57 protein-coding genes and 1 tRNA gene (2 of these 58 running past the window's edge) are annotated in these 56,892 nt (G+C 68.5%); 40 read left to right on the forward strand and 18 right to left on the reverse strand.

The window, feature by feature from the left end:
• The 26 genes from carB to LC438_RS09515 all read left to right on the forward strand — a co-directional run.
• Positions 1 to 1,175, forward strand: the end of a protein-coding gene (carB, locus tag LC438_RS09390) for a carbamoyl-phosphate synthase large subunit (RefSeq protein WP_105676310.1). The gene continues 2,113 nt to the left of window position 1, outside the view; the window shows 1,175 of its 3,288 coding nt (coding positions 2,114-3,288); its start codon lies beyond the left edge, outside the window; it ends in the stop codon at positions 1,173 to 1,175.
• Positions 1,172 to 2,017 (forward strand): orotidine-5'-phosphate decarboxylase, encoded by an 846-nt coding sequence (gene pyrF, locus LC438_RS09395; RefSeq protein WP_105676308.1) that lies wholly within the window; start codon positions 1,172 to 1,174, stop codon positions 2,015 to 2,017. The genes carB and pyrF overlap by 4 nt, the downstream gene beginning before the upstream one ends.
• A complete protein-coding gene (gene gmk / locus LC438_RS09400) occupies positions 2,010 to 2,918 on the forward strand; it encodes a guanylate kinase (RefSeq protein WP_223586406.1) in 909 nt (302 codons plus the stop codon). Before pyrF ends, gmk begins: the two co-directional genes overlap by 8 nt.
• A gap of 65 nt (positions 2,919 to 2,983) precedes the next feature.
• Positions 2,984 to 3,241, forward strand: a complete 258-nt coding sequence (gene rpoZ / locus LC438_RS09405) for a DNA-directed RNA polymerase subunit omega (RefSeq protein ID WP_045258544.1) — start codon at positions 2,984 to 2,986, stop codon at positions 3,239 to 3,241.
• An 88-nt stretch (positions 3,242 to 3,329) separates the two neighbouring features.
• Complete coding sequence (gene metK, locus LC438_RS09410; protein ID WP_105676305.1) at positions 3,330 to 4,523, forward strand: methionine adenosyltransferase; 1,194 nt, start codon at positions 3,330 to 3,332, stop codon at positions 4,521 to 4,523.
• A gap of 16 nt (positions 4,524 to 4,539) precedes the next feature.
• Positions 4,540 to 6,498, forward strand: a complete 1,959-nt coding sequence (locus LC438_RS09415; RefSeq protein WP_105676304.1) for a hypothetical protein — start codon at positions 4,540 to 4,542, stop codon at positions 6,496 to 6,498.
• A gap of 19 nt (positions 6,499 to 6,517) precedes the next feature.
• Positions 6,518 to 7,432, forward strand: coding sequence for a methionyl-tRNA formyltransferase (fmt, locus tag LC438_RS09420; RefSeq protein ID WP_105676302.1), 915 nt, complete (start codon positions 6,518 to 6,520; stop codon positions 7,430 to 7,432).
• Between the two features lie 89 nt (positions 7,433 to 7,521).
• Positions 7,522 to 8,871 carry an RsmB/NOP family class I SAM-dependent RNA methyltransferase gene (locus LC438_RS09425; RefSeq protein ID WP_223586407.1) on the forward strand — a complete coding sequence of 450 codons (1,350 nt, stop codon included), beginning with the start codon at positions 7,522 to 7,524 and terminating at the stop codon, positions 8,869 to 8,871.
• Between the two features lie 122 nt (positions 8,872 to 8,993).
• The gene (gene rpe, locus LC438_RS09430) at positions 8,994 to 9,677 is read left to right on the forward strand and encodes a ribulose-phosphate 3-epimerase (protein ID WP_105676299.1); all 684 of its coding nucleotides are present in this window, start codon (positions 8,994 to 8,996) and stop codon (positions 9,675 to 9,677) included.
• A complete protein-coding gene (locus LC438_RS09435; RefSeq protein WP_105676298.1) occupies positions 9,674 to 9,937 on the forward strand; it encodes a phosphoribosyl-ATP diphosphatase in 264 nt (87 codons plus the stop codon). The genes rpe and LC438_RS09435 overlap by 4 nt, the downstream gene beginning before the upstream one ends.
• Positions 9,938 to 9,975: 38 nt before the next feature.
• Positions 9,976 to 10,815, forward strand: coding sequence for an ATP phosphoribosyltransferase (hisG, locus tag LC438_RS09440; RefSeq protein WP_105676297.1), 840 nt, complete (start codon positions 9,976 to 9,978; stop codon positions 10,813 to 10,815).
• Positions 10,815 to 11,576 carry an imidazole glycerol phosphate synthase subunit HisF gene (gene hisF, locus LC438_RS09445; protein ID WP_105676295.1) on the forward strand — a complete coding sequence of 254 codons (762 nt, stop codon included), beginning with the start codon at positions 10,815 to 10,817 and terminating at the stop codon, positions 11,574 to 11,576. Before hisG ends, hisF begins: the two co-directional genes overlap by 1 nt.
• Complete coding sequence (gene hisI, locus LC438_RS09450; RefSeq protein ID WP_105676294.1) at positions 11,573 to 11,929, forward strand: phosphoribosyl-AMP cyclohydrolase; 357 nt, start codon at positions 11,573 to 11,575, stop codon at positions 11,927 to 11,929. The genes hisF and hisI overlap by 4 nt, the downstream gene beginning before the upstream one ends.
• Positions 11,929 to 12,519, forward strand: a complete 591-nt coding sequence (locus tag LC438_RS09455; protein ID WP_105676293.1) for a Trp biosynthesis-associated membrane protein — start codon at positions 11,929 to 11,931, stop codon at positions 12,517 to 12,519. The genes hisI and LC438_RS09455 overlap by 1 nt, the downstream gene beginning before the upstream one ends.
• Before the next feature lie 48 nt (positions 12,520 to 12,567).
• On the forward strand, positions 12,568 to 12,798 hold the full coding sequence (locus LC438_RS09460; protein ID WP_105676292.1) for an HGxxPAAW family protein: 231 nt from the start codon (positions 12,568 to 12,570) through the stop codon (positions 12,796 to 12,798).
• The gene (gene trpC / locus LC438_RS09465; RefSeq protein WP_105676291.1) at positions 12,798 to 13,571 is read left to right on the forward strand and encodes an indole-3-glycerol phosphate synthase TrpC; all 774 of its coding nucleotides are present in this window, start codon (positions 12,798 to 12,800) and stop codon (positions 13,569 to 13,571) included. Before LC438_RS09460 ends, trpC begins: the two co-directional genes overlap by 1 nt.
• The gene (trpB, locus tag LC438_RS09470; RefSeq protein ID WP_105676289.1) at positions 13,571 to 14,779 is read left to right on the forward strand and encodes a tryptophan synthase subunit beta; all 1,209 of its coding nucleotides are present in this window, start codon (positions 13,571 to 13,573) and stop codon (positions 14,777 to 14,779) included. The genes trpC and trpB overlap by 1 nt, the downstream gene beginning before the upstream one ends.
• Complete coding sequence (gene trpA / locus LC438_RS09475) at positions 14,776 to 15,579, forward strand: tryptophan synthase subunit alpha (RefSeq protein WP_223586408.1); 804 nt, start codon at positions 14,776 to 14,778, stop codon at positions 15,577 to 15,579. Before trpB ends, trpA begins: the two co-directional genes overlap by 4 nt.
• Before the next feature lie 10 nt (positions 15,580 to 15,589).
• Positions 15,590 to 16,618 carry a prolipoprotein diacylglyceryl transferase gene (lgt, locus tag LC438_RS09480; RefSeq protein ID WP_105676286.1) on the forward strand — a complete coding sequence of 343 codons (1,029 nt, stop codon included), beginning with the start codon at positions 15,590 to 15,592 and terminating at the stop codon, positions 16,616 to 16,618.
• A gap of 134 nt (positions 16,619 to 16,752) precedes the next feature.
• Entirely contained in the window at positions 16,753 to 21,276 is a 4,524-nt protein-coding gene (gene gltB, locus LC438_RS09485; RefSeq protein WP_105676285.1) for a glutamate synthase large subunit, read from the forward strand.
• On the forward strand, positions 21,269 to 22,735 hold the full coding sequence (locus tag LC438_RS09490) for a glutamate synthase subunit beta (protein ID WP_105676284.1): 1,467 nt from the start codon (positions 21,269 to 21,271) through the stop codon (positions 22,733 to 22,735). Before gltB ends, LC438_RS09490 begins: the two co-directional genes overlap by 8 nt.
• Positions 22,736 to 22,792: 57 nt before the next feature.
• The gene (gene pyk / locus LC438_RS09495) at positions 22,793 to 24,241 is read left to right on the forward strand and encodes a pyruvate kinase (RefSeq protein WP_223586409.1); all 1,449 of its coding nucleotides are present in this window, start codon (positions 22,793 to 22,795) and stop codon (positions 24,239 to 24,241) included.
• A gap of 83 nt (positions 24,242 to 24,324) precedes the next feature.
• Positions 24,325 to 24,407, forward strand: a tRNA-Leu gene (locus tag LC438_RS09500).
• Positions 24,408 to 24,521: 114 nt separating this feature from the next.
• The gene (locus tag LC438_RS09505; protein WP_025103469.1) at positions 24,522 to 25,139 is read left to right on the forward strand and encodes an ANTAR domain-containing response regulator; all 618 of its coding nucleotides are present in this window, start codon (positions 24,522 to 24,524) and stop codon (positions 25,137 to 25,139) included.
• A gap of 2 nt (positions 25,140 to 25,141) precedes the next feature.
• Complete coding sequence (locus LC438_RS09510; RefSeq protein ID WP_223586410.1) at positions 25,142 to 25,681, forward strand: GNAT family N-acetyltransferase; 540 nt, start codon at positions 25,142 to 25,144, stop codon at positions 25,679 to 25,681.
• 92 nt (positions 25,682 to 25,773) lie between these two features.
• Entirely contained in the window at positions 25,774 to 26,202 is a 429-nt protein-coding gene (locus tag LC438_RS09515; protein WP_223586411.1) for a hypothetical protein, read from the forward strand.
• On the opposite strand, the gene LC438_RS09520 is transcribed toward LC438_RS09515, so the two are convergent.
• Positions 26,203 to 26,625: a hotdog fold thioesterase gene (locus tag LC438_RS09520; RefSeq protein WP_105677426.1), complete on the reverse strand. Its 423-nt coding sequence runs from the start codon at positions 26,623 to 26,625 to the stop codon at positions 26,203 to 26,205.
• A 45-nt stretch (positions 26,626 to 26,670) separates the two neighbouring features.
• On the opposite strand from LC438_RS09520, the gene polA reads away from it, so the two are divergent.
• From polA to LC438_RS09550, 6 genes are all read left to right on the forward strand, one after another.
• Positions 26,671 to 29,304 carry a DNA polymerase I gene (gene polA / locus LC438_RS09525; RefSeq protein ID WP_223586412.1) on the forward strand — a complete coding sequence of 878 codons (2,634 nt, stop codon included), beginning with the start codon at positions 26,671 to 26,673 and terminating at the stop codon, positions 29,302 to 29,304.
• Between the two features lie 61 nt (positions 29,305 to 29,365).
• The gene (locus LC438_RS09530; protein WP_223586413.1) at positions 29,366 to 31,042 is read left to right on the forward strand and encodes a DUF885 domain-containing protein; all 1,677 of its coding nucleotides are present in this window, start codon (positions 29,366 to 29,368) and stop codon (positions 31,040 to 31,042) included.
• A 54-nt stretch (positions 31,043 to 31,096) separates the two neighbouring features.
• The gene (locus tag LC438_RS09535; protein WP_105677422.1) at positions 31,097 to 32,125 is read left to right on the forward strand and encodes an LLM class flavin-dependent oxidoreductase; all 1,029 of its coding nucleotides are present in this window, start codon (positions 31,097 to 31,099) and stop codon (positions 32,123 to 32,125) included.
• 36 nt (positions 32,126 to 32,161) lie between these two features.
• Positions 32,162 to 33,514 (forward strand): MFS transporter, encoded by a 1,353-nt coding sequence (locus LC438_RS09540; protein ID WP_105677428.1) that lies wholly within the window; start codon positions 32,162 to 32,164, stop codon positions 33,512 to 33,514.
• 35 nt (positions 33,515 to 33,549) lie between these two features.
• Entirely contained in the window at positions 33,550 to 34,311 is a 762-nt protein-coding gene (locus LC438_RS09545; RefSeq protein ID WP_223586414.1) for an SGNH/GDSL hydrolase family protein, read from the forward strand.
• 11 nt (positions 34,312 to 34,322) lie between these two features.
• Positions 34,323 to 35,063: a formylglycine-generating enzyme family protein gene (locus LC438_RS09550; RefSeq protein WP_105677427.1), complete on the forward strand. Its 741-nt coding sequence runs from the start codon at positions 34,323 to 34,325 to the stop codon at positions 35,061 to 35,063.
• 35 nt (positions 35,064 to 35,098) lie between these two features.
• On the opposite strand, the gene LC438_RS09555 is transcribed toward LC438_RS09550, so the two are convergent.
• From LC438_RS09555 to LC438_RS09570, 4 genes are all read right to left on the reverse strand, one after another.
• The gene (locus tag LC438_RS09555) at positions 35,099 to 36,424 is read right to left on the reverse strand and encodes a nitrate/nitrite transporter (protein ID WP_223586415.1); all 1,326 of its coding nucleotides are present in this window, start codon (positions 36,422 to 36,424) and stop codon (positions 35,099 to 35,101) included.
• A 61-nt stretch (positions 36,425 to 36,485) separates the two neighbouring features.
• On the reverse strand, positions 36,486 to 37,061 hold the full coding sequence (locus tag LC438_RS09560) for a hypothetical protein (protein ID WP_223586416.1): 576 nt from the start codon (positions 37,059 to 37,061) through the stop codon (positions 36,486 to 36,488).
• A 36-nt stretch (positions 37,062 to 37,097) separates the two neighbouring features.
• Complete coding sequence (locus LC438_RS09565; RefSeq protein ID WP_223586417.1) at positions 37,098 to 37,382, reverse strand: DUF1905 domain-containing protein; 285 nt, start codon at positions 37,380 to 37,382, stop codon at positions 37,098 to 37,100.
• A 24-nt stretch (positions 37,383 to 37,406) separates the two neighbouring features.
• The gene (locus LC438_RS09570; RefSeq protein ID WP_223586418.1) at positions 37,407 to 37,787 is read right to left on the reverse strand and encodes a DUF1761 domain-containing protein; all 381 of its coding nucleotides are present in this window, start codon (positions 37,785 to 37,787) and stop codon (positions 37,407 to 37,409) included.
• A 76-nt stretch (positions 37,788 to 37,863) separates the two neighbouring features.
• Between LC438_RS09570 and LC438_RS09575 the strand changes: the two genes are divergently transcribed.
• Positions 37,864 to 38,490, forward strand: a complete 627-nt coding sequence (locus LC438_RS09575; RefSeq protein WP_223586419.1) for a TetR/AcrR family transcriptional regulator — start codon at positions 37,864 to 37,866, stop codon at positions 38,488 to 38,490.
• 142 nt (positions 38,491 to 38,632) lie between these two features.
• Positions 38,633 to 39,169 (forward strand): SMI1/KNR4 family protein, encoded by a 537-nt coding sequence (locus tag LC438_RS09580; RefSeq protein ID WP_223586420.1) that lies wholly within the window; start codon positions 38,633 to 38,635, stop codon positions 39,167 to 39,169.
• A gap of 103 nt (positions 39,170 to 39,272) precedes the next feature.
• Here LC438_RS09580 and LC438_RS09585 read toward each other — a convergent pair whose 3' ends face one another.
• Positions 39,273 to 39,734 (reverse strand): NUDIX domain-containing protein, encoded by a 462-nt coding sequence (locus LC438_RS09585; protein WP_223586421.1) that lies wholly within the window; start codon positions 39,732 to 39,734, stop codon positions 39,273 to 39,275.
• A 60-nt stretch (positions 39,735 to 39,794) separates the two neighbouring features.
• Here LC438_RS09585 and LC438_RS09590 point away from each other — a divergent pair, with 60 nt between their 5' ends.
• Positions 39,795 to 40,640: a bifunctional 2-polyprenyl-6-hydroxyphenol methylase/3-demethylubiquinol 3-O-methyltransferase UbiG gene (locus LC438_RS09590; RefSeq protein ID WP_105677513.1), complete on the forward strand. Its 846-nt coding sequence runs from the start codon at positions 39,795 to 39,797 to the stop codon at positions 40,638 to 40,640.
• 4 nt (positions 40,641 to 40,644) lie between these two features.
• Here LC438_RS09590 and LC438_RS09595 read toward each other — a convergent pair whose 3' ends face one another.
• The 3 genes from LC438_RS09595 to LC438_RS09605 are packed head-to-tail and all read right to left on the reverse strand — an operon-like array spanning position 40,645 to position 43,829.
• A complete protein-coding gene (locus LC438_RS09595; RefSeq protein ID WP_223586422.1) occupies positions 40,645 to 42,996 on the reverse strand; it encodes an excinuclease ABC subunit UvrA in 2,352 nt (783 codons plus the stop codon).
• A gap of 19 nt (positions 42,997 to 43,015) precedes the next feature.
• Positions 43,016 to 43,426, reverse strand: a complete 411-nt coding sequence (locus LC438_RS09600) for a VOC family protein (protein ID WP_223586423.1) — start codon at positions 43,424 to 43,426, stop codon at positions 43,016 to 43,018.
• A 10-nt stretch (positions 43,427 to 43,436) separates the two neighbouring features.
• Positions 43,437 to 43,829 carry a helix-turn-helix transcriptional regulator gene (locus LC438_RS09605; protein ID WP_223587462.1) on the reverse strand — a complete coding sequence of 131 codons (393 nt, stop codon included), beginning with the start codon at positions 43,827 to 43,829 and terminating at the stop codon, positions 43,437 to 43,439.
• 181 nt (positions 43,830 to 44,010) lie between these two features.
• Here LC438_RS09605 and LC438_RS09610 point away from each other — a divergent pair, with 181 nt between their 5' ends.
• Complete coding sequence (locus LC438_RS09610) at positions 44,011 to 44,601, forward strand: HdeD family acid-resistance protein (protein ID WP_105675057.1); 591 nt, start codon at positions 44,011 to 44,013, stop codon at positions 44,599 to 44,601.
• Positions 44,602 to 44,669: 68 nt separating this feature from the next.
• Here LC438_RS09610 and LC438_RS09615 read toward each other — a convergent pair whose 3' ends face one another.
• Positions 44,670 to 45,434 (reverse strand): SDR family oxidoreductase, encoded by a 765-nt coding sequence (locus LC438_RS09615; protein ID WP_223586424.1) that lies wholly within the window; start codon positions 45,432 to 45,434, stop codon positions 44,670 to 44,672.
• 120 nt (positions 45,435 to 45,554) lie between these two features.
• On the opposite strand from LC438_RS09615, the gene LC438_RS09620 reads away from it, so the two are divergent.
• From LC438_RS09620 to LC438_RS09635, 4 genes are all read left to right on the forward strand, one after another.
• Positions 45,555 to 46,028, forward strand: coding sequence for an NfeD family protein (locus LC438_RS09620; protein WP_105675053.1), 474 nt, complete (start codon positions 45,555 to 45,557; stop codon positions 46,026 to 46,028).
• A gap of 8 nt (positions 46,029 to 46,036) precedes the next feature.
• Positions 46,037 to 46,963: an SPFH domain-containing protein gene (locus tag LC438_RS09625; protein ID WP_105675051.1), complete on the forward strand. Its 927-nt coding sequence runs from the start codon at positions 46,037 to 46,039 to the stop codon at positions 46,961 to 46,963.
• Entirely contained in the window at positions 46,960 to 47,736 is a 777-nt protein-coding gene (locus tag LC438_RS09630) for a glycerophosphodiester phosphodiesterase family protein (protein ID WP_223586425.1), read from the forward strand. The genes LC438_RS09625 and LC438_RS09630 overlap by 4 nt, the downstream gene beginning before the upstream one ends.
• 105 nt (positions 47,737 to 47,841) lie before the next feature.
• Entirely contained in the window at positions 47,842 to 48,225 is a 384-nt protein-coding gene (locus LC438_RS09635) for an RNA polymerase-binding protein RbpA (protein ID WP_105675046.1), read from the forward strand.
• Here LC438_RS09635 and lnt read toward each other — a convergent pair.
• The 8 genes from lnt to LC438_RS09675 all read right to left on the reverse strand — a co-directional run.
• Entirely contained in the window at positions 48,207 to 49,745 is a 1,539-nt protein-coding gene (gene lnt, locus LC438_RS09640) for an apolipoprotein N-acyltransferase (protein WP_223586426.1), read from the reverse strand. The genes LC438_RS09635 and lnt overlap by 19 nt on opposite strands.
• Before the next feature lie 12 nt (positions 49,746 to 49,757).
• Positions 49,758 to 52,223: an RNA helicase gene (locus LC438_RS09645; protein ID WP_223586427.1), complete on the reverse strand. Its 2,466-nt coding sequence runs from the start codon at positions 52,221 to 52,223 to the stop codon at positions 49,758 to 49,760.
• Positions 52,220 to 52,978 (reverse strand): twin-arginine translocase subunit TatC, encoded by a 759-nt coding sequence (tatC, locus tag LC438_RS09650; RefSeq protein ID WP_105675071.1) that lies wholly within the window; start codon positions 52,976 to 52,978, stop codon positions 52,220 to 52,222. The genes LC438_RS09645 and tatC overlap by 4 nt, the downstream gene beginning before the upstream one ends.
• Positions 52,979 to 53,040: 62 nt before the next feature.
• Positions 53,041 to 53,289 (reverse strand): twin-arginine translocase TatA/TatE family subunit, encoded by a 249-nt coding sequence (locus LC438_RS09655; RefSeq protein WP_105675040.1) that lies wholly within the window; start codon positions 53,287 to 53,289, stop codon positions 53,041 to 53,043.
• 31 nt (positions 53,290 to 53,320) lie between these two features.
• Positions 53,321 to 54,310: a YafY family protein gene (locus LC438_RS09660; RefSeq protein WP_105675038.1), complete on the reverse strand. Its 990-nt coding sequence runs from the start codon at positions 54,308 to 54,310 to the stop codon at positions 53,321 to 53,323.
• On the reverse strand, positions 54,307 to 55,293 hold the full coding sequence (locus tag LC438_RS09665; protein WP_105675036.1) for a YafY family protein: 987 nt from the start codon (positions 55,291 to 55,293) through the stop codon (positions 54,307 to 54,309). Before LC438_RS09665 ends, LC438_RS09660 begins: the two co-directional genes overlap by 4 nt.
• On the reverse strand, positions 55,293 to 56,225 hold the full coding sequence (locus LC438_RS09670; RefSeq protein ID WP_105675034.1) for a hypothetical protein: 933 nt from the start codon (positions 56,223 to 56,225) through the stop codon (positions 55,293 to 55,295). The genes LC438_RS09665 and LC438_RS09670 overlap by 1 nt, the downstream gene beginning before the upstream one ends.
• A gap of 10 nt (positions 56,226 to 56,235) precedes the next feature.
• Positions 56,236 to 56,892, reverse strand: partial view of a tRNA (adenine-N1)-methyltransferase gene (locus LC438_RS09675; RefSeq protein ID WP_105675032.1) — the 3' portion only. Its footprint extends 363 nt past the window's final position; 657 of the gene's 1,020 nt are visible here — the last part of the coding sequence; its start codon lies beyond the right edge, outside the window; its stop codon occupies positions 56,236 to 56,238.

Consider the following 56,892-nt stretch of genomic DNA (forward strand, 5'->3'; position numbering starts at 1 on the left):
TCGGCTACCCCGTGCTCGTGCGCCCGAGCTTCGTGCTCGGCGGACGCGGCATGGAGATCGTCTACGGCACCGATGCACTGCGCGACTACTTCGTCCGCACCGCGGGGGAGGTCGTGATCGAGGAGGGCAAGCCGCTCCTGGTCGACCGCTTCCTCGACGACGCGATCGAGCTGGACGTCGACGCGCTGTACGACGGCGTCGAGCTGTACATCGGCGGCGTGATGGAGCACCTGGAGGAGGCCGGCATCCACTCCGGTGACTCCAGCTGCACCCTGCCCCCCGTGTCGCTCGGCCGCGCCGACGTCGACCGTGTCCGTGAGGCGACGCTGGCCATCGCCGAGGGCGTGGGGGTGCGCGGTCTGCTCAACGTGCAGTTCGCGATCAGCGCCGGCGTGCTCTACGTGATCGAGGCGAACCCGCGCGCGAGCCGCACGGTGCCGTTCGTCTCGAAGGCGCTCGGGATCCCGCTCGCGAAGGCCGCCAGCCGCATCATGGCGGGCTCCACGATCGCGGAGCTGAAGGGCGAGGGGATGCTCCCCGCGCAGGACGGATCGCGCGTGCCGCTCGGCTCCCCGGTCGCCGTCAAGGAGGCCGTGCTGCCGTTCAAGCGGTTCCGCACGGCCGACGGCAAGACCGTCGACTCGATCCTCGGCCCGGAGATGCGCTCGACCGGCGAGGTCATGGGCATCGACCGCGACTTCCCGACGGCGTTCGCGAAGAGCCAGGCGGCCGCGTACGGCGGCATGCCGACCTCGGGCACGGTGTTCATCTCGGTGGCCGACTCCGACAAGCGCGCGGTGATCCTTCCGGCGCACCGTCTGCAGCAGCTCGGGTTCACGATCGTCGCGACCGAGGGCACCGCAGAGATCCTGTCCCGCAACGGCATCGCGGTGACCGTGGTGGAGAAGTACAGCGAGACCCAGGAGTCCGGAGCGCGGAACATCGTCGACCTCATCAACGAGGGCGAGATCGACATCGTCGTGAACACGCCCTCCGGTGGGGCGGCGCGCGCCGACGGCTACGAGATCCGCGCGGCGGCCGTCGCCGCCGACAAGGCGCTCTTCACGACCATGGCGGTGCTGGGCGCGGCCGTGAGCGGAATGGACGCCGCACACGAGGGGTTCGAGGTCCGCAGCCTGCAGGAGTACGCCATCGACCGGAAGGCGACGGTGTGAGCGAACGCTTCGGCGAGCGGGTCCGTGCGGCGCTGACCGCACGGGGCCCGCTCTGCGTGGGCATCGATCCGCATGCGGCACTGCTGGACGCGTGGGGTCTGCCCCAGGATGCGGACGGCGTGCGCGAGTTCGGTCTGCGGACGGTGGATGCCGCAGCCGATCGTGTGGGCATCGTGAAGCCGCAGGTGTCGTTCTTCGAGCGCTTCGGCTCGCGGGGGATCGCCGCTCTGGAAGACGTGCTCGCCGCGGCGAGAGCGGCGGACCTGATCGTGATCGCGGACGCCAAGCGCGGCGACATCGGCACGACGATGGATGCCTACGCGGCCGCCTGGCTCACTCCGGGCTCCCCGCTGGAAGCAGATGCGCTCACGGTGAACCCGTTCCTCGGAGTCGGGGCCCTGGACGGTGCGTTCGACCTCGCGGCTGCGGGCGGTAAGGGGCTCTTCGTCCTCGCCTCCACGAGCAACACGGAGGCCGAGCTGCTGCAGCGGTCGGTGTCGGCGACAGGCAGAACCGTATCCGCCGACATCATCGCCGACGTGTCGGCCCGCAACCGGGAGACCGTGCAGGCAGGGGAGTGGGGCGACGTCGGATTCGTCGTCGGCGCCACCGTCGACTGGGCGGATGCCGGGATCTCCGCGTTCTCCCCGGTCGCACCCCTCCTCGCACCCGGCTTCGGCGCGCAGGGGGCGACGCCTGCCGATCTCGTCACCCGGTTCGGACCGATGAGCGACGCCGTCATCGCGAGCGAGAGCCGCAGCATCCTCTCGGCGGGCCCCGAGGGCCTGTCCGCCGCCATCGACGCTCGCGTCGCAGAGTACTCGGAGTCGACACGTGGCTGAGAACCGTTCCGTACCCGAGGTCGATCGGGCAGCCGCAGCGCGCCGGGCCGTCGAGCGCCGTCGCGCGCGCGCCTCGCTCAAGCGCGACCTCACCATGCGCGTGATCACACCGCAGAAGGTCCTGGAGCGCGCGATCGCCGACGCCGACTCGGTCGAGGGATCCATGCGGATCACCGACTTCCTGCTGGCGCTGCCCGCGATCGGCGCGGGCAAGCGCGACCGCATCCTGGACGAGCTGCAGATCTCGCCGGTCAAGCGCCTGGGGGGTCTCGGCGTGCGGCAGCGCGTCGTGCTCGCCGAGTGGCTCGACGGGCGCTTCCCTGTGCTGGAGCCGCGAGGGGGGCGCAGTCGTCTGCTCGTGCTGGCCGGACCCACCGCGGTCGGCAAAGGCACGGTCGCGGCGCACATCCGTGAGAACAACCCCGAGATCCACCTGTCGGTGTCCGCGACGACCCGCGCCCCGCGCCCCGGCGAGATCGACGGCGTGCACTACTACTTCGTCGACGATCCGGAGTTCGACCGTCTCATCGCCGAGGGCGAGCTCCTCGAGTACGCGGTCGTGCACAACCGGTCCCGTTACGGCACCCCGCGTGCACCGATCGACGCGGCTCTGGCCGATGGCAGGACCGTCCTCCTCGAGATCGATCTGCAGGGAGCGCGCCAGGTGCGCAAGGCCGAGCCGGCCGCGACGCTGATCTTCCTGCTGCCTCCGACCTGGGACGAACTCGTCCACCGCCTCGTCGGCCGTGGCACCGAGAACGCCGAGGAGAGGGCCCGCCGCCTGCGCACCGCGAAGGTGGAACTCGCCGCCCAGAACGAGTTCGATCACCTCATCGTGAACGAGGACGTCGCCACCGCCGCCGCGGAGGTCGTAGAATTGTCCTCAGGCTCTGCGCGCTGAGTGCTTTCGCGCGCCCATTGCACCGTCTTCGCGACGAACCCGTCGCCTTATCAGGAGGTCCCATCATGGCCGGACACCACAACAAGGGCATCATCGATCCCCCCATCGACAACCTGCTCGACCGTGTCGACTCCAAGTACGAGCTCGTCATCTACGCGGCGAAGCGCGCGCGTCAGATCAACGACTACTACTCCGACCTGCACGAGGGTAACCTCTTCGACAACGTGGGGCCGCTCGTCGACTCGTCCGTCGAGGACAAGCCGCTGACCATCGCGCTGCACGAGATCAACGAGGACAAGCTCCGCCTGCGTCACGCAGAGTGATATTCGGAGCCGCGCCGCCGCATTGTCGGCGGCGCGGTTCAGAATGGGTTCACACCCTCACACCCTTCGATCCCGTTCTGGAGTCCTGATGAGCGCGCTGCGTCTGTTCACGTCCGAGTCCGTCACCGAAGGGCACCCGGACAAGATCTGCGACCAGATCTCCGACAGCATCCTCGACGCGCTCCTCGCCAAGGACTCCGGCTCCCGCGTCGCCGTGGAGACGCTGGTCACGACCGGCCTCGTCCACGTCGCCGGCGAGATCCGCACCGAGGCGTACGTCGACATCCCCACGATCGTCCGCGACGTCGTGAACGGCATCGGCTACACCTCGAGCGAGACGGGCTTCGACGGCTCCTCGTGCGGTGTGAGCGTCTCGGTGGGCGAGCAGTCGGGTGACATCGCGAGCGGCGTCGACAACGCACAGGAGCACCGCGACGGCACGTCGACCGACCCGCTGGACGGTCTCGGCGCAGGGGACCAGGGCATCATGTTCGGCTTCGCGACGAACGAGACCCCTCAGCTCATGCCGATGGCCGCGTGGACGGCGCACCGCCTCGCGGAGCGCCTGACCGAGGTCCGCCGATCCGGGCTGCTGCCCTTCCTGCGCCCCGACGGCAAGACCCAGGTCACGCTGGGCTACGACGGCTTCACGCCGAAGACCGTCGACGCCGTCGTGCTGTCCACGCAGCACAATCCCGACATCTCCCAGGACGATCTCAAGGCGCAGGTCCGCAAGCACGTCATCGATCCTGTGCTGGCGACGACGGGTCTCGACCTCGACGACGTCACCTTCTACATCAACCCCGCCGGTCCGTTCGTGACCGGAGGACCGAAGGGCGATGCCGGTCTGACCGGACGCAAGATCATCATCGACACCTACGGCGGCGCCGCGAGGCACGGCGGCGGCGCCTTCAGCGGCAAGGACCCGTCCAAGGTCGACCGCTCCGGCGCGTACGCGACCCGCTGGGTCGCGAAGAACGCCGTGGCGGCGGGTCTCGCGGAGCGACTCGAAGTGCAGGTCGCCTACGCGATCGGCGTCGCGCGCCCCGTCGGCCTGTACGTCGAGACGTTCGGCACCGGTGCGGTGTCGGACGACGCCATCATCGCCGCGATCACGAAGGTCTTCGACCTGCGCCCGCAGGCGATCATCGAGGAGCTCGACCTCCTGCGTCCGATCTACGCGCAGACCGCCGCCTACGGGCACTTCGGCCGGGAGCTGCCCGATTTCACGTGGGAGCGCACCGACCGCGCCGAAGAGCTTCGTCGCGCCGCCGGGCTCTGACGGCGAGTCGCCTCTGATGACGACGCAGAGCCGACGCATCGCGCGCGTGCTCCTGGACTCGCCGCTGCCGCAGCTCGATCGGCTCTTCGACTACTCGCTGCCCGACGCGCTCGGCGACGTGCCGCTCGGGGTGCGCGTCCGAGTGCCGCTGCGCACCGCAGGACGCGTGATCGACGGGTACGTCGTCGAGATCGACACGGAGGACGACGCGGATCGCCCGCTGTCGGAAGTGGACAGCGTCGTGTCGACGGTCGCCGTCCTCCCCGAGCGTCTGCACAGCCTCGCCCGCCGGGTCGCCGACCGTGCGGCGGGCTCGGCATCCGACGTTCTCCGGCTCGTGATCCCGAAGCGCCAGGTCCGCGTCGAGAAGGCCTGGACGGCGGATGCGCCCGCCGTCATCCCCTCCGCCGACGCGCAGGCCAGCGCCGACGACGTGGTCTCCGCCTACGACGGCCTCGCCGACGTGCTCGATGACGGCGGTCGCGCAGCCGTCGAGGCCATTCCCCAGCTGCAGGCGGACACGCCGGGGTGGGCTCTGCTGCTGGCTTCGGCGGCGACGAGGATGCTGGCGTCCGGTCGCTCGAGCATCCTCGTGGTCCCCGACCACCGGGACCTGGATCGGCTCCTCGCCGCTCTCGAACGACTCGTGCCGGCGGAGGCGGTCGCGCGCTACGACTCACGGCAGACGAACCCCGACCGCTACCGCTCGTTCCTCCGCTCTCTCGAGGACGCGCCGTGCATCGTCGTCGGCAACCGCTCCGCGGTCTACGCGCCGACGAGGGCCGGTCTCGTCGCCATCTGGGACGACGGAGACCCGCTGCTCGGCGAGCCGCTCGCCCCCTATGCGAACGCTCGCGATGTGGCTCTCCTCCGCCAGGGAGAAGAGGGATCCGCACTCATCTTCGCGGGCCACACCCGGACGACCGACGTCGAGCGGCTCGTCGCGCACGGGTGGCTGCAGGACGTCAGGGCCGCCCGCCGCGTCATGCCGCGCGTGATCCTCGCCACCCCGCAGGAGATGGAGCAGCAGTCGCCGCAGCGGATGCCGTCGTCGGCCTTCCTCTCGGCGCGTACCGCGGCATCCGAGGGGCCTGTCCTCGTGCAGGTGTCCCGACCAGGATTCGCCCCCTCGCTCGTGTGCGCCGAGTGCCGGGCCCCTGCGCGATGCGCCCACTGCGGCGGACCCCTCGGAGCGGCGCACCGGGGAGCGGTGCCGGTGTGCGGCTGGTGCGGCAGGGGAGCACGGGCGTGGGCCTGCCCCTCCTGCTCCTCGACGCAGCTGCGTCTCGCCTCCTCCGGCAGCGAGCGGACCGCCGACGAGCTCGGCCGCGCGTTCCCCGGCATCCGCGTGATCGTCGCCGACAGCGCACACCCGGTCGAGCGCGTGGCCGACAAGCCCGCACTGGTCGTCGCCACCAGGGGAGCGGAGCCCCTCGCAGACGGCGGCTTCCGCGCCGTCGTGCTGCTGGACGGTCCTCGCATGCTGCAGGCGCCCGATCTCCGCATCGGAGAGGCCTGCCTTCGCTGGTGGTCCAATGCCGCAGCCCTCGCCGCGCCAGGGGCGCCCGTGCATCTCGTGGGCGTCGACGGCGGGGTCGCCCGCGCTCTCGCGACCTGGAATCAGGCGGGCTATGCGCGCGCCGAACTCGCCGAGCGCGCCCCGCTGCACATGCCGCCGTCGGCCAGGGTCGCGCTGGTCGAGGGAACCCAGGCGGCGGTCGGACGGGCGCTCGAATCGCTGGCCGAACTCGCCCTGCCCCGGGATGCCGTGCTGGGACCCGTGCCCATCGAGTCCGACGACGTCCCCCAGCGGGTGCGTGCTCTCGTGCGGTTCGACTACGGCGCTGGCAGCCGTGTCGCGGCGACCCTGCGGGCCTCGGTCGTCGCCGAAGCCGTCAGCACCCGTCGCCGCAAGGGACGCACGAACCGCAGCACACTCTCGGTCCGCCTCGATATCCTCGATCCAGAGCTCTAACCCTTCCGGAGAACCTTTCATGCGCCTCGTCTTCGCCGGCACGCCGTCGGCTGCCGTACCCACCCTCCGCCGCCTCGCGGCGGATCACGACATCGCCGCGGTCGTCACCCGGCCCGATGCGCCGCTCGGACGCAAGCGGATCCTGACGCCGTCGCCGGTGGCCCAGGCCGCCGACGAGCTCGGCCTCCCGATCATCAAGACGCCGCGCCTCGACGACGCCGCCACCACAGCCATCACCGCCCTCGGCGCGGAACTCGGCGTGATCGTGGCGTACGGAGGCCTCGTCCGCGAGCCGCTGCTGTCCGCGCCGGTGCACGGATGGATCAACCTGCATTTCTCCCTCCTCCCCGCCTGGCGCGGCGCCGCGCCGGTGCAGCGGGCGCTGATCGCCGGAGACGCCGAGCTCGGGGCGAGCGTGTTCCAGCTGGTTCCCGCCCTCGACGCCGGTGACGTCTTCGCGATGCGCACGGTGGACGTCCCCGCTGATGCGACGGCGGATGCCGCGCTCGACGCACTGGCGATCGACGGCGCGGCGCTCACCGCAGACGTCGTCGCGGGCATCGCCGACGGCACCGCTCAGGCGGTTCCGCAGACCGGGCAGGAGTCCTTCGCTCCCAAGCTGTCCCTGGAAGACGGCCTCCTCGACTGGACCCAGCCGCTGGAGAAGGTGTTCTCCAGGTTCCGCGGCGTGACTCCCGAACCGGGGGCCCACACGACCGTGGAGGGCGTCAGGGTGAAGATCCTCGACGCGGCGCCATCCGCGGAGAACCCGCTGGAGCCAGGGGAGATCGTCTCGACCAAGAGCGCCCTGCTCATCGGCACCGGATCGGCGCCACTTGCGGTCACCCGGGTGCAACCGGCGGGCAAGGGAGCGATGAACGCCGTCGACTGGTGGCGCGGCCAGCGCTCCGAAGGTCTGCGAGCAGGGCTGTGAGCGGCGAGCGACAGCGTGACGGACGGTCTTCCCAGCGACGTCCCTCTCCGCAGAACAGATCCCAGTCCCCGCGTGGACCCGTTCGGACCGTGCAGCCCGCTCGACGCGTCGCCTACGACGTGCTGCGCGCCGTGTCGGATGCCGATGCCTACGCCAACCTGATGCTGCCGTCCGTGATCGCCGACGCGCAGCTGAACCCGCAGGACGCTGCCCTCGCGACCGAGCTCACCTACGGAACGCTCCGCCGCCGCGGCACCTACGACGCCATCATCGCGGCCGCCGCTGATCGACCGGCATCCGACATCGATCCGGCCGTCCTCGACGCGCTGCGGCTGGCGACGCACCAGCTGCTCGCGACGAGGGTCGCCTCGCACGCTGCGGTGAACGAGTCGGTCAACCTCGTCGCCTCCGTGCAGGGGCGCGGAGCGGCGAGCTTCGCCAACGCGGTGCTGCGCCGCATCTCCCGGGAGACGCCGGGGGAGTGGCAGGACCGCATCGAGGCCGATGCCCGCTCCGACGACGAGCGACTCGCACTGCGCAGCGCGCACCCGGTCTGGATCATCCGAGCCCTGCGTCGCGCACTCGCGGCGGAGGGGCGCGCCGAGGAGCTCGAGACCCTTCTCGAGGCCGACAACCTGTCACCAGAGGTCACTCTGGTCGCTCTACCGGGGCTCGCGCCCACGGGGGAGCCGCGGCGTCCCTACGCTTCGACGGCGTTCGGATCGCCGGGCGGAGACCCGCATCGGATCGTCTCGGCATCCGGCGGCGCCGTCCGTGTGCAGGACGAGGGCTCGCAGCTGGTCGCCCTCGCCCTCGCCGACGCGGCCCCGATCAGAGACGGCGAGCGCTGGCTCGACCTCTGCGCGGGCCCCGGTGGCAAGACGGCCCTGTTGGCGGCGATCGCCCATGAGCACGGCGCCGTTCTCGAGGCCAACGAAGTGGTCCCGGCGCGCGCAGGTCTCGTCCGCAACGCCCTCGAGCCCGTCCCCGGCGAGGTGATCGTGCACGAGGAGGACGGTCGTGCCTTCACGGCCGCGCACCCCGGCCGATTCGACCGCATCCTCGTGGACGCGCCCTGCACCGGTCTCGGGGCGCTGCGGCGCAGACCGGAGGCGCGCTGGCGAAAGTCGCCCGCCGACGTGGCCGAGCTCGTGCCCCTGCAGACCGAGCTGCTCTCGGGAGCGATCGACGCGCTCGTCACCGGTGGGATCGTCGCGTACGTCACCTGCTCACCGCACCTCGCCGAGACGACGGGTGTCGTGCAGGAGGTGCTGCGCACGCGCACGGATGCCGAGGAGATCGACGCCCGCGCGATCCTCGCCGACGTGTCGGACTCGCCCATCGATCTCGGCGACGACGGGTCAGGGCGCGTGCAGCTCTGGCCCCACCGTCACGGAACCGACGCGATGTTCCTCGCGCTCATCCGGAAGCGGTCCTGACAGCGGCGCTGCTCCGCGGGCATCGCCTGGCGACGCCGATCTGACGCCGACGGGTCCGTCGCGGCCGGATCGACGTCCGCCGTTGCAGGGGAGGGCGCGCCCGCACCAGGGATAATGGGCGCATGGCCGACCTTCCCGCAGCCCCCCGCATCAACCCCAGCATCCTCGCCGCGGATTTCGTGAACATGCAGCGCGATCTCGCGAAGATCGCGTCCGCCGACTTCGCGCACGTCGACGTCATGGACAACCACTTCGTGCCGAACCTCACGTTCGGGCCGCAGATGGTCGAGCGCATCCAGGCGACGAGCCCGATCCCGCTCGACGTGCACCTGATGATCACGGATCCCGACCGCTGGGCGCCGGGGTACGCCGAGCTGGGGGCGGCCAGCGTCACCTTCCACCTGGAGGCGGCGTCGGATCCGGTCGCACTCGCCCGGAGGCTCCGCAGCATCGGCGCACGCGCGGGGGTGGCGGTCAAGCCCGGCACGCCCGCCGACGGGCTCTACGACATCCTCGACGAGTTCGACCAGATCCTCGTGATGACGGTCGAGCCTGGATTCGGGGGACAGGGATTCATGGGCGAGACCATGCCCAAGCTGCGCGGGCTCGCCGATGAGGCGAAGCGCCGTGGATCCTCCGTCTGGCTCCAGGTCGACGGCGGCATCGCCGACAGCACGATCGAGATCGCCGCGGCCGCCGGCGCCGACACGTTCGTCGCCGGTTCGGCGGTCTACGGCGCCGATGACGTCGAAGCGGCCGTCACCCGGCTGAGAGAGCTCGCCAGAGCCGCTAGCCTGGAATCGTGAAGACTTTCGACGAACTGTTCGCGGAGCTCAGCCTGAAGGCGGAGACTCGCCCCGAGGGATCGGGTACGGTCGCCGAGCTCGACGGCGGGGTCCACACGATCGGCAAGAAGATCGTGGAGGAGGCCGCCGAGGTGTGGATGGCGTCCGAGTACGAATCCGACGAGGCCGCTGCCGAGGAGATCTCGCAGCTGCTGTACCACCTGCAGGTGATGATGATCGCGAAGGGACTCTCCCTCGCGGACGTCTACCGACATCTGTGATGCGCTCCGACACTTCCGATCCGATCTGAAAGCCGATCATGCTGCGCATTGCTGTTCCCAACAAGGGCTCTCTCTCCGAGACCGCCGCCGAGATGCTCGCGGAGGCCGGCTATGCCGGTCGTCGCGACCCGAAGACCCTGCACGTCATCGACGCCGAGAACGACGTCGAGTTCTTCTTCCTCCGTCCCCGTGACATCGCGACCTACGTCTCCTCCGGAGCCCTCGACGTGGGCATCACCGGCCGCGACCTGCTGCTCGACGTGCAGCGGTCCGCGCGTGAGATCGAGCAGCTCGGCTTCGGCGGGTCGACGTTCCGCTTCGCGGGCCCTCCCGGTCGCTTCACGTCCGTGGAGGACCTCAACGGCGTGCGCGTCGCCTCCGCATACCCGGGACTCGTCGGCGCGTTCCTCCGTGAGCGCGGTGTCGACGCCGAGCTCGTCCAGCTCGACGGCGCGGTCGAGTCGGCTGTGCGGCTCGGTGTGGCGGATGCCGTCGCCGACGTCGTCTCCACCGGCACGACGCTGCGTCAGGCCGGCCTCGAGATCTTCGGTCCGGTCATCCTCGAGTCCGAGGCTGTCCTGATCAGCCGCCCCGGCGAGGCCGAGGGCACCGACACGCTGCTGCGCCGTCTGCGCGGCGTCATGGTCGCGCGGCGCTTCGTGCTGCTCGACTACGACCTCCCCGCAGACCTCGTCGACCAGGCCGTGGCCATCGCCTCCGGCCGCGAGTCCCCGACCATCTCGCCGCTGCGTGACCCCTCCTGGGTCGCCGTGCGCGTGATGGTGCCTAGTCGTGGCGTCAATCAGGTGATGGACGACCTCTACGCGCTCGGGGCACGGGCGATCCTCGTCACCGCCATTCACGCCGCGAGGCTCTGATGACGCTCGCCAGTCGCGTCATCCCGTGCCTCGACGTGGCCGATGGCCGCGTCGTCAAGGGCGTCAACTTCGAGAATCTCCGTGACATGGGCGACCCGGTGGAGCTCGCGCGGCACTATGCGGCGCAGGGGGCTGACGAGATCACCTTCCTCGACGTCACCGCGACCGTCGACGCCAGGGCCACGACCTACGACGTGGTGCAGCGCACCGCGGAGCAGGTGTTCGTCCCCCTCACCGTCGGCGGGGGAGTCCGCAGCGTCGACGATGTGGCGCGGCTCCTGGCCGTCGGCGCCGACAAGGTCGGGGTGAACTCGGCGGCGATCGCCCGCCCCGAGCTCATCGGCGAGATCGCCGACCGTTTCGGGGCGCAGGTGCTCGTGCTGTCCCTCGACGTCAAGCGCGCCGACACCACGCCGTCCGGATTCGTCGTGACGACCCACGGCGGCCGCCAGCAGACCACGCTGGATGCGCTGGAGTGGGCCCGTGAGGCCGCGGAGCGGGGAGCGGGGGAGCTGCTCGTGAACTCGATCGACGCCGACGGCACCAGGGACGGGTTCGATCTCGAACTCGTCCGCCTCATGCGCGAGACCGCATCCGTGCCGGTCATCGCCTCGGGCGGAGCGGGAGCCGCGTCGCACTTCGCTCCCGCGATCAAGGCGGGTGCGGATGCCGTTCTCGCCGCGAGCGTGTTCCACACCGGAGCGCTCACGGTCGGCGACGTCAAGGACGCGCTGCGCGCGGAAGGGGTTCTCGTCCGATGAGCGACATCGAGGAGCGCATCGCGCAGGTCGCATTCAACGCCGACGGCCTCGCCCCCGTCATCGTGCAGCAGTGGGACACGCGCGAGGTCCTCATGCTCGCCTGGGTGGATGCCGAGGCGTTGCGTCGCACGCTCACATCAGGCCGCGCCGTCTACTGGTCGCGCTCGCGTCAGGAGTACTGGCGCAAGGGCGACACCTCCGGCCACATCCAGGTCGTGCGGGAGGCGCGCCTCGACTGCGACGGCGACGCGATCCTGCTCCTCGTCGAGCAGACCGGCCCCGCGTGCCACACCGGGACCCGCACCTGCTTCGACACGACCGACCTGGACGCGGTCGTCGGGACGGACTCCTGATGGACCTTGTGCGCAGAGGGCGCTCGATCTCCGTCTCCGGGTTCCTCCTCGGCGGGGCGATCGGCATCATCTCGTCGACGCAGACCTGGCTGACGGTGCAGCGGGCGGATGCCGGGGCGGACATCCTCGTCCCCGGTGCATCCGCGGTCCCGCTTCTCGCGCCCCTGAGCCTCGCCGTGCTCGCTCTCGGAGCGGCCCTGTCGATCACCGGGCGCGCGCTGCGCCTCGTGTTCGGGGTTCTGGCCGGGGCGACCGCGCTGCTGCTCGGATGGACCACGCTCCAGCTCCTGCTGACCGCTCCGGTGAGCGCCGTCCGCTCGACCGTGACCGAGACGACGGGACTCGCCGGCGGTGACGCCCTGTCCGACGTGGTGAAGGCCATCGTGCCCACCGCGTGGCCGGTGATCGCGCTGGTCGGATGGGTCGTCCTGCTCGCAGCATCCGTGGTGGTCCTGCTCACAGGACGGGCCTGGAAGAAGGGCGGACGCCGCTATGCGACCGATGCCGCGCCCTCGACGCCGACGGCCGGTCCGGTCGACGCCGTCGATTCCTGGGACGAGCTGTCGCGCGGAACCGATCCCACTCGTTGACACCGATAGACTGAAACCGATCCTGCACGTCGTCCCCCGGAGGAGAACATGACCAACCCGATCGCTGACCCCGGCCACGGACACTCGCCTGCGGCCTGGACGGCCGTGATCATCATGCTCCTGGGCTTCACGCTGGCCACCGTCGCGTTCTGCTTCGAGCAGCCGGCGCTCGTGTGGGCCTCCGTCGTGATCATCCCGATCGGCGCCCTCGTGGGCTGGATCATGGCCAAGGCCGGCTACGGCGTGAAGGGCCCCAAGTACCAGCCGAAGGGCCACTAGTGGTCCTCGCCGACCTGACGGCCGGCGCAGTCGCAGACGCAGAGCGTCGTGCCCTCACGAGGCCTCTCGCCGAGGTCGAGCGCGCTGCTCTCGCACGCCCGGCTGCCAAGGACGCACTGGCCTTCCTCGCTCCCGCTGAGCGCGTCAAGATCATCGCCGAGGTCAAGCGCGCGAGCCCGTCGCGCGGCGCCCTCGCGGAGATCCCCGATCCCGCTCATCAGGCGTCGCTGTACGAGACGGGCGGCGCATCCGCGATCAGCGTCCTCACCGAGGAGCGCCGCTTCGGCGGCAGTCTGGCCGACCTCGAGGCCGTGACGGCCCGGGTGTCCCTGCCCGTGCTGCGCAAGGACTTCATCGCGACGCGCTACCAGGTGCTCGAGGCGCGCGCCGCCGGAGCCGACCTCGTGCTGCTCATCGTCGCGGGCCTTGAGCCCGCGGTGCTGCGCGACCTGTTCGGCTTCATCACCGAGCTGGGCATGACCCCGCTCGTCGAGACCCATTCGGCCGACGAGCTCGAGGCGGCGATCGATCTCGGCTCGCCGCTCATCGGGGTCAATGCACGCGATCTGAAGACGCTCGAGCTCGACCGCGACCTCTTCGGCCGCCTGGTCGATCGCATCCCGGACTCCGCGGTCAAGATCGCCGAGTCCGCGGTGCTCACCCCCGCAGATGTCACGCACTACCGTTCGGCCGGTGCAGACGTCGTCCTGATCGGAGAGGCGCTCGTCACGGGCGATCCGGTCGCCACGCTCAAGACCTTCCTGGAGGTGTGATGAGTCTCCGTGACCAGCACGGACCGCTCTTCGGCGACTACGGCGGGCGCTACATGCCCGAGTCGCTGATCGCCGCGATCGACGAACTCACCGAGGCCTACGCCGACGCGATCGCCGACCCGGCGTTCCGCGCCGAGCTCGCCGGTCTCCTGAGCTCCTACGCGGGCCGTCCGTCTCCGCTCACCGAGGTGGAGCGCTTCGCCGAGCACGCCGGCGGCGCGAGGATCTTCCTCAAGCGCGAGGACCTCAACCACACCGGGTCGCACAAGATCAACAACGTCCTCGGGCAGGCCCTGCTGACCAAGCGACTGGGCAAGACCCGCGTGATCGCCGAGACCGGGGCAGGACAGCACGGTGTCGCCACGGCCACCGCGGCGGCGCTGTTCGGCCTGGACTGCACGATCTACATGGGCGAGGTCGACACCGAGCGCCAGGCCTTGAACGTCGCCCGTATGCGCCTCCTCGGGGCAGAAGTGGTCGCGGTCACCTCGGGATCCCGCACGCTCAAGGACGCGATCAACGACGCCTACCGCGACTGGGTCGCGTCAGTCGAGACGACCAACTACATCTTCGGCACGGCGGCGGGCCCGCATCCGTTCCCGGCGATGGTGCGCGACTTCCAGAAGATCATCGGCGAAGAGGCGCGCCAGCAGCTCCTCGACGAGGCGGGCAGGCTCCCGGATGCCGTCATCGCATGTGTCGGCGGCGGCTCGAACGCGATCGGCATGTTCGACGCGTTCCTCGACGACGAGGACGTCAAGCTCTACGGGGTCGAGGCGGCCGGCGACGGCGTCGACACCGACAGGCACGCCGCCTCCATCGAGCGCGGACGCCCCGGCATCCTGCACGGCTCGAAGACCTACGTCCTGCAGGACGAGGACGGGCAGACGATCGAGTCGCACTCGATCTCCGCTGGTCTCGACTATCCCGGAGTCGGACCGGAGCACTCCTGGCTCGCCGACATCGGGCGCGCCGAGTACATCCCGGCGACCGACGACGAGGCGATGCAGGCGCTTCGGCTGCTCAGCCGCACGGAGGGCATCATCCCCGCCATCGAGTCGGCGCACGCCCTCGCCGGCGCGCTGCGGCTCGGCCGCGAGCTCGGGCCCGAGGCGATCCTCGCGGTGTGCCTCTCCGGGCGCGGAGACAAGGACATGGACACAGCGGCCAAGTACTTCCACCTGTACGACGAGGGAGCAGTCGGATGAGCCGCGTCGAAGAGGCGATCCAGAAGGCCGAGGCCGCCGGTCGCAGCGTGTTCGTCGGCTACCTCCCGGTCGGCTTTCCCGACCTCGAGACCAGCATCCAGGCCGCCCTCACCCTCGCAGAGAACGGCGTCGACATCATCGAGCTGGGTCCGCCGTACAGCGACCCGGTGATGGACGGCGCCGTGATCCAGGAGGCGACCACGGCGGCGCTCGCCAACGGCTTCACCATGAAGGATCTGTTCACGGCGGTCCGCGCGATCACGGCGGCAACGGACGTGCCCGTCCTCGTCATGACGTACTGGAACCCCGTGTTCCAGTACGGGGTCGACCGCTATGCGGACGACCTCCTCGCCGCCGGCGGCGCCGGGCTCATCACGCCGGACATCACGCCGGATGTCGCAGGGGAGTGGATCGCGGCCAGCGAGCGCACCGGCCTGGACCGCGTGTTCCTCGCCGCGCCGACGTCGACGGACGCACGCCTCGACCTCATCGTCTCGGCGTCCACCGGCTTCATCTACACCGTCTCCACCATGGGCATCACGGGGGAGCGCGCCGAACTCGACCGCGCGGCCCGCACCCTGGTCGGACGCCTGCGCGCCCACGGCGCGACCCGCACCTGCGTCGGCATCGGCATCTCCACCGCCGAGCAGATCGCCGGCGTCTCGGAGTACGCGGACGGCGCGATCGTCGGCACCGCACTCGTCCGAGCCCTGCGCGACGGCGGCCTCCCCGCCCTCGCCGAAGTCACCCGAAACCTGGCCGTCGGCACGTCGTCGGCACGCCCCGTACACGAGAACTAGAATCGCACTCATGCCCCTCGCGCTTCACAGCACCGTCACCAGCGTGCTCGCCAGCATCCCCAGTCCTCCGATCTCGTACATTGATATCTGGCCCGGGATCCGGATCCACTTCTACGCGCTCTGCATCATCGCCGGCATCGTCGCCGCGGTGTTTCTGACGAACCACCGTCTCACGCGGCGCGGCGCGGAGCCGTGGGTCGTGATCGACATCTCGATCCTCGCCGTGCCCCTGGCAATCATCGGCGCGCGCATCTTCCACGTGCTCACGCACCCGAACTTCTACTTCGGCGAGGGCAAGAACACCTGGAACCCCTTCGAGCCGGGCTCGGTGTGGGCGATCTGGGAGGGCGGCATCGCGATCTTCGGAGCCCTCATCGGCGGTGCGATCGGCGCCTACCTCGGCTGCAAGTGGACCGGCGTCCGCTTCTGGACCTTCGCCGACGCCCTCGCGCCCGGTCTTCTGCTCGCGCAGGCGATGGGACGCTTCGGCAACTGGTTCAACCACGAGCTGTTCGGTCTGCCCACCGACCTGCCCTGGGGACTCGAGATCGAGTCCACGAACTCCGCATTCCCTCCCGGTCTCGCCGAGGGCACGCTGTTCCACCCGACGTTCTTGTACGAGGTCATCTGGAACGGCCTCGGCGTCATCGTTCTGCTCTGGCTGAGCCGCAAGGCCACGTCCCTCCAGTGGGGCCGCCTGTTCGCGATCTACCTGATCTGGTACAGCGCCGGCCGCGTCGTCTGGGAGTCGATCCGCATCGACCCGAGCGAGATCATCCTCGGCCTGCGCAGCAACGTGTGGGCCGCGATCATCGGCATCGTCGTCGGTCTCGCCATCCTCGTCGTCCAGCGTCGTCACCTCGGCCTGGAGCCCTCGCCCTACCAGCCGGGTCGAGGTCGGAAGGATCTCGACGCTGTTGTAGACTCGCAGAACAATCCCTCCGATTTCGTAGACCTGAGTGAGCCTCCGGTCGATGAAGTCCCCGCAGGAGCCAGGGCCACAAGCACCGCTCCCACGGACGCGGAAGGCTCTCGATAGCCGCCGGTCCGTGAGGACCACACTGCATTCGCCCGGCCAATGACGTCCCCGGGTCACTCGAAGATCTGAGGACGGTACAGGTGTATTTTCAGCCTCCGTACGGCGCTTCCGGCGCTTACCCCCCGAAGCAGGGCATGTACAACCCGGCGTTCGAGAAGGACGCCTGCGGCCTTGCCATGGTCGCGACACTGCGCGGCGAGGCGGGCCACGACATCATCGCGCTGGCGCTCGAAGCGCTGCGCAACCTCGAGCACCGCGGTGCGATCGGCTCGGATGCCGGCACCGGAGACGGTGCGGGCATCCTGACGCAGATGCCCGACGCGTTCCTGCGTGCGGTCACGGATTTCGAACTGCCACCGGTCGGCGAGTACGCCGCGGGTCTGGCGTTCCTCCCGCGTGACTCCAGCGAACGCCGCCAGCAGAAGGCCGGCATCGAGAAGATCGCCCGCGCCGAGGGCCTGCGCGTCCTCGGATGGCGCGAGGTGCCCACGGTCAACGAGAACCTGGGCAAGCTCGCCGATGAGGCTCGCCCCGCGTTCGAGCAGCTCTTCGTGAGCGCCGGGGGAGCGACCCACTCGCAGGCGCCGCTCACAGGCATCGCCCTCGACCGCATCGCCTATCGTCTCCGCAAGCGCGCAGGTCATGAGCTCGGCGCCTACTTCGTCTCGCTGTCCGCCCGCACGCTCGGCTACAAGGGCATGGTCACGACGCTGCAGCTCGAGCCGTTCTACCCCGACCTGCAGGACGAGCGGTTCATGTCCGAGCTCGCCGTCGTGCACTCACGCTACTCGACCAACACCTTCCCCTCGTGGCCGCTCGCGCAGCCGCTGCGGATGCTCGCCCACAACGGCGAGATCAACACGGTCGGCGGCAACCGCAACTGGATGCGCGCCCGGCAGTCTCAGCTGGAGTCGGAGCTGCTCGGCGACGTCGAGCCTCTCCTGCCGATCTGCACCGACGGGGCCAGCGATTCGGCCTCCTTCGACGAGGTGCTCGAGCTGCTGACCCTCACCGGCCGCAGCCTGCCTCACGCCATCATGATGATGGTCCCGGAGGCGTACGAGAAGCAGTCCGACATCTCCCCCGAGCTGCGTTCTTTCTACGAGTACCACTCGAACCAGATGGAGCCGTGGGACGGCCCCGCCGCGCTCATCTTCACCGACGGCACCCTCGTCGGCGCCACGCTCGACCGCAACGGTCTGCGTCCTGGTCGCTGGACGGAGACCACCGATGGGCTCATCGTCATCGGCTCCGAGACCGGCGTGCTCACGTTCGAGCCCGAGCGCATCAAGCGCCGCGGCCGTCTGCAGCCGGGAAAGATGTTCCTGGTCGACACGGCGCAGCGCCGGATCATCGAAGACGAGGAGATCAAGCGCGATCTCGCGACGCTGCACCCGTGGCAGGAGTGGCTGGATGCCGGCGCGGTCCGGCTCGCCGATCTCCCCGAGCGCGAGCACATCGTGCATCCGCCCGCCTCGATCACCCGCCGTCAGCGGACCTTCGGGTACACCGAGGAGGAAGTGCGCATCCTGCTGACCCCGATGGGGCAGACCGGTGTGGAACCGCTCGGCGCCATGGGTTCGGACACGCCGATCGCGGTGCTCAGCAAGCGTCCGCGCCTGCTCTTCGACTACTTCACGCAGCAGTTCGCCCAGGTGACGAACCCGCCGCTGGACTCGATCCGTGAAGAGGTCGTCACCAGCCTCAAGCTCGGACTCGGCCCTGAGGCGAACCTCCTGAGCTGGGGGCCGGAGCACACCCGCACGGTGTCCCTGGACTTCCCGGTGATCGACAACGACGAGCTCGCGAAGATCCGCCACATCGACAAGGCCCTCCCCGGCCGCTCCAGCGTGACCATCAAGGGGCTCTACCACTTCGACGCCGGACCCCAGTCGCTCGAAGATCGGCTGACGGAGATGTGCGCCGAAGCCGACGAGGCCATCGAGCAGGGGGCGGAGTTCCTCATCCTCTCCGACCGCGACTCCAACAAGGACCTCACGCCGATCCCGTCGCTGCTCATGCTCTCCGCGGTGCATCACCACCTGATCCGCCGTGAGAACCGGATGAAGGTCGGTCTGATCGTCGAGGCCGGAGACGTCCGGGAGGTGCACCACGTCGCGACGCTCATCGGCTACGGAGCATCCGCGATCAACCCGTATCTCGCGATGGAGACCGTCGAGCACCTCGTGCGCACCGGCTACATCACCGGCATCTCGCCGGAGAAGGCCGTCCGCAACCTGATCTACGCCCTGGGCAAGGGCGTGCTGAAGATCATGTCCAAGATGGGCATCTCGACGGTGTCGTCCTACGCCGGAGCGCAGGTGTTCGAGGCTGTGGGCCTCAGCCAGGAGCTCATCGACGCGTACTTCACGCGCACCGAGTCCAAGCTCGGCGGCATCGGCATCGAGGACATCTTCGCGGAGAACCAGGCGAGGCACGACTACGCGTACCCCGAGGATGCCGCGGCCAGGGCGCACGAGCGCCTGTGGACCGGTGGAGAGTACCAGTGGCGCCGCGACGGCTCCCCGCACCTGTTCAGCCCGGAGACGGTCTTCAAGCTGCAGCACTCGACCCGCGAGCGCCGCTACGACATCTTCCGCGAGTACACGCGGCTCGTCGACGACCAGGCTGCGGAGCTCAAGACCCTGCGTGGCCTGTTCCGTCTGCGCACCGGCACCCGCAAGCCCGTCCCGCTGGACGAGGTGGAGCCGGTCTCCGAGATCGTCAAGCGCTTCTCGACGGGTGCGATGAGCTATGGCTCGATCTCGAAGGAGGCGCACGAGACCCTCGCGATCGCCATGAACCGGATCGGCGGCAAGTCGAACACCGGTGAGGGCGGAGAGGACTCCGACCGTCTTCTCGACCCCGAGCGCCGCAGCGCGATCAAGCAGGTCGCGTCCGGTCGCTTCGGCGTCACGAGCCTGTACCTCACCGAGGCCGACGACATCCAGATCAAGCTCGCCCAGGGCGCCAAGCCGGGTGAGGGCGGTCAGCTGCCCCCGCAGAAGGTGTACCCGTGGGTCGCCCGCACACGCGGCGGCACACCGGGCGTCGGCCTCATCTCGCCGCCGCCGCACCACGACATCTACTCGATCGAAGACCTCAAGCAGCTCATCTTCGATCTGAAGCGCGCGAACCCCGAGGCGCGGATCCACACCAAGCTGGTGAGCCAGTCGGGCATCGGCGCCGTCGCGGCGGGTGTCGCCAAGGCGCTCAGCGACGTGGTCCTCGTGTCGGGGCACGACGGCGGCACGGGTGCGAGCCCGCTGAACTCCCTCAAGCACGCCGGGACGCCGTGGGAGCTCGGCCTCGCCGAGACCCAGCAGACGCTCATGCTCAACGGCATGCGCGACCGCGTGGTCGTGCAGGTCGACGGGCAGCTCAAGACCGGTCGTGACGTCATCATCGGCGCCCTCCTCGGCGCCGAGGAGTTCGGCTTCGCCACGGCGCCCCTGGTGGTCAGCGGCTGCATCATGATGCGCGTGTGCCACCTCGACACCTGCCCGGTGGGCGTCGCGACGCAGAATCCGCTGCTGCGCGAGCGCTTCAGCGGCAAGCCCGAGTTCGTGGTGAACTTCATGGAGTTCATCGCGGAGGAGGTTCGCGAGCTGCTTGCCGAGCTGGGCTTCCGCTCGCTCGACGAGATCGTCGGCCGTGCCGAGCTCATCGAGGTGAACGCGGCCGTCGACCACTGGAAGGCGGAGGGCCTCGACCTCAGCCCGATCCTCGACGGCCCCGCCTTCCCGGCGGGCGAGCCCCGTCGCAGCGGGCGCGAGCAGGATCACGAGCTCGAGAAGCACTTCGACGTGCAGCTGATCGACATCGCGAAGGGCGCGCTCCTGAACGGTGAGCACGTCGTCATCGAGCTCCCGATCGCGAACACCGAACGAGCGGTCGGCACGATGCTGGGCCATCAGGTCACCGCCCGCTACGGCGCCGCCGGGCTCCCGCGCGAGACGATCGATGTGACGCTGCACGGCACGGCCGGGCAGTCTCTCGGCGCGTTCATGCCATCGGGCATCGTGCTGAGACTCGAAGGCGACGCCAACGACTACGTCGGCAAGGGCCTGTCCGGTGGCGACATCACGATCCGGCCGCCTCGCGGCTCCTCGATCGAACCGCATCGCAACGTGATCGCGGGCAACGTGATCGGCTACGGCGCGACCTCCGGCTCGATGTTCCTCTCCGGCGTGGTCGGAGAGCGGTTCCTGGTGCGCAACTCGGGCGCCACAGCCGTCGTCGAGGGCGTGGGCGACCACGCGCTCGAGTACATGACCGGTGGCGTCGCGGTGATCCTCGGCTCGACCGGACGCAACTTCGGCGCCGGAATGTCCGGGGGAGTGGCGTACGTCCGCTCCCTCGACACCGCGAAGGTCAACGCGCAGTCCCTCGGCAGCGGCGAACTCCTGCTGATGCCCTTGGACCGCGCAGATCTCGAAGTGCTGAGAGGCCTGATCTCCGAGCACGTGGAGCGCACCGCGTCCCCGCTCGGATCGGAGATCCTGTCGCGGTTCGAAGAGACCGCCGCAGAGTTCGTGAAGGTCCTCCCGCGTGACTTCGCCGCCGTGCGGAGCATGAGAGAGGAAGCAGTGGCCGAGGGGATCGACCCCGACGGCGACGTCGTCTGGAACCGCATCCTGGAGGTGACCGGTGGCTGATCCCAAAGGTTTTCTGAAGGTCACGGAGCGCGAGCTCCCCGCCCGGCGCCCCGTGCCGGTACGGATCATGGACTGGAAAGAGGTGTACGAGCCCGGCGACCAGGCCGTGCTCCGCCGCCAGGCGAGCCGCTGCATGGACTGCGGCGTGCCGTTCTGCCACCAGGGATGCCCCCTGGGCAACCTGATCCCGGAGTGGAACGATCTCACGTGGCGCGGCGAGGGCCGCGCGGCGATCGACCGGCTGCACGCGACGAACAACTTCCCCGAGTTCACAGGACGTCTGTGCCCCGCTCCCTGCGAGAGCGCCTGCGTGCTGGGGATCAACCAGCCCGCCGTCACGATCAAGCAGATCGAGGTCTCGATCATCGACGAGGCCTTCAGCAAGGGCTGGGTCGAGGCGCAGCCGCCGGCGCGTCTCACGGGCAAGACGGTCGCCGTCGTCGGATCGGGCCCCGCCGGACTCGCGGCCGCGCAGCAGCTCACCCGCGCCGGCCACACGGTGGCCGTGTTCGAACGCGACGACCGCATCGGCGGCCTGCTCCGCTACGGGATCCCGGACTTCAAGATGGAGAAGTCGCAGCTCGAGTCCCGCCTCCGCCAGATGCAGGAGGAGGGCACCCGGTTCCGCGCCGGCGTCGAGATCGGCAAGGACATCACCTGGGCGGATCTCCGTGCGCGCTACGACGCGGTCGTCATCGCGACCGGTTCCACTGTGCCTCGTGATCTCGCGATCCCCGGTCGAGACCTCGACGGCGTCCACTTCGCGATGGAGTACCTCGTGGAGTCGAACCACGCGGTCGCGGGCGACAAGGTCACGGAGCAGATCACCGCCGAAGGCAAGCACGTCATCGTCATCGGCGGCGGTGACACCGGCGCCGACTGCATCGGAACCGCCCACCGCCAGGGCGCTCTCAGCGTGACGAACCTGGCGATCGGCCAGCAGCCGGGTGCGGAGCGTCCGGGCCACCAGCCCTGGCCGATGATGCCGACCGTCTTCGAGGTGTCCTCCGCGCATGAGGAGGGCGGTGAGCGGGTGTTCCTCGCCTCCACCGTCGAGTTCCTCTCCAACGAGGTCGGTGAGGTCCGTGCGCTGCGCGTCGCCGAGACCGAGTACGTCGACGGGCGTCGAGTGCCCAAGAGCGGCACGGAGCGGGAGATCCCGGCCGATCTCGTCCTGATCGCCATGGGATTCACCGGTCCCGAGCAGGACGGGTTCACCGAGGACACGCGTCCGCAGGTGACCGACCGCGGCAACTTCCAGCGCGACGCGTCCTACGAATCCACCGTGTCCGGCGTGTTCGTCGCCGGGGACGCAGGCCGCGGACAGTCGCTCATCGTGTGGGCGATCGCCGAGGGCCGCGCGGCGGCCGCCAACGTCGATCGCTTCCTCATGGGCGAGACGGTCCTCCCCGAGCCGGTGCGGCCCACGGATGTCGCGATCGGACTCCAGCCCGCGTAGGCTGAGCGCGGCACCGTCGCCTGATTTCTAATCCCCCCCTCTACCCTGGAGAATCTGTTGAGACGCGCGAAAATCGTCGCCACCCTGGGCCCAGCCACCTCTACGTATGACACCGTGCGAGCGATCATCGAGGCTGGTGTGGATGTCGCCCGACTGAACCTCAGCCACGGCGACTACTCCGTGCACGAGGCGAACTACGCCAACGTCCGCCGCGCTGCGGATGACGCAGGCAAGGCGGTCGCGGTCCTCGTCGACCTGCAGGGCCCGAAGATCCGCCTCGGCAAGTTCGAGGCCGGACCCTACGAGCTCGCGGTCGGAGACATCTTCAAGATCACGACCGAGGACATCATCGGCAACAGGGAGATCTGCGGCACGACCTTCAAGGGTCTGCCCCAGGACGTCAAGGCGGGGGACTTCCTGCTGATCGACGACGGCAAGGTGCGCGTCGAGGTCGTCGACACCGACGGCGTCACGGTCACCACTCGCGTGATCGTCGCGGGAGCGGTGTCGAACAACAAGGGCATCAACCTGCCCGGTGTCGCCGTGAACGTCCCCGCGCTGAGCGAGAAGGACGAGGACGACCTGCGTTGGGGTCTGCGCACCGGCGCCGACCTCATCGCGCTGTCGTTCGTGCGCAACGCCGCCGACGTCGACCGGGTCCACGAGATCATGGCCGAAGAGGGCGTGAAGGTCCCCGTCATCGCCAAGATCGAGAAGCCGCAGGCGGTGGATGCTCTCGAGGAGATCGTCGACGCGTTCGACGGCATCATGGTCGCCCGAGGTGACCTCGGCGTCGAGCTCCCGCTCGAGGCCGTGCCGATCGTGCAGAAGCGCGCCGTCGAACTCGCCCGTCGCATGGCGAAGCCCGTCATCGTCGCGACGCAGATGCTCGAGTCGATGATCAGCAGCCCCGTTCCGACGCGCGCAGAGACCTCCGACGTCGCGAACGCCGTGCTGGACGGTGCGGACGCGGTCATGCTCTCCGGCGAGACCAGCGTCGGCGAGTACCCGGTCGTGGTCGTGGAGACCATGGCCCGTATCGTCGAGTCGACCGAGGAGCACGGCCTGGAGCGCGTGGCCCCGCTCACGACAAAGCCGCGAACGCAGGGTGGCGCGATCACCCTCGCGGCTCTGGAGGTCGCGGAGTTCGTCGAGGCGAAGTTCCTCTGCGTCTTCACCCAGTCGGGCGACTCCGCTCGCCGACTGTCGCGGCTGCGCTCGCGCATCCCGATGCTCGCGTTCACGCCGGAGCCCGGCATCCGCCGCCGCATGGCGCTGACCTGGGGAATTCACTCGACGCTCGTCGAGATGGTGCAGCACACCGACCTCATGTACCACCAGGTCGATGAGTACCTCCTCGGCAACAAGCTCGCAGAGGAAGGGGACAGGGTCGTCGTGATCTCCGGTTCCCCTCCCGGGATCATCGGGTCGACCAACGACCTCCGCGTCCACAAGGTCGGCGATGCGATCCGCGGTGCCGCGCCGATCTACAAGGCCGGCGTCTGACGTCTTTCCTGCTGCGCGCCGCACTCCCTCGTCGGGGTGCGGCGCGCAGTCGTATCCCGGGTGTGCGATAGGGTCTACGGTGGGCCGGCGTGGCGGAATGGCAGACGCGGAGCACTCAAAATGCTTTGTCCGAAAGGGCGTGTGGGTTCGAGTCCCACCGCCGGCACCCAGAGTCGCGAGCGGCCCGAACGTCGCTCGCGACGGTGCGCTCGACACGGCGGATCGCGGCACGGCATCGCCCCGCGGCCAGCGCCGGAGCCTGGTTCGATAGGATAGACCTGTGACTGAGCAAGAGCAGGCTGAGCAGCCCACGGCATCCGCACCCCGACGCGTCGTCGTCGCCGAGGACGAATCGCTGATCCGCCTCGACATCGTCGAGATCCTCCGCGACAACGGCTTCGACGTCGTCGGAGAGGCGGGCGACGGCGAGACGGCCGTCGCACTCGCCACGGAGCTTCGCCCCGACCTCGTCATCATGGACGTCAAGATGCCGCAGCTCGACGGCATCAGCGCCGCCGAGAAGCTGCACAAGGGCAACATCGCTCCCGTCGTGCTGCTGACCGCATTCAGCCAGAAGGAGCTCGTCGAGCGCGCGAGCGAGGCCGGCGCCCTGGCCTACGTCGTGAAGCCGTTCACGCCGAACGACCTGCTTCCCGCGATCGAGATCGCTCTAGCCCGCCACGAGCAGATCATCACGCTCGAGGCCGAGGTCGCCGACATGGTCGAGCGCTTCGAGACCCGCAAGCTCGTCGATCGCGCCAAGGGACTCCTCAACGAGAAGATGGGGCTGTCCGAGCCGGAGGCGTTCCGCTGGATCCAGAAGGCGTCCATGGACCGTCGTCTGACCATGCAGGATGTCGCCAAGGCCATCATCGAGCAGCTCGCGCCGAAGAAGTAGCAGTGCGTCCGCTGGACGCGGAGCACACTCTGCGGGCGGTGCAGATTGGTGACGGCGCCGCGCTTGCTCGCGCCTACACCTCCAATCGGAGCCATCTGGGTCCGTGGGATCCGTCGCGGCCTGCGGAGTTCTTCACGGAGGCCTGGCAGGAGAACCACTCCCGGCTGAGCGTCGAGGAGGCCGCTGCCGGACGGAGTGCGCGTTTCGTGATCGTGTCCGGCGACGGCGAGATCCGCGGACGCATGAACCTCAACAACATCGTCCGGGGAGCATTCTGGAGCGCCGATCTCGGCTATTGGATCGACGCGACCCGGCTGCGACGAGGACTCGCATCGAAAGCGGTCGCGCAGGTCATGGCGTACGCGGCCGACGAACTCCATCTGCACCGCGTGCAGGCCGCCACGCTGGTGCACAACACCGGCTCGCAGCGCGTGCTGCTCGGGAACGGGTTCGCTCAGATCGGGATGGCCCCTCGATACCTCCGCATCGCGGGGGAGTGGCAGGACCATCTGCTGTTCCAGCGAGTCCTCGGCGAAGCCTGACTCTTCCTCTCCAACACGTCATTGTGGGGGATCTCTCCACGGGTTCCGGTCTACGTGCGCGATGGCCTGCGCGGGCGGCGTATCTTCGACGCATGGCGATGACACCCCCGCAGGTAGACCTCCGGATGGAGCAGAACACCAACGACATCTCCGCGATCTACGAACTGCTTGAGGAGATGGATGCACGGCTCGCCGGGCATGATCTGCAGCTGGGCAGCATCGGCGTCCGCCTGGACGGGATCGACGGTCGTCTGGACGGGCTCGACGGTCGTCTGGACGGGCTCGACGGTCGCCTCGACGGGATCGACGGTCGCCTCGACGGGCTCGACGGTCGCCTCGACGGGATCGACGGTCGCCTCGACGGGCTTGACGGTCGCCTCGACGGGCTCGACGGTCGCCTCGACGGGATCGACGGTCGCCTCGACGGGCTCGACGGTCGCCTGGACGGGATCGACGGTCGTCTGGACGGGCTGTCGTCTCAGATGACCGAGGTGCTCAGTCTCTTGAAGAGCCGTCCCTGATCAGGCGGGGAGATCCTTGATCATGTTCGTGATGCGAATCGTGGAGCACCGACGTCCCTGATCGTCGGAGATGACGATCTCGTGCACGGTGATGCTGCGGCCGAGGTGGATCGGCGTGCATACGCCGGTCACCGTGCCCGAGGTCGCGGAGCGGGTGTGCGTCGCGTTGATATCGACGCCGACGGCGAGTCGTCCCGGTCCGGCATGGAGGTTCGCCGCCATCGATCCGAGCGACTCGCCGAGGACTACGTACGCACCTCCGTGGACGAGTCCAACCGGCTGGGTGTTGCCCTCGACAGGCATCGTGCCGACGGAGCGCTCGACGGAGAACTCGGTGAACTCGATGCCCATCTTCTCGGCCAATGCGCCCATGCCGCGGGCGGTCGCCCACTCGAGTCCTTCGCTCGTCGTGACGTCGCTCATGAATCCTCCTCAGCGGGTGTCTGTCGTCCTCGTTAGGCTGACAGGGTGACGGACTCCGCAAAGCCTACCCTCATGGTCGTCGACGGCCATTCGCTCGCCTATCGTGCCTTCTTCGCCCTTCCGGTCGAGAACTTCACGACCAAGGACAACCAGCACACGAACGCCATCTACGGGTTCCTGTCCATGTTGGTCAACCTCATCAAGGCCGAGCAGCCCACCCACATGGCCATCGCGTTCGACACGTCGCGGCACTCGTTCCGCACCGACGAGTACCCCGAGTACAAGGCCACGCGGTCCGAGACGCCTCAGGAGTTCCGAGGCCAGATCCCACTGCTGCAGGACTGCCTCGCCGCGATGTCGATCCCTGTGCTGACCAAAGAGGGCATCGAGGCCGACGACATCCTGGCCACCCTCGCATCGCAGGGCGCCGCCCAGGGCTACGACGTGCTGGTCGTCTCCGGAGATCGCGACACGATCCAGCTCGTCACCGATGACGTCACCCTCCTGTATCCGTCGGTGCAGGGCGTCTCCCAGCTCAAGCGCTACGACCCGACGACGGTGCAGGAGCGCTACGGCGTCCGCCCCGAGCAGTATCCCGACATCGCGGCGCTGGTCGGCGAGACGAGCGACAATCTGCCGGGAGTGCCGAAGGTGGGCGAGAAGACCGCCGTGAAATGGCTCACGCAGTTCGGGTCTCTGGACGATCTCCTCGAGCGCTCCGGGGAGATCAAGGGCGTCGTCGGCGGCAACCTGCGAGATCACATCGAGGATGTTCGACGCAACCGCAAGCTGAACAGGCTGCTCACCGACGTCGAGCTGCCCGTGGCGCCTGACGACCTGGCGGTCACGCCGATCGATGCGCAGGCCGTGCGCGACATCTTCGCCCGACTCGAGTTCCGCACGCTCCTTCCGCGCGTGTTCGAGGCCGTCGGCGCAGGAGAGGTGGCAGACGACCCGGCATCCGTCGTCGTGCTCCCCGAACCGGTCGAGGTCGATCCGGCGGCCTTCGTCGCATGGGCGACGGGCGTGCAGGGCGACATCGCGCTCACCCTCACCACGCAGTCGGGCGCTCCGTCACGCCTGGGGGCCGCGACGGAGACCGAGCTCCGCGAGCTCGACTGGAGCGCCGAAGCGGAGGAGGCTCTTCGCGGCTGGCTCGAGTCCGACGCTCCGAAGATCATCCACGACGCGAAGCCGCAGGTGAAAGCGCTGCTCCGTCGCGACGTCCGCCTCGGCGGGCTCGTGTACGACACGAGCCTCGCAGGATGGCTCCTGCGTCCGAGCTTCCCCGACAAGTCGCTCAGCGACCTCGTGGAGCGGTACCTGGGAGAGAAGCTGCCCGAGGCGGATCCCTCGCAGCTCGTCCCCGAGACCGAGGGCGCGACGCCCTCGCAGGAGGCATGGTTCGCTCTGCGCGTCGCGGCGGCACTGCGTGAGGACATCCCGGACTCGGTCGCGGCCGTCCTCACGGACATCGAGCTGCCGACCCTGCTCACGCTCGCCGACATGGAGGTCGCCGGCGTGGCCGTCTCTCACGACGTCCTGTCCACGTTCTCGGGCGAACTGGGAATCCGGGCCGAGGGCATCGCTCAGGAGGCGTTCGCTCTCGTCGGACGCGAGTTCAACCTCGGTTCGCCGAAACAGCTCCAGGAGGTGCTGTTCGACGATCTGCAGCTGCCCAAGACGCGCAAGACCAAGACCGGATACTCGACGGATGCCGCGGTGCTCGCCGATCTCCAGGAGTCGAACCCGCATCCGTTCCTGGGGCTGCTGCTACAGCACCGTGAGGCGACCAAACTCCGCCAGATCATCGAGTCCCTCGACACGGCGATCGGCGACGATCACCGGATCCACACCACGTACGTGCAGACCGGGAGCCAGACGGGCCGCCTGTCGAGCACGGACCCGAATCTGCAGAACATCCCCGTACGCACCGAGGAGTCTCGGCGCATCCGTAGCGCCTTCCAGGTCGGAGAGGGCTACGAGTCGCTGCTCACCGCTGACTACTCGCAGATCGAGATGCGCATCATGGCGCACCTGTCCGGAGACGAGGGGCTCATCGAGGCCTTCAACAGCGGCGAGGACCTGCACCGGTTCGTCGGCGCCCGGGTCTTCGGGGTCGAGCCGAGCGACGTCACCTCCGCGATGCGCACGAAGGTGAAGGCCATGTCCTACGGGCTCGTCTACGGCCTCTCGGCGTTCGGTCTCTCGAAGCAGCTGCGCATCGAGCAGTCCGAGGCGAAGCAGTTGATGGTGGAATACTTCGCCCGATTCGGCGCCGTCCGCGACTACCTGCGGGCTTCCGTGCTCAAGGCCAAGGAGGTCGGCTACACCGAGACGATCTTCGGACGGCGTCGGCCGTTCCCCGACCTCGCGAGCCCGAACCGCGTGCTCCGCGAGAACGCCGAACGCGCTGCCCTCAACGCGCCGATCCAGGGGAGCGCGGCCGACATCATGAAGATCGCGCTGTTCCACATCCACGACGATCTCCGCACAGAGGGTCTCGGGTCGCGGGTACTGCTGCAGATCCACGACGAACTCGTGCTCGAGGTCGCCCCGGGGGAGTGGGATGCCGCAGAGCGCATCGTCCGCGCCCGCATGGGTGACGCCGCGGCGCTGACTGTTCCTCTCGATGTGCAGGTCGGTCGGGGCCAGGACTGGAACGAGGCCGCCCACTGATCTCGGCGGCGACCCGGTTCCCGATATGTTGCGACGGGGTGCCGCGGGCTACGCTGGAGGGATGACTTCCGCACCCCGCACCCCGTCAGCCGTCGACAAGGTCGCCGACGAGTGGGTCGACACGATCGCCGTCCTCGCTCCCACCCTCGGCACCTACATCGGCCGTTCCGAGGTGAACGATCGCTTCGGCGATCTGAGCCCGCAGGGTCACGAGGAGGTCGCCGCGGCGACGAGGGCGACGCTCGCGAAGCTGGCCGCCCTCGAGCCGGTCGATGCCATCGATGAGGTGACCAAGACCGATCTCAGCGCTGAGTTGAGCCTCGATCTCGAGCTCCACGAGGCGAATTGGCACCTGCGCGATCTCAACGTGATCGCGTCTGCCGCGCAGGATGTCCGTGCCGCGTTCGACCTGATGCCGACCGCGACGAGCGACGACTGGTCGGTGATCGCCACTCGGCTCGCTGCCGTCCCCGATGCGCTCCGCGGCTACACCGAGACGCTCCGCGCCGGTATCGCGGCGGGCGTCACACCCGCGCGCCGTCAGGTCACCGAGGTCGCCACGCAGATCGATCGCTACACGGCCGATGACGGTTTCTTCGCCGAGTTCGTCGCGAACGGCGGCCCCGAGGAGGGCAACCTCCCGGCATCCCTCGCCCGCACCCTCGCCGACAACTCCGCAGCGGCCCGCGTCGCCTACCACGAGCTGCGTCGTTTCCTCGCTGAGGAACTCGCTCCGGTGGCGAGCGAGGTGGATGCCGTGGGCCGAGATCTCTACGCGCTGAACTCGCGTCGTTTCCTCGGCGCCACGATCGATCTCGATGAGACGTACGAGTGGGGGCGCGAGGAACTCGCGCGCATGGTCGCGGAGCAGACGGCGATCGCGAATGAGATCCTCCCCGGAGCCTCGGTCGAGGAAGCCGTCGCGCACCTGGAGTCCGACCCGTCGCGAAAGCTCGTGGGCACCGACGCGCTCCAGCGCTGGATGCAGGAGACGAGCGATCGTGCCGTCGCCGAGCTCGGTGCGACCCACTTCGACATCCCCGAAGCGATCCGCACCCTCGAGTGCATGATCGCGCCGACGCAGGAGGGCGGGATCTACTACACCGGCCCGACCGATGACTTCTCGCGCCCCGGTCGCATGTGGTGGTCCGTCCCCGAGGGCGTCACCGAGTTCGACACCTGGCGTGAGCTGACCACCGTGTACCACGAGGGCGTCCCTGGTCATCACCTGCAGATCGCGCAGGCGGTGTACAACCGCGCGGAGCTGAACTCCTGGCGGCGCCTGCTCGCGGGCACCTCCGGCCACGCCGAGGGGTGGGCTCTGTACGCCGAGCGCCTGATGCAGCAGCTCGGCTATCTCGACGATCCCGCCGACCGTCTCGGCATGCTCGACGGCCAGCGCATGCGTGCGGCGCGTGTGGTCCTCGACATCGGCGTGCACCTGGGCAAGCCGCGGCTCGAGGGCGATGGGGTCTGGGATGCGGACTACGCTCTCGCCTTCATGCGCAAGAACGTGAACATGTCGGATCAGTTCGTCCAGTTCGAGGTCAACCGTTATCTCGGCTGGCCGGGGCAGGCGCCGTCCTACAAGGTCGGGCAGCGCATCTGGGAGCAGGTTCGTGAGGCGTACCAGGCCGAGCGCGGTGCAGATTTCGACGTCAAGGAGTTCCACAAGAGGGCGCTCGACATGGGTGGAGTCGGTCTCGACACGCTGCGCACCGCATTGCTCGAGAAGTAGCGGGAATGGTCCGGCCCGCACCGGTGTTCATGCATCTGAATGGAAAGGGATGACATGAGCATCGAGTTCGGGCTGGACACCTTCGGCGACATCACCAGAGACGCGGGCGGCGACCTCCTCAGCGGCGCGCAGACGATCAGGAACGTCGTTGCGCAGGCAGAGCTGGCAGACGCCGTCGGCGTCGATTTCTTCGGCGTGGGGGAGCACCACCGTCCGGAGTTCGCCGTGTCCGCACCCGAGATGGTTCTCGCGGCGATCGCCGGGAAGACCGAGAACATCCGCCTGGGCACCGCCGTCACCGTGCTGTCATCGGACGATCCTGTCCGTGTCTTCGAGCGCTTCGCCACGCTGGATGCCGTCTCGAACGGCCGCGCGGAGGTCGTTCTCGGTCGCGGCTCGTTCATCGAGTCCTTCCCCCTCTTCGGATACGACCTGCGCGACTACGAGGCTCTCTTCGAGGAGAAGCTCGACCTGTTCGTCCAGCTCCTGAAGGAGGAGCCCGTCACCTGGTCGGGCACGATGCGCGCGTCGCTGGAGAAGGCGGATGTCTTCCCGAAGACGGAGAAGGGCCTGCGCACGTGGGTCGGCGTCGGCGGCAGCCCGGAGTCGGTCGTGCGCGTCGCTCGGCACGGGCTCGGGCTCATGCTGGCGATCATCGGCGGGCCCGCTGTGCGGTTCAAGCCGTTCGTCGATCTGTACCACCGCTCCGTCGCGTCCTTCGGGACGACGTCGCACCCCGTCTCCGTGCACTCGCCCGGCCACATCGCGGACACCGACGACGAGGCATGGGATGCCGCCTACACCGGCTTCGAGGCGATGAACAACACGATCGGACGCGAGCGCGGGTGGCCTCCGTACAGCCGGGCGCGCTTCCAGAACGACGTCGGCCCCGAGGGGGCGCTGTACGTCGGCTCGCCCGACCGCGTGGCGACGAAGATCGCCGACACCGTCAAGACTCTCGGCCTGGGTCGCTTCGACCTGAAGTACGCCACGGGGACCCTCTCGCACGAGGCGATGATGCGCAGCATCGAGCTCTACGGCACCGAGGTCATGCCGCGCGTGCGCAGACTCCTCGCCGACTGACGGGGGAGGAGCGGCACCGGCCCTACGATGAAGGACATGGCCAACACCTCTCTGCCGAGTCGTGCGTCTCTCGCCCAGCGCCTGGATGAGGTGCCGTTCACCAGGAGGCATCTGCGGCTCCTCACTGGTTCGGGTCTGGGCTGGGCGCTCGACGCGATGGATGTCGGGCTCATCTCGTTCATCCTCGCGGCGCTCACGCAGCAGTGGGGGCTGACGAAGCCCGAAGCCGGGTGGGTCGCCTCGGTGGGCTTCATAGGAATGGCCGTCGGCGCGACGCTCGGAGGGCTGCTGGCGGACCGCCTGGGGCGCCGCCAGGTGTTCGCCATGACACTGCTGATCTACGGGCTCGCGACAGGGGCGAGCGCGCTCGTCGGCGGACTGGCGATGCTCCTGGTGCTGCGCTTCTTCGTGGGACTCGGGCTGGGCGCTGAGCTGCCCGTGGCGTCGACCTACGTGAGCGAGTTCGCTCCTGTGAAGATCCGCGGGCGCCTGATCGTGATCCTCGAAGCGTTCTGGGCGGTCGGGTGGACGGCCGCGGCGTTGATCGGCTTCTTCGTGATCCCGGCATCCGACGACGGCTGGCGCTGGGCCTTCGCGCTGGGGGCGATCCCCGCGGCGTACGCGCTGTTCGTGCGGTGGGGTATGCCGGAGTCGCCGCGCTGGCTCGCCATGCGCGGCCGCATCGCGGAGGCCGAGCGGATCGTCGTGTCCTTCGAGCTCGATGCGGGAATCGTGGCGGGTCCGGCGATCAGGAGGGAACCGCCGTCCAGGGCGATCACCGCGACCACGAGGTCACGCGTCACGACGCTGTGGCATCCGGAGTTTCGACTCCGCACGGTCTGCCTGTGGGTGGTGTGGCTGGGGGTCAATTTCGCCTACTACGGCGCCTTCATCTGGATACCGAGCATCCTCGTCGACGCGGGTTTCGATCTGGTCCGGTCGTTCGGGTTCACGCTGATCATCACACTCGCCCAGCTTCCGGGGTACGCCGTGGCCGCATGGCTGATCGAGGTCTGGGGGCGGCGCAGCACGCTCTCGGTGTTCCTCGTCGGGGCTGCGATCTCCGCGGTGTTCTTCGGCACGGCGAGCACGGCCGGCACGATCATCGCCGCGGGGATGGCGCTGTCCTTCTTCACTCTCGGTGCATGGGGTGCGCTCTACGCCGTGACTCCGGAGGTCTACCCCACGTCTCTGAGGGCGACGGGCGCAGGATGGGCGGCCGGCATCGGGCGGGTGGCGTCGATCATCGCGCCGCTCGCGGTTCCGGCACTGCTGCTCATGGGAGGCGCGCCCCTCGTCTTCGTGATCTTCGGCATCTGCTTCCTCGTCGCCGCGCTGGCGGCCTGGGGTCTCAGCGACCGGAAGGGGCAGTCGCTGGACGACCGCTGAGCGCCGATGTCGCCACCCGGCAATAGGCTGAGGGGGTGGCAGATGTACGTTTCGTGGCGATCGGCGACTCCTTCACGGAGGGTGTCGGCGACGTCCTCCCGGACGGGCGGGAGCGCGGCTGGGCAGACCTGACCGCGCAGGGCTGGGCGGATGCCGCGGGGCACACGATCCAGTACGCGAATCTCGCGATCCGGGGCAAGCTCGCCTGGCCGATCGTCCAGCAGCAGCTCGAGGCTGCGCTGGCTCTGCGTCCGACGCACCTCTCGTTCAACGGCGGGGGCAACGACGTGCTCAGGCCCCGAGCCGATGTCGAGCACATCGCCGACGCCTTCAGCCGCGTGCTGCGACGTTGCGACGAAGAGGGCGTGACCCTCATCCTGCTCTCCGGAGCGAACCCGAGCGGGCAGCTGCCGATGGGCAAGGTGTTCCAGAAGCGCGGAGATCTCTTGTCGGATGCCGTGCTGCGGCGGGTCGCCGAGCGTCCGGACGTCGTCACGGCGCTGAACTGGGGCGATCACGAGCTCTACCGACCGCAGTACTGGTCGGAGGATCGTCTTCACATGAACGCGGCCGGGCATCATCGCGTGGCCGCTCGCGTTCTGCACGCGCTCGGATTCGAGCCGCCGGAGAGCTGGTGGGCGCCGCGGGACGAACGGGGGATGGGCCCGGGCGGACTTGCGTACTATCGCGAATTCGTCGGGCCGTGGGTCAAACGGCGTGTGACAGGGACGTCGTCGGGGGATGGGCGCACCGCGAAGTACCCCGACTGGGTCGAGCGGACGCCACGGACGCCGTGACCGACATCGAGATGCGCCGGATCGCCGGCGGTGCCGTCACCCTGCACGACGCGCGACGCAAGGTCGAGCGTCTCGTCGAGGTGGAACCTTTCGAGATCGGTGTCTTCCCGATCACCGAGGAGCAGCTCGCCGAGGTGCTGCCGGTGCCGTCACGGCATCCGCGTCGTCCGGCGTCCGACCTGAGCTGGCTGAGAGCGGTGCATTTCTGCAACGCCGCATCGGAGTGGGAAGGACTCGACCCCGTCTACCGGTTCGACGGAGAGGACGTCAGCTGGGATGTGACCGCAGAGGGATACCGGCTGCCCACCGAGGCGGAGTGGGAGTTCGCCTGCCGCGCGGGCTCGACGGGCCCCCATTACGCGCCTCTCGCCGATGCGGCGTGGACCGGTGCGGACGGGGTCGCCTCTCCTCAGGATGTCGGCGGGAAGCTCCCGAACCTCAATGGCCTGTTCGACACCCTCGGCAACGTCTGGGAGTGGTGCTGGGATCTGCTGGACCCTGCGCGCTACGACGACTACCGCGTGTTCCGCGGGGGCGGCTTCGCGGATGATGCATGGAGCGTGCGCGCATCGGTCCGACGCGGGGGAGCGCCCCGCATGCATCATGAAGACGTCGGTCTCCGGGTCGCGAGAGGCGCCTTCGACACCCCTGGCGACGCGCAGGGGTGGTCGGTGAGGGCGGACGAGGAGAGAGCGGTCTTCGACGGCCCTGTGCCGTTCGGGTGGACGCCGCTCAGACGCCCCACCCGGTGACCTTCGTCCGGCCTCAGAGTCGCCGTTCGAGGCCGTCAACGACGCCGTTCGGGATCCAGGCCGACGCGGATGCGAGTGCGCTTGCGCTCGATGAGGATGAACACGGTGCCGAGGATCCACAACGGGATCGGCATGAGGAACGCGACGCGGAACGCATCGAGCGTGTAGGTGGCGGGTGTTCCCGCGCCCTGCAGATCGAGCGCGAGTCCGATCAGGAAGATCGCGATGAGTGCCGCGATGAAGCCACCCGCATTCGTCACGCCCGTCGCAGTGCTCAGCCGGTGTGACGGGTTGTGCGTGCGGGCGTGGTCGAAGGCGATCATGGAGGCGGGGCCTCCGGTCGCGAGCGCGACGGCGAGCACGTACAGCATCCACTCGGGCGCTCGCGTGGGGAGCGCGATCACCGCGACCCAGGCGACCAGCTGGATGCCGACGGCGGGCAGGACGAGCCCGAAGGAGCGCTGGTTCGGCATGCGCCGAGACAGGTCGCCGATCACCGGGCCGAGTGCCATGCCCGCGACGACATACACCGAGATGATCGCCGCGGCATGCGCCGTGTCGAGCCCTTGCGCTGCGGTGAGGAACGGCATTCCCCAGAGCAGGACGAACGCGGTGCCGGCGAACGGCGTGGTGAAGTGGGACCAGAACGCGAGGCGGGTGCCCGGGTGCGCCCATGCGGCTCGGATGCCGACACCGGTGTCGATGGCGGAGGTGACGACGCGGATGACCCCCGTGTCCGTGTCGACGGTGACATCCGCACCGCGCTCGGGCGGATGGTTGCGGATGACGAGGAAGACGAGGATCGCGAACAGCACTCCGAGTCCCGCGATGCTTCCGAAGGTGACCGTCCAGCTGGTGGCGTGCAGGAACGCGGCGAGCGGAACGAGCGCGACCAACTGCCCCGCCTGCCCGAGGATGCCGGTGAACTGCACCATCAGCGGCCCCCGCTGTGCCGGGAACCAGGTCGCCACGAGACGGAGCACCGCAGGGAAGATCGCGGCATCGCCTGCCCCGAGCAGGATGCGGGCGAGGATCGCGATGCCGATGCTGGGGGAGACCGCCATGGTCAGCTGCCCCGCCGCCATCAGGATCATGCCGATGGTCATGATCGGGCGCGAGCCGTACTTGTCGAGAAGGACGCCGACCGGAATCTGCATCCCGCCGTAGACCGCCAACTGCACGACGGCGAAGAGCGCGAGCGTCGAGGCGTCGGCTTGGAACCGGTCTGCAGCATCGACGCCGACGGCGCCCAGCGAGGTGCGATTCGTGATGGCCAGGACATAGGCGGCAACGCCGACGGACCAGATGAGCCAGGCCCGCCATCCCGGTGTCGCTGCGGGGGAGACGTGTACCTGCTTCACGGTTCAACGCTACTCCTGCTCGGCGGTTCGGATCGCGCCACCCGGCGTCGCGGAACGCAGGTCAGTCGACGACATCCGATCCGAAAGCGAGAAGCGACCACGGCCGACAGGTGTCGGGACCGACGTCGGGTGCGCTCCCGATGCGCTGAACATCGACCGGGCCGAACTCGTGGAGGAAGTAGTCGACCAGATCGTTCACATAGACGATCACGTCGGACTGCCACACCGAGAAGACAGGGGCCCCACCGGAAAAGGGGTGCGCCGGCAGGTAGCGGTGCGCGAAGATCGGCACCAGCATCGGCCACGTTGCGATTCGATCGGCAGCGATCTGGAACTGTTCGGCACGGGTATCCGGCTTCTTCGGCCAGGTCGAAGGCCAGAAGGAATCGTGCTCGACGTCGAAGAGGAGCCCTTCCAAGGGCCAGGCCAGACGCGCCTCGATGCTCGCTGGGCTCTCGTTTCGCCAGTCCAACCAGCGTTCTCCCGTGGGCTGGACGGTCTCGAGAAGACGTCGATGGTCGGGGTTGAATTCGAATCCGAATCGTTCTTCGACACCGATGATCTCGGTGGGGCTGAGCCCAGCCTCGAGGGTCACGCCCCGCGCAGTGAGGATGGTGACGCAGTCATCGATGGACACGGCCCAATCCTAGGCATGTGCCTCGCACGGAGCCGCTCAACTCCGACGACCGGTCAGATGGACGGTGACGGCGTCTCCATCGGTCTTGCCGATCGTCTTCCTGATCACAGCCGCGACGGGCAGCTTGTGGGTTCCGTCACCGAGAGCCATGAAAGCGCCCCGGAATGGCACGTCATCGATGGTCCCCTCGACCTTGACGAGGCCCCGAGTGGCGAAGATCGATGCCGAGTCCGGCAGCTGCACACAGGTCCACGTGTCTCCGGCGCGAACCTTTCCCAGTGTCGCGGTGAAGGTGATGTCCAAGGGGGTCGTGCTGGTCATGAGGTTCTCCGATCGGGCTTCGTGTCAGAGGAAGAGGCCGATGATGACCCCGATGAGCGTGAGCTTGATGATCCAGTCGAGCAGATGCACGCCGGCTGCCGACAGGGCGGTGTTCTCATGCACCACGCCGCCCATGAGGAGGATGAGGGGGAGTGTGGAAAGGGCGAGGCCGAGCGATGCGCCCGTCGCAGGGCCGTGCCAGTCGGCGGCCAGCATCAGCCCGGCGATCAACACGGAGGCGAGGATGCTCCGCAGCAGCACGCTGAGCATCTGGACGACGACGGGGAGACCGGGTCTCGGCGTCGCCGTTCGCGCGATGAGCGCAGAGACGGCGGGTATCGCATAGAGGGCGGCGCTGGCGAGGAATGAGGCTACCGACGCGACAAGGATTCCGATGACGATCATGACGCTCCTTTAGTACCGATTAGTACTGAATGTTATTCCGCCTACTTTAGAACTGTCAAGTACTAAAGTAGTGACCATGACAGACAGCGTTCGCGGCCCCGGCCGACCTGCGGGGAGTTCCGGTGCCGACTTGGTCGCGGTCGCTCGAGGGGTGTTTCTGGAGCGTGGATACGCCGGGACCTCGATGGATGAGGTCGCCAAGCGCGCGAAGATCTCGAAGGCGTCCCTGTACCGGGAGCACTCGTCGAAGCCGGCCCTCTTCGCCGCGGTCGTGCGCGATTGGGCGCACGCGGGGAGGGATGCGATGCGGCCGGCATTGGCACGCCTGGGGGAGAGTGGTGACGTGAGGGCAGGGCTCGTGGAACTGGGGGAGACGATGCGAGCGGGCATCCTCAGCGCCCCCGTGCTGGAGATGCGTCGGCTGGTGACGGCTGAGGCCACGGCGCACCCGGATGTGGCGGAGCGGTACCTCGCGGAGAGCTGGAACGCGAACATCGAGAACCTCGCCGCAGCGCTTCAGGGGATCAGCGAGCAGGGGCGGCTTCAGATCGAGGATGCTCACGCGGCTGCGGAGCAGTTCACCTGGCTCGTGATCGGCGCCCCGCTGAACGCGCAGTTGCTCGGAGGCGCTCCCGCTGGTGTCGACGTCTCACGCGCGGTCGAGCTGTTCCTCGCAGGTTACGGGGTCGACGGCTCTCGCTGAGCGTCCATGCGCCGACACGTCCGGTCAGGGGAGTGCGGACAGGACGATCTCGTGGTCCCACTCATCCGTGAGCACCGATCGCAGCCGGCCGTCGACACTCCCGACGCAGTGCCACCGAGCCGCCGACGGATACCCTTCAGGGGTGGACAACGAGAATCCGTGGAAGCTCTCCATCAGCGAGCTGCCCGAGCCGACACTGGATGAGGGCACGCTCACCAATCACCGGCTGCCGGACGGCGCAGGATTTCCGCCGTCGTACGTTTCTTTCGTCCGCTCGTTCGGCTGGGGGCGGCTGTTCGGTCTCTGGCTCATCTACACACCGGCCCCTTCGGGATTCGGTGACGGCGTGGTGGGTCGAGGCCAACACCTGACCGATCGATTGCATGAGGACTTCGATGAGGGCCGGACAGAGGGGTACGACTGGAAGGTCGAACCCCACGGCTCGTGGGAGATCGCGCAGCGACTTATGGTCTTCGCCATGAGCGAGAACGGCGACTATCTCGCCTGGGACACCGGCGCCCGCGATGGCGATGATGATGAGCTGACGATATATCACACGACCCGATTCGACTCGCTGACGAACATCGGCCGAGACCTGCACGAGGCGATCGAATGGCTTCGAGCACGCCACCGTGATTCGAGTGTCGATTTCACGCCGTTGACTCTCACCGCGCTGTGAGCGTCACTTCGACTGGTTCAGGCGACGGCGCCGTCAGGGGAGGACGCGTCGGGCAGTCCCGGGACGCTTCTCACGTGACCTGACATAATGTGCATTATCGGCATTACCTCACGAGGTCGCTGGGCAGGTCGCGTATCCACTCGTTCGCGGCCGCGGGGTACAGCGGAACCGTGAGCTGAGCGTCATCGAACGGACGCCACACGACAGGGACCGTCGAGCCGTCGGATTCCGTGAGCGTGCCGCCTTCGCTGGGCGGCATGTACGCCAGACGTCCGGTGTACAGCGCGACGATCTCGTGACCGAGCTCACCGTTGAACCGGAAGATGTTCTCGACGACGCCCACATGCACCAGATCCAGGATCTCGGAGTCGAGTTCCTCCCGAACCTCGCGGATGATCGCCTCACGATGGGTTTCTCCGAGCTCGACGCTGCCGCCGACGAGCCGGTCGTATCCGTCCGGGTTCTCCGTGGTCGGAGCGTTTCTGCTGACGAGGTGCCGGGATCCATCGGGATGCGGTGCGATGAGCATCGTCTTGACGCGGATGTACGAGCGATCTACGGACATCCGTCCATTCTCCCGCTGCACCGACAGCCCGGCGTGCACCACGGCGGATAGGCTCGCATCGTGAACGAGAGCAACGTGGAGATCGGGTGGGAGGATGCGCGGGCGACGAACCGGGAGAACTGGGAGGATCGCGTGCCGCTGCACCAAGAGGCGTACGGGCTGGACGCGTACGACGATCCCGCGCACCTGAGCGATGTGGTCCGCGCGGATCTCACCGCCCTTGCGCCGTTCCTTCCCGCGGAGAGCCTCGCCGGGCTCGACCTGTGCCACCTGCAGTGTCATATCGGCACCGACACGGTCTCGTTGGCGCGCGCTGGCGCGATCGTCACGGGTGTGGACTTCTCCCCCTCTGCGCTCCACGCGGCGTCGAGGCTGGCGGACCGTGCAGGTGTCGACGCGACCTGGGTCGAGACCGATGTCCTCGACGCCCGACGTGCCGTGACCGGAGATTTCGACGTGGTCTACACGAGCATCGGGACCATCACCTGGCTCGACGACCTGGACCGATGGGCGGCGCAGATCGTCGCGCTCCTTCGGCCTGGCGGCACGTTCTTCATCCGCGACGGTCATCCTCTGCTCTATGCGCTTGATGAGGACTCACCGACGCTGGCCCTCCGCTACCCGTACTTCGGCGACGGCACCGCGCAGCAGTGGGACGACGAATCCACGTACGTCGGCGACGGCACGCTCGCGCATCCGCGAACCTACGAGTGGCCGCATCCGCTCTCCGAGATCCTCGGCGCCCTGCTCAGGGCAGGCCTGAGGCTGCTCCACTTCGACGAGGGGAAGACGCTCCCGTGGCGGTTCAGTCAACGGATGATCGAGGTGCCGGACGGTTTCGCCTGGCCGGAGGCGGAGCAGAACCTCGTCCCGTGCACCTACACGATCATCGCGCGCCGCGACTGACCGTTCACGCCCCGACGTACTCGGCGAGGTGCTCCCCCGTCACCGTCGCCCTGTCGGCGACGAGATCGGCCGGAGTGCCCTCGAACACGACCCGGCCGCCGTCGTGACCTGCGCCGGGACCGATGTCGATGATCCAGTCGGCGTGAGCCATGACAGCCTGGTGGTGCTCGATGACGATGACCGTCTTGCCCGATTCCACCAGTCGATCCAGGAGCCCGAGGATGTTCTGCACATCGGCGAGGTGGAGTCCGGTGGTGGGTTCGTCGAGGACGTAGATGTCGCCCTTCTCCCCCATCTGGATCGCGAGCTTGATCCGCTGACGCTCGCCACCTGACAGCGTCGACAGCGGCTGTCCGAGCGAGAGGTAGCCGAGTCCGACGTCCTGGAGCCGTCCGAGGATCGCCGCGGCCGCCGGCAGCTTGGCCTCACCCTCGGAGAAGAACACGCGCGCCTCGGCGACCGGCAGGTCGAGCACCTCGGTGATGTCCTTGCCCGCGAGCTTGTACTCCAGCACGCTGGCCTGGAAGCGCTTCCCGCCGCAGTCCTCGCACGGCGTCTCGATGGTGTCCATGAAGCCGAGCTCGGTGATGATCACGCCCGCTCCCTTGCAGGTGGGGCACGCTCCCTCGGAGTTGGCGCTGAACAGCGCAGGCTTCACGCCGTTCGCCTTCGCGAATGCCTTGCGGATCGGCTCGAGCAGGCCCGTGTAGGTGGCGGGGTTGCTGCGACGGGAGCCCTTGATGGCCCCCTGGTCGATGGCGACGACGCCGTCGCGCTTCGAGACGGAGCCGTGGATGAGGGAGCTCTTGCCGGAGCCGGCGACGCCGGTCACGACCGTGAGCACGCCCTTGGGGATGTCGACGTCTACGTCCTGCAGATTGTTCGCCGTCGCTCCCCTCACCTCGATGGCTCCGTCGCCCGTGCGCACGGAGTCCTTGAGAGCCGCCCGGTCGTCGAGATGCGCGCCGGTCTTGGTCCCGCTCGCCTTGAGACCTTCGACGGTGCCCTCGAAGCAGATCTCGCCGCCGGCGCTGCCTGCGCCTGGTCCGAGGTCGACGACGTGGTCGCCGATGGCGATCGTCTCGGGCTTGTGCTCGACGACCAGCACGGTGTTGCCCTTGTCGCGCAGACGCAGCAGCAGGGAGTTCATGCGCTGGATGTCGTGCGGGTGCAGGCCGATGGTCGGCTCGTCGAACACATAGGTCACGTCCGTGAGGGATGAGCCGAGGTGACGGAGCATCTTGATGCGCTGCGCCTCTCCCCCCGACAGCGTGCCCGACGGGCGCTCCAGCGACAGGTAGCCGAGACCCAGAGTGACGAAGGCGTCGAGATTCGCGCTCAAGGCCTCGAGCAGCGGCCCCGCACCGGGCAGATCCAGCCCGCGCACCCAGGCCGCGAGGTCGGTCACCTGCATCCGGCATGCGTCGGCGATGCTGACGCCGTCGATCTTCGATGAGCGGGCGCCCTCCGTCAGACGGGTGCCGTCGCATTCGGGGCAGACCGCGAACGTGGCGACGCGCTCGACGAACGCGCGGATGTGCGGCTGCAGTGCGTCGAGGTCCTTGGAGAGCATCGACTTCGTGATCTTGGGGATGAGACCCTCGTAGGTCATGTTGATCCCGGAGATCTTGACCTTCGTGACCTCGCCGTAGAGGAAGAGGTGCCGCTGCTTCTCGCTGAACGCGGCGATCGGCTTGTCAGCCGGGTAGAACCCCGACTGCGAGAAGCCCTTCACCATCCATCCGTCGGCGGTGTAGCCGGGCACCATGATCGCGCCCTCATCGAGGGACTTCGACTCGTCGACGATCTGAGCGAGGTCGAGATCGGAGACCGCTCCCCTCCCCTCGCACCGCGGGCACATGCCGCCGAGGTAGATCGCGTCCTTGACGATCTTCTTCTCCCCGCCGGGGCCCGTCATCACACCGCTGGCCTTCTGGGTGGGGATGTTGAAGGAGAACGCGGTCGGGCCGCCGATGTACGGCTGCCCCAGCTTGGAGAAGAGGATGCGCAGCATCGCGTTCGCGTCGGTGACCGTGCCGACCGTCGAGCGCGGGTTCGCTCCGAGGCGCTCCTGGTCGACGATGATGGCGGTGGTGAGCCCCTCGAGCACGTCGACGTCGGGACGAGGCACGGACGGCATGAAGCCCTGCACGAAGGCGCTGTAGGTCTCATCGATCATCCGGCGCGACTCCGCGGCGATGGTGTCGAACACCAGGGAGCTCTTCCCCGAACCGGACACCCCGGTGAAGACGGTGAGGCGCCGCTTCGGGATCTCCACGCTCACGTCTTTGAGGTTGTTCTCACGCGCGCCCTGCACGCGGATCAGGTCATGGGTGTCGGCGGCGTGCTGCTGCATCCTCTTGCTCTTCTCTCGATCAGGCGGTCTGCTGCAGACGCACCATGTTTCCGGCCGGATCGCGGAATGCGCAATCGCGGATGCCGTAGGGCTGGTCGATCGGCTCCTGGACGACGTCGGCGCCCCTCGCTTCGATCTCAGCGTACGCGGCGTCGACATCCGACGTCGCCAGGACGATCCCGCCGTAGCTGCCCTTCGCCATGAGCTCGAGGATCGTGGCGCGCTCCCCTTCGCTGATGCCGGGATCGACCGCGGGCGGCGTGAGGACGATGGCGGTGTCGGGCTGGCCGACCGGACCGACGGTGACCCACCGCATCTGCTCGTACCCGACGTCCTTGCGGACCTCGAATCCGAGCACGTCACGGTAGAAGGCGACGGATGCCTCGGCGTCCGTGTGCGGGAGGAAGCTGGCGTTGATGGTGATGTTCATGCCCACGACGCTACCGATCCCCTCGCTCCGACACTTCTCGATTCCTGATCGGTCTCGTCGCCTGCTTCTCCACCCACGAGGGGATGCCGGGTCCGGGCTCGGGATGACGGCGGTACTCGCGCGGCGACCGGCCGACGAGCTCCGAGAAGCGCGTGCTGAAGGTGCCCAGGGATTGGAACCCCACCTCGAAGCACACCTCGGTCACGCTGAGGTCGCCCCGTCGGAGCAGAGCCATCGCGCGCTCGATCCGACGCGTCATCAGGTAGGCGTACGGTGACTCCCCGTAGGTCTCGCGGAATTTGCGGCTGAGGTGCCCCGCCGACATGTGCACGCCGGCGGCGAGGGCCGGGACGTCGAGCGGCCTGGCGTACTCGCGATCGATCCGGTCGCGCACGCGCCGCATGGCCGAGAGCTCGCGCAGCCGGGCATCGTCGACAGGGGTCACGTTCCGATACTGCCATGTCGTCGGATCACGGCCTATGACCGTGTGCAACGCCCCGCCGTCGCGCGTCCCCGCGCGCGGAACGGTCAGCGCTACAGTGTTGGGCATCCCTCACAGGATCTTCCCAGAAAGGATCCACATCATGTCCGAATCTCTCGTCGCAGACGCCAAATCCGCCTTCAAGGCCATCCGCGTCTCCCTGGCCGTCTCCGGTGTGCTGTCGCTCATCGCCGGCATCGTGCTCCTGGTCTGGCCCGTCAAGTCGGCCGTCATCGTCACCGGCATCTTCGCCACCTACCTGATCATCGCGGGCGTCGTCTACGTCGGCCTCGGGATCTTCTCGAAGGCGAAGGGCGGCTGGGCCCGCGTCGGCCACATCCTGCTCGGTCTCCTCTACGTCGTCGCCGGCGTCATCGCGTTCGCGAACCTCAAGGAGGCGGCGCTCACGCTCGCCCTCATCACCGTCATCTTCATCGGCGTCAGCTGGCTGTTCGACGGCATCGTGTCCCTGACGCTGCTCGGCAGCGACGGATCACGCGTCTGGACCCTGCTGTACGCGATCCTCAGCATCGTCGCCGGCGTCTACGTGCTCTTCAACGTGCTTGCCGCCGGTCTCGTGCTGTGGGTGTTCCTCGGCGTCTCGCTCGTCGTGCTCGGCCTGGTGCAGATCATCCGCGCCTTCACCCTCGGTCGCGATGCGAAGATCGTCACGCAGGCGGTCGCGGGCGAGTAGTCACGCCCCTCACGCAGAAGCGGCCCCGTCCTTCGAGGACGGGGCCGCTTCTTTGCGTGAGCAGACGGTTACTCGGCGGCGAATCCGCTGATGTCGCCGACCAGACGGGTGTTGTCTGCCGGGACGGGATCGATCGCGGCCTGGGCCACCTCCGCGGCGAACTCCGAGACGTTGTAGAGCTTGCCCGCCGACTCGCGGCGCTCGGAGATGGCACCGGGGTTTGCACGCTCGAGGAGCGTGGCGGTGATGGTGCCCTCGATCATGTCGCCCGAGACGACGGTGAAGCCGATGCCCTTCTCGGCGAGCCCGGGGATGAGCTCACGGAGCGCGTCCTCTCCTGCGCGCTTCGAGAGCGCGACCGGGAGGTACTCCGGCATCGTGGGAGTGGTGCGGATGAAGTGCGCCTGGTGGCTGGTCACGAACACGACGCGCGCGCCGTCGCCCAGGAGGGGTGTCGCGGCGTTCAGGACGTTGAGTTGCGCGTCGCGGTTGAGGGTGAGCGCGTAGTCCTCGGCCATGCCGGACTCCATGCCGCCGGAGGCGTTGAGAACGAGGACGTCGAGGCGTCCGAACTCGGACCGCACCTGGTCGAACATCGCGGAGACGGATGCCGGGTCGGTCAGGTCGGCGCCGACCACGAGCACCCGACGACCGAGCGCGCGCAGCTCGTTCGCGAGCTTCTCGGCACGCGGCGCCTTGTTGCGGAAGTTGATGACGACGTCGGCTCCGGCCTCGGCGAAGTAGCGCACGGTGTCGGCGCCGATGCCCCGCGATGAGCCGGTGACAAGGGCGACCTTGCCATCGAGGGAACCTGCGGGAAGAACGTCGGTCACGGTGACTCCTCATGATGCGTGAACGCCGCGATGACGCGGCTCTCTCACATTACCAACTGCCCTCCGTCGCGCCGTGCCGCGGCGTCGGCCGCGTGATAGGTTGACCGAAAAGGAGGCCGCATGAACGAATTCTCCGTCTTCATCGACCTGATCGAGAACTGGGCGTGGGTCGGCTGGATCATCCTGATCGCCGTATTCCTCGTCATCGAGATGCTCTCGCTCGACTTCACCTTCCTCATGCTCAGCCTGGGCAGCGCCGTCGGGCTGGTGAGTGATCTCTTCGGCATCCCCGCCTGGGCGCAGGTGATCATCGCGATCGCTGCGACAGCGATCTTCATCCTCTTCCTCCGGCCGCCGCTCTTGAAGCGTCTCCATCGAGGTGAAGACCCCACGAAGTCGAACGTCGATGCTCTCATCGATCTGCGGGGTCTCGCCCTGCAGGAGGTGACGCAGATCTCGGGCCAGGTCAAGCTCAGCAATGGTGACACCTGGACCGCCCGCACGTTCGCGCCGATCGCCATCCCGGAGGGCGCGAGGATCGCGGTCACCGAGATCAACGGCGCCACCGCCATCGTCCGTCCCGTCAACGACTAGGAGCCTCCGTGGACGACACATCGTTCATTCCGACCGCGATCCTCTGGATCGTGATCATCGCACTGATCATCTTCCTGATCGTCACCCTCGCTCGATCCATCCGCATCATCCCGCAAGCCACGGCCGGCGTCGTGGAGCGACTGGGCAAGTATCACAAGACGCTCATGCCCGGCCTCAACCTCCTGGTTCCGTTCATCGACCGGCTCCGTCCGCTCATCGACATGCGCGAGCAGGTCGTCTCGTTCCCTCCGCAGCCGGTGATCACCGAAGACAACCTGGTCGTCTCGATCGACACGGTCGTGTACTTCCAGGTGACGGATGCCCGGGCCGCGACCTATGAGATCGCGAACTACCTCGGCGCGGTCGAGCAGCTCACGACCACGACGCTCCGCAACGTGGTCGGTGGCCTGAACCTCGAGGAGGCGCTGACCAGCCGTGACAACATCAACGGCCAGCTCCGCGTCGTCCTCGACGAAGCCACCGGCAAGTGGGGCATCCGCGTCGGTCGCGTCGAGCTGAAGGCGATCGACCCGCCCCTCTCCATCCAGGACTCGATGGAGAAGCAGATGCGCGCGGAGCGTGACCGTCGCGCCGCGATCCTGACCGCCGAGGGTTCCAAGCAGTCGCAGATCCTCGAGGCCGAGGGTCAGCGGCAGGCCGCGATCCTCCAGGCCGAGGGTGACAAGCAGGCCGCCGTGCTCCGTGCACAGGGTGAGGCCGAGGCGATCCAGAACGTGTTCACGGCGATCCACCAGGGGCAGCCGGACGACAAGCTCCTCGCCTACCAGTACCTGCAGATGCTCCCGAAGATCAGCGAGGGCCAGTCGAACAAGCTCTGGATCATCCCGAGCGAGCTCACCGAGGCCCTGAAGGGCATCGGCAGCGCGTTCACGCCCAAGCCCGGCCAGCCGCCGACGAACTTCCCGGGCGCGTGACCCACCCGTACTTCGAGAAGGCACGGCATCCCCGAGTCCTCGCCCATCGCGGCCTCATCACCGCGGCGGGCGAGGACTCCGGTGTCTGGGAGAACACCGCCGCCGCCTTCGCCGCCGCCCACGCCGCCGGGGTGGAGTACATCGAGACGGACTGCCACGTCACCGCGTCCGGTGAGGTGGTGCTGTTCCACGACCCGACCCTGACGCGCCTCACCGGTGACGATCGTGCGATATCCACCGTGACCACCCGCGAGTTGCGCCGGCTCTTCGCCGACCACGGCGGTCTCCTGACCGTGGAAGAGGCGCTGAGCACGTTCCCGGGCATCCGCTTCAACATCGACGTGAAGACAGATGCCGCCGCCGACCCGCTCGGACCGATCCTCGCGCCTCACGCCGATCGCGTGCTCGTCACGAGCTTCTCGGACGCCCGTCGGCGCAGGGCCGTCGCGGCCGTCCTCAGGTCCGGCTCGAGCATCCGACCGGCGACGTCGGCCGGCAGCGGCACGATCGCGTCGCTTCTCGCCCTGTCGACTCTCCGCCTCTCCCCCGCGAAGGTCCTCCAGGAGATCGATGCCGTGCAGATCCCGGAGAAGCAGGCCGGTCTGAGGGTGTTGAGCCCGGCGCTGATCAGGGCGGCGCATCGCCACGGCGTGGAGGTGCACGTATGGACGATCAACGAGCCCGATGACATGACCCGCATCGTCGCCCTCGGCGCCGACGGCGTCGTCTCGGACCGCGCCGGCGTGGCGCTTCGGGTTCTCGCGCCCGAATAGCCTTCTGCGCTGGGATTCGGCTGTGAATCCTGAGCAGAAGGCGTCCGCTCGGATGAAGCGCACAGGCTGGAGCGTTATACCTGACAGCGACGAGAGGACCACACAATGGCAGATCGCAGCCTACGCGGCATCCGACTCGGCGCCCAGAGCCTACAGAGCGAAGAGGGCGTCGTTTTCATGGAGCGCCGTGAGACCACCTACACCTGTGACACCTGCGGCCACGTGACGAACCTGATGTTCGCGGCCGATGCAGAGCCGCCGCAGACCTGGGAATGCCGCTCCTGCGGCGCGGAGGCCCGCCTGAACGTCGACGGCCAGGCCGTCACGCTCGAGGCCACCGATGAGAAGGCCGCGCGCACGCACTGGGACATGCTCCTGGAGCGACGGACGCGGGCAGAGCTCGAGGAGCTCCTCGAGGAGCGTCTCGCGTACATCCGCGGCCGCCGCGGCGCCGGCGAAGACCCGACGCGTCAGAAGATCGGCGCCTGAGAGCGCCGGGCGCGCCACCACCCGACCACGAGCGCGCCCAGTCCGCCCCAGAGCAGCAGCTGCTGCAGCCAGGGGCCCACGACCACTCCCCCAGTGAGGCCGGTGCGGAGCTCGACATCCTCGAGCATCGCGCCGGCCTCATCCGCGTCCAGGCTCGTGACCGTCGACCCGTCGGCCCTGATGATCTGGCTCGTTCCGACGGTCGAGACGTTGACCACGCTGCGCCCCGTCTCGATCGCCCTCATGCGTGCGAAGGCGAGCTGCTGCAGGTTCTCGTCGGTGCCCCGGAAGTCGGCGTTGTTCGTCTGGAACACGAGCACCTGTGCGCCGTCCTGCACGCCCTCGTGGATCAGGTCGTCGTAGATGACGTCGAAGCAGATCGCCAGTCCCACCTTGACGCCGTCGATGTCGACGATCGGCGGATTCGTGCCCGGCGTGTATTCGCGACCGATCAGTCCGATCAGGTCGGGGACGATCGCGTTGTAGAAGGCCCGGTCAGGGACGTACTCCCCGAACGGCACGGGATGGCGCTTGTCGTGGATCTGGTCAGCGCTCCCCTCCGACGTCCAGAGCATGGAGGTGTTGTAGAACAGATCGCCGCGCCCCGTGGCGGCATTCGCGAGAAGAGGTGCACCGATGCGCGCGCTCACGTAGGACATCCTTCGCGCGAGGGCGCCGTACTCGAACGGATCGGCGTCGAGAGACCCCTCGGGCCAGACGAGCAGGTCGACGTCCTCGCCGTACAGCGGCTCGGTGGCGGCGGTCTGCGCGTCGATCACCGCAAAGGGCTCCCGGTCGTCGAAGTACCCGGTGGGCCCGTTTCCCTGCACCGCGGCGATCCGCATCGAGCCGCTGGGGGCCGTCGGGAAGAGCGGAGTAAACAGGAGCACGAGCACGAGCGCCGCGGGGACGACGAAACGGAGCGGCCTGTTCCAGAGCCGGAGCCTCACCGCCTCGATGAGCATCGCGACGAGAAGCACCATCAGGAAGCTGAGGCCGCTGACTCCCACCCACGAGCTCACGGGGGCCAGCGGGCTCTCGGCCTGACTCATGCCGAGACCCGCCCAGGGGAAACCCCCGTACGGCCAGTTACCGAGGAAGAGCTCTCGCCCTACCCAGAGCGCTGCGACGACGGAGGGCAGCAGAACCAGGCGCGCGGTGGGCCCGGAGAACGCCTGAGGAAGCCACCGGTAGGCCAGGGCGAGCGGAACGATCGCGAGGGCCGTGAGACCGCCCTCGACGACGCTGAGAGCGCCCCAGGGGATCGGTCCGAGGTAGCGCGAGGTCCAGGACACGAGAAGCGCGAAGAACAGGATGCCGTATACGAGACCGACAAGGAGTGCTCCCCCCGCGCGCCGACCGATCACGCTGAGCAGCAGCAGCGCCGTGGCGGGAAAGGCGAGGATCCACACCGCGGCCCCGGGATACGAGAGGTGCATGAGCACCGCGGCACCGGCCGCCGAGAGGACAGCAGCCCAGAGCGGGAGCAGAGGGCGCGGCCGCGCCGGAGAATCGGACATCACGTCCTATTCTCACATCGACGAATATGCGACGATGCCGCGGCGCACGCCGTCGAGGGCTGCGCGGGCGTTGCGCGCGAGCGCGGCATCCTCTGCGACGATCGACAGCTGATCGAGCAGGTCGATCGTCTGCTTCGCCCAGCGCACGAAGTCACCGGCGGCCATGTCGGCGTCGATCAGCACGCGGTCGAGCATCCCTCCGCGCGCCCAGGAGTGCATCGCTCCGGCGAGTCCCGGCGCCAGCGGCTCGGAGCCGGGAAGGTGGTGGTCCTTCTCCAGGTCGTCGAGCTCGGCCCACAGCATGGTCGTCTTCTCGTAGGCGACCCGGAAGGCGCCCCGAGGGAGGTCGCGCTCCCCCGAGTTCGCCTCGTCGCGACGGGGTTCGTAGACGAGGCAGCACGCCATGGCGGCGAGTGAGGGGGCGTCGAGTCCCGACCACAGGCCCTGGCGGAGCGACTCGGCGACGAGGAGATCGCGCTCACCGTAGATGCGGCGCATCGTCCGACCGGCATCCGTCAGCGTCGTCTCCCCCGCGGCGTCGACCGTCAGGTAGTCGAGAGTCTCGAGGACCTCGACGACCCTGTCGAACACGCGCGCGACGGTGCCCGTGCGGGTCTCGATCTGGCGGCGGATACGGTCCGTCTGGCGCTTGAGCTTCCAGTAGCGCTCCGCCCAGCGCGCGTGCGCCTCCCGATCAGGACACCTGTGGCATCCGTGCCGCTGCATCTGCCCGCGGAGGGACTGGATGCGCTTCATCCGCTTCTCCCGTGCGCCTCGCGGGGCGTGGGAGTCCTGACGGTTCTTCTTCTCGAGGTCGCTGAGTTCGCGGCGGATCGCGGCGTACTCGGTGAAGTCACCGTGATCGCAGGCCATCGACTTCTGGTACCCGGCCAGCGACTCCTCGGCCTCGCGCACCTGTCTCGCCAGCCCGACCACCGAGCGATCCGCCTGGAACTGCGCGAACGACGATTCCAGGATCTGGCGCGCGCGGGTCTTCCCGAACAGATCGATCAGGTTGACGGCCATGTTGTACGTCGGGCGGAAGCTGGAGTTGAGCGGATAGGTCCGTCGCGAGGCGAGAGCGGCGACAGCCTGCGGATCCATGCCCTCGGTCCACTGCACGACCGCATGGCCCTCGACATCGATCCCCCGTCGGCCGGCGCGACCGGTGAGCTGGGTGTACTCGCCCGACGTGATGGCGACACGGGCCTCGCCGTTGAACTTCTCCATCTTCTCGAGCACGACCGTGCGCGCCGGCATGTTGATGCCGAGCGCCAGCGTCTCCGTCGCGAACACGACCCTGACGAGCTTGCGCTGGAAGAGCTCCTCGACGACCTCCTTGAACGCGGGTAGCAGGCCGGCATGGTGAGCGGCGACACCGCGTTCGAGGTTGTCCAGCCACTCCCAGTAGCCGAGCACGCCGAGATCCTCGTCCTGCAGGGTCCGCGTGCGCTCCTCGACGATAGCCCTGATCTCTGCGCGCTCCTCCGTGGTCGTCAGTCGCACGCCGGAGCGGCGGACCTGCTGCACGGCGGCATCGCATCCGACGCGACTGAAGATGAAGAAGATCGCCGGAAGCAGGTTCGCGCGATCCAAGAGGTGCACGACCTCGGGCCGGTCCATGCGCTCGATGCGCCGCGCGTTGGGTCGGCTCCCGCCGCGTTGCGGACGCTGGGCGTTCCGCCCGGCGTGCCGGTTGCTGTTGTACGCCTGCGCGCGGCGGTTGTTCTCGTAGTTCGAGCCGGTGAAGGAGCGGATGCGCATGAGCTCCTGGTTCACCGTGGTCGTGGCGAGGCCGGCCCGCTCATCGAACAGCGGCAGCAGGTCGTCGCGCACGAGGACGTGCTGCTCGAGAGGGACCGGACGGATCTCCGACACGATGACCTCGGTGTCGCCGCGCACGGTGTCGAGCCAGTCGCCGAACTCCTCGGCGTTCGACACGGTCGCGCTGAGGGAGACGAGGCGGACGTGCTGAGGGAGGTGGATGATCACCTCTTCCCACACCGCACCGCGGAATCGGTCGGCGAGGTAGTGCACCTCGTCCATGATCACGTAGCGCAGGTCGCGCAGCGCGGGTGAGTCGGCGTAGATCATGTTGCGCAGCACCTCGGTCGTCATGACGACGATGCGCGCGTTGCCGTTGATGTTCGTGTCGCCGGTGAGGAGGCCGACCTGGTCCGCGCCGTACACATCGACGAGCTCGCGGAACTTCTGGTTCGACAGCGCCTTCATCGGCGTCGTGTAGAACGCCTTGTCTCCGGGGGTCTGCATCGCCAGGTGGATGGCGAACTCCCCCACGATGGTCTTCCCCGCCCCGGTCGGCGCAGCGACGAGCACGCTGCGGCCCTGCTCCAGGGCATGGCATCCGGCGACCTGGAACGGATCGAGATCGAAGCGCTGCTTCGCTGCGAACGCACGGGTCTCCGGATGCTCCGATGCGTCGCGTGCCGCGGCGTAGCGGTCGGAAGGAGACGTCATGCGGCGTCGGGCAGCAGACCGGCCGCCTTGTCGCGCTTGCGCTTGCGGCGGTCGAACAGGACGGAGACGAATGCCGCCGCGAAGTACAGGAGCACGAGGATCCCCGCCAGCATGAGCATGCTCACGATGTCGGCCGCCGGCGTCGCGAGGGCGCCGAAGACCGCGGCCACCAGGACCGCGATGCGCCAGCCTTTGAGGATGTCCCGACCGGTCATCACGCCGGCGAGGTTCAACGCCACGAGGAACACCGGCAGGACGAAGGAGACGCCGACGACGATCATCAGCTTGAACACGAAGTCGTAGAACGTCGACGCCTCGTAGAGGTTGTTTCCGCCCTCAGGGGTGAACCCGGCCATCAGCTCGATCACGTGCGGGACGACGAGCGTGCCGACGTAGCAGCCGGCGAAGAAGAGCGGAATCGCCGCGCCGACGAATCCGACCGTATAGCGGATCTCCTTCTTCGTGAGCCCAGGCATGATGAACGCCCAGATCTGCCAGAGCCAGACGGGAGCAGAGAGGAAGAGCCCGATCGAGAACGCGATCCGCATGCGGAGATCGAACGGGCTGGTCACCGAGGAGAATGTCAGCGCCACGATCTGGTCGCCGCGCTCTTCGGCGATCTTGCGTACAGGCTCGGTGATGAAATGGATGATGGGGTCGGTCACGAGGAACGCGACCACCATGCCGAGGACCAGCGCGATGGCAGCGATGATCAACCGCTTGCGCAGCTCAACGAGATGCGCGCCGAGCGACATGCGGCGTTCGGCGCGCCCGTCGCTCTCAGCCTGCGCGGCCGATTCGATGGCGGCCACGAAGGTCAGCTGACGCGATCGGGCCCGGCTACAGTGCCGCTGTCGGAGGCCGTCGTGCCGCTGTTCTTCGGCGCTTCAGTGGAATCCGCCTGCCCCGCGGGCGCGTCTTCCTCGCGCATGGCCTTCATCTCGCCCTTGAAGACGCGGGCAGACTGCCCCATGCTCTTCGCGAGTGCCGGGAGCTTTGCAGCCCCGAACAACAGCAGCACGATGACGACAAGTGCCAACAGGTGCCAACCGGTCAAGCCAGCCATGGGGAACTCCTTAAGTCGGGGTTAACTGAGTCTAACGGGCAAAGCCGTCGGCAGGTTGGTGATAGAGCGCGAGTCCTGCGGCGGCCCACTCTCGGGTCGCACAGCGCGCGACCCCCGGATCGATCACTTCGAGCGCTCCCCCGAACCGCGCGGCGAGTCTCTTGATGCTGCGCGGGTCTGCGAGATGCAGCTGCGCGGTGACGAGTCCGGCGTCCGCGACGACGTTGTCGGCCGACAGGAACGCGCCGAGGAGCGGGGCGACGCGCTCGGGCACGCGTACGGTCACCTCTCCCTCGTCCGCCGCCGTGGAGAAGGCCTCGGGAAGGTGATCTCCCCCGTGCGTGATCGGGATGTCCGTCAGGTGCGGGTCGCTCACCCTGTCGAGGTGGAACGTGCGCATCGCCTGACGCAGATGGCACCAGCCCTGCAGGTACCACTGCGCGTTGGTGATCAGGATCTGCACGGGGTCGACCGTGCGCGTCGTGGGGGTGGCATCCGGCGCCTGGTAGGTGAACGAGACGGCCACGCCGTCCTGCACACCGCGGGCGACGACTTCGCGCACCTCGTCGACCGCGCTCGGCGCCACGACGACCTCGGCCGGAGCATCCGCCGCACCGCGGGAGAGCTTGGAGATGAGCCCCTTCACCAGGCCGGTGTCGGACACCGCCGGCACGGCGGCGACCATCTGCAGACCCGCCAGCAGTGCTGCGGCCTCGCGGGCGGTGAACCGCGGCACGCGACGGAGTGCGACGTCGTTGGTGATCTCGATGATGTCCTCGTCGTCGAGGAGATCCCAGTTGATGTCGAACATCTCCTGCGGCTGCTGCCAGTACCCGGAGTCCCCGGGCAGGCCGATCACCGTGAGCTTCTCGACCATCGCGCGCATCTCGTCGCGGCCCACGCCGAACTCGGCTGCCGCCTCGTCGAGCGACACCTGACCGTGCTCCAGCAGGTAGGGGACGAGTGTGAGGTAGAGACGCACGCGCTCCGCAGCGAGGAGAGGCTTCGGCTGGGCGTTCATGCGCTCTTCTCCGAGTTGGCGTCGACGACCGCCTGCAGTCGTGCGATGACGGCGTCGCGGAGCGCGGCCGGCTCGACCACGCGCACCTCGGGGCCGTAGGACGCGAGCTCATCGGCGAGGATGTGCAGATCGACGAACGGCACGCGGATGCCCTGGGTCGCCGGACGAGCGCGGCGTCCCAGTCTCAGGGAGGCCTCCGTACCGGGGGTCACCTCGAGCAGAGCAGAGTTCCTCGCGGCGACCTCTTCGAGACCGGCCAGCGCCCGCTCCCCCGCACCCTCACGCAGCTCGGGGGCGAAGGATGTGTTCGTGAGCTTGACGGCGCCGACGATCCGGCTGAGCAAGAACATCCGATCGGCGTCCGCGTCGATGTCGATGCCGAAGACGTGCCACCTGGCCTCGTAGTCGACGAGCGCGAGGGGACGGATGCTGCGGCGTCGGGGCGCGTCCTCGCCGGGCTTGAGGTAGTCGAACGAGACGACCCTGCTCTTCTCGATGGCGTCCTGCAGCGGCGTGAACGCGGCGTCACGGGCCGTGATCCGCGGGGCGAATCCAATGATCGGCTCGTCGCCGTCGATGCCGAGCGCCCTGATCTTGCGCACGCCGGCCTGGGCGTCGCCCGACACGGACTCCGCGCTCCACACGCTCCCGGCGAGCTGCAGGACAGCGAGCTCGGCGGGAGTGAACTCGATGTCGCTCGGGAGATCGTACTCCGCCTGCGGGATGCGATAGCGGGCCTCGCGCAGATCGTTCGGGTCAGCGGCTTCGCCGATCGTCTCCACCGGTACGCCGAGCGTGCGCAGCTCGTCCTTGTCGCGCTCGAACATCTTCTCGAGGGCATCGGACCGCGCACCGGCATCCGCGCGCTGACGGTATCCGGAGACGTTGTCGAGGATCTGCTGCTTGGTGAGCCCGATGTCCGTCGCCATCAGGGCGACGACGAGGTTCGTCAGTCGCTCCTCTGCCGGGATGCGGGCGGCCATCACTTCCCCGCGGTCGTCACAGCGCCCAGGATGTCGACGACGTACGCCACGGCGCCTCCGCCGTTCGCAGCGGGGGTGACGACGAGGATCTGGGATCCGACCGGCTCGCCCACCAGTGCCTCCGCGACGGCCGGCGCCGAGGACGCCAGGTCGAGCATCGGGTTGGCGCCCCACGTGGTGTTGAGAACGGACTTGTCGTCCCAGTTGACCGCCGTGACGTTGACGACGGGCGTCTGCGTCTTCTCGAGCGGGTCGCCGTCGCCCTCGATGAGGGTCTGCACGACCTGCGAGGTGGGAGCCGCGGCGTCCGGGATGATCACGCCGGGGCGGCCGTCGGGGGCGCGCACGACGGTCGGGACGCCCCGGGCGTCGTTGAACTGGAGGGCGCCCTCTGCCCTGGAGCGGAACGTGTCGACGACGTCGATCACGAAGACGGGGTGGTCGTCGGCCTTGAGACCGAAGCTCGACAGCTGCTCGGCGCCGAAGTCCTTCGGGGTGAGCGAGGCGATCACACGGGAGCCGCCGGTGACGCACTCCAGCACCTTGGCGAGGCCGGGCACCTGACCGGACCACGTGTCGATGTTGGAGAGGTTGCCCGTGCTCTTGTCGTACGACGTCGCGTAGACGAGGTCGCCGGTGTTGCCGCTGAAGATCGACAGCTCGGCCGTCATCACCTGCTGGCCGTTGACGAGCGGCAGGCCCTTGCCGGTGATCGTGTCGGCGTACGTCGTCTTCGTGCCCTTGACCGGCGTGTAGACGGTGACCTTGGGCTCGGTTCCGAGGTCGCCCTTCACGGTGACGGCGTCTTCGATGCCGGAGGAGTGCGTCGTCCGATCGCACGAGGCGCCGTTGAACGTCGGCGCCGACGAGCAACCGGTCAGGGCGAGGACGGCAAGGCTGAGAGTGGCCACAACGGCGGACGTTTTACGCACGCGCTCAAGTCTATTCCGTCGGCGCGTCCGATTCGCGCGATGTCGCGGCGAGGCGGGCGCCGTCCGCGGCTTTCGCGGCCTCACGTGCGCGCTTGCGGAGGTTCTTGTCGTTGATCTCCCTGTCGCCGACCGCGCCGGGCGTCCAGAGCTCGACGTCCTCGTCTCCGTAGCTGCTCTTCGACGCTCTGCGCTTCACCGACGGCGCCACCGCACCGGGTGCGAGGCGGCGAGCGGTCAGCAGGAAGCCTGTGTGGGCGACCATGCGGTGATCGGGGCGCACGGCGAGGCCCTCGACGTGCCAGCCGCGCACCATCGTCTCCGAGGCATCGGGATCGGTGAACAGCCCGGTCCCCCGGATGTACTCGGCGACGCGGGACAGCTGCGTCGCGGTGGCCACGTAGCAGAGCACCACGCCGCCGGGGGTCAGTGCGTCGGCAACGACATCCATGCACTCCCACGGGGCGAGCATGTCGAGCACGACGCGGTCGACGCTCCCCGCGGGGAACTGGACGGGGAGCTCCTCGGCCAGGTCGCCCACCACGACGTCCCAGGTCTGCGGGGTCTCGCCGAAGAAGGTCGTGACGTTGCCGCGTGCGACGTCGGCGAAGTCGTCGCGACGCTCGAAGGACACGAGTCGTCCGGCCGGTCCGATCGCACGCAGAAGGGA

The organism is Microbacterium sp. OVT16B, assembly GCF_019969705.1.
Classification (GTDB): Bacteria; Actinomycetota; Actinomycetes; order Actinomycetales; family Microbacteriaceae; genus Microbacterium; species Microbacterium natoriense.

Excerpts from the sequence above, each read along its gene's own strand:
- rpoZ (WP_045258544.1), top strand. The coding sequence starts at position 2,984 with ATGGCCGGACACCACAACAAGGGCATCATCGATCCCCCCATCGACAAC.
- metK (WP_105676305.1), top strand. The coding sequence starts at position 3,330 with ATGAGCGCGCTGCGTCTGTTCACGTCCGAGTCCGTCACCGAAGGGCAC.
- LC438_RS09415 (WP_105676304.1), top strand. The coding sequence starts at position 4,540 with ATGACGACGCAGAGCCGACGCATCGCGCGCGTGCTCCTGGACTCGCCG.
- fmt (WP_105676302.1), top strand. The coding sequence starts at position 6,518 with ATGCGCCTCGTCTTCGCCGGCACGCCGTCGGCTGCCGTACCCACCCTC.
- rpe (WP_105676299.1), top strand. The coding sequence starts at position 8,994 with ATGGCCGACCTTCCCGCAGCCCCCCGCATCAACCCCAGCATCCTCGCC.
- hisG (WP_105676297.1), top strand. The coding sequence starts at position 9,976 with ATGCTGCGCATTGCTGTTCCCAACAAGGGCTCTCTCTCCGAGACCGCC.
- hisF (WP_105676295.1), top strand. The coding sequence starts at position 10,815 with ATGACGCTCGCCAGTCGCGTCATCCCGTGCCTCGACGTGGCCGATGGC.
- hisI (WP_105676294.1), top strand. The coding sequence starts at position 11,573 with ATGAGCGACATCGAGGAGCGCATCGCGCAGGTCGCATTCAACGCCGAC.
- LC438_RS09455 (WP_105676293.1), top strand. The coding sequence starts at position 11,929 with ATGGACCTTGTGCGCAGAGGGCGCTCGATCTCCGTCTCCGGGTTCCTC.
- LC438_RS09460 (WP_105676292.1), top strand. The coding sequence starts at position 12,568 with ATGACCAACCCGATCGCTGACCCCGGCCACGGACACTCGCCTGCGGCC.
- trpB (WP_105676289.1), top strand. The coding sequence starts at position 13,571 with ATGAGTCTCCGTGACCAGCACGGACCGCTCTTCGGCGACTACGGCGGG.
- trpA (WP_223586408.1), top strand. The coding sequence starts at position 14,776 with ATGAGCCGCGTCGAAGAGGCGATCCAGAAGGCCGAGGCCGCCGGTCGC.
- lgt (WP_105676286.1), top strand. The coding sequence starts at position 15,590 with ATGCCCCTCGCGCTTCACAGCACCGTCACCAGCGTGCTCGCCAGCATC.
- gltB (WP_105676285.1), top strand. The coding sequence starts at position 16,753 with ATGTACAACCCGGCGTTCGAGAAGGACGCCTGCGGCCTTGCCATGGTC.
- LC438_RS09515 (WP_223586411.1), top strand. The coding sequence starts at position 25,774 with ATGGCGATGACACCCCCGCAGGTAGACCTCCGGATGGAGCAGAACACC.
- LC438_RS09520 (WP_105677426.1), bottom strand. The coding sequence starts at position 26,625 with ATGAGCGACGTCACGACGAGCGAAGGACTCGAGTGGGCGACCGCCCGC.
- LC438_RS09530 (WP_223586413.1), top strand. The coding sequence starts at position 29,366 with ATGACTTCCGCACCCCGCACCCCGTCAGCCGTCGACAAGGTCGCCGAC.
- LC438_RS09535 (WP_105677422.1), top strand. The coding sequence starts at position 31,097 with ATGAGCATCGAGTTCGGGCTGGACACCTTCGGCGACATCACCAGAGAC.
- LC438_RS09540 (WP_105677428.1), top strand. The coding sequence starts at position 32,162 with ATGGCCAACACCTCTCTGCCGAGTCGTGCGTCTCTCGCCCAGCGCCTG.
- LC438_RS09550 (WP_105677427.1), top strand. The coding sequence starts at position 34,323 with ATGCGCCGGATCGCCGGCGGTGCCGTCACCCTGCACGACGCGCGACGC.
- LC438_RS09565 (WP_223586417.1), bottom strand. The coding sequence starts at position 37,382 with ATGACCAGCACGACCCCCTTGGACATCACCTTCACCGCGACACTGGGA.
- LC438_RS09570 (WP_223586418.1), bottom strand. The coding sequence starts at position 37,787 with ATGATCGTCATCGGAATCCTTGTCGCGTCGGTAGCCTCATTCCTCGCC.
- LC438_RS09575 (WP_223586419.1), top strand. The coding sequence starts at position 37,864 with ATGACAGACAGCGTTCGCGGCCCCGGCCGACCTGCGGGGAGTTCCGGT.
- LC438_RS09585 (WP_223586421.1), bottom strand. The coding sequence starts at position 39,734 with ATGTCCGTAGATCGCTCGTACATCCGCGTCAAGACGATGCTCATCGCA.
- LC438_RS09595 (WP_223586422.1), bottom strand. The coding sequence starts at position 42,996 with ATGCAGCAGCACGCCGCCGACACCCATGACCTGATCCGCGTGCAGGGC.
- LC438_RS09600 (WP_223586423.1), bottom strand. The coding sequence starts at position 43,426 with ATGAACATCACCATCAACGCCAGCTTCCTCCCGCACACGGACGCCGAG.
- LC438_RS09605 (WP_223587462.1), bottom strand. The coding sequence starts at position 43,829 with ATGCGGCGCGTGCGCGACCGGATCGATCGCGAGTACGCCAGGCCGCTC.
- LC438_RS09610 (WP_105675057.1), top strand. The coding sequence starts at position 44,011 with ATGTCCGAATCTCTCGTCGCAGACGCCAAATCCGCCTTCAAGGCCATC.
- LC438_RS09620 (WP_105675053.1), top strand. The coding sequence starts at position 45,555 with ATGAACGAATTCTCCGTCTTCATCGACCTGATCGAGAACTGGGCGTGG.
- LC438_RS09635 (WP_105675046.1), top strand. The coding sequence starts at position 47,842 with ATGGCAGATCGCAGCCTACGCGGCATCCGACTCGGCGCCCAGAGCCTA.
- lnt (WP_223586426.1), bottom strand. The coding sequence starts at position 49,745 with ATGTCCGATTCTCCGGCGCGGCCGCGCCCTCTGCTCCCGCTCTGGGCT.
- LC438_RS09645 (WP_223586427.1), bottom strand. The coding sequence starts at position 52,223 with ATGACGTCTCCTTCCGACCGCTACGCCGCGGCACGCGACGCATCGGAG.
- tatC (WP_105675071.1), bottom strand. The coding sequence starts at position 52,978 with ATGTCGCTCGGCGCGCATCTCGTTGAGCTGCGCAAGCGGTTGATCATC.
- LC438_RS09655 (WP_105675040.1), bottom strand. The coding sequence starts at position 53,289 with ATGGCTGGCTTGACCGGTTGGCACCTGTTGGCACTTGTCGTCATCGTG.
- LC438_RS09660 (WP_105675038.1), bottom strand. The coding sequence starts at position 54,310 with ATGAACGCCCAGCCGAAGCCTCTCCTCGCTGCGGAGCGCGTGCGTCTC.
- LC438_RS09665 (WP_105675036.1), bottom strand. The coding sequence starts at position 55,293 with ATGGCCGCCCGCATCCCGGCAGAGGAGCGACTGACGAACCTCGTCGTC.